This window comes from Methyloversatilis sp. NSM2, assembly GCF_038066675.1.
GTDB classification, from domain to species: Bacteria; Pseudomonadota; Gammaproteobacteria; order Burkholderiales; family Rhodocyclaceae; genus Methyloversatilis; species Methyloversatilis discipulorum_A.
The window spans coordinates 284,591-340,173 of sequence record NZ_JBBUKV010000017.1 but is presented as its reverse complement, the minus strand read 5'-3'; the positions used below and the strand labels follow the sequence as shown (position 1 = coordinate 340,173).

Sequence of the window (55,583 nt, the reverse complement as noted above, 5' to 3'; positions counted from 1 at the left end):
CTGCGCGCCTGGGGCGCTGAGCGCCGGGTAGTCCTTCAGCATCGGCGTGCCATAGAGCGGCTTGTAGGCGCCCTGGTGGCAGGTCGCGCAGTTCAGCTTGGCAACGTCGCCGGTCGGGCCGAGCCGATGCGCCGGGAAGGTCGCGGTCAGCGGCACCATGTACTCGTTGTTCAGGTCGCGTGCCATCCGTATGCCGTGCCAGGCGGTCTGCCGCTGCGGCGTGCTTTCGGTCCATGGCGCGAAGGCGCGGCTGTTGTGGCAGTAGGTGCAATTGACGCCGAGCGCGTCCGACATGTGCATCATCAGTCCGTAGGTGCCCTCGGTATCGGCCAGCGAACCATGCGCCGCGGTCGGCAGCGCGGTCACCGCATTGACGCGGATTTCCTGCCCTTTCTGCAGATAGCGGGTGAAGGCGTCGTAGGGCAGCGAGGCGTAGGCGACCGCGGCGTCCGGCGTGTTCTGCTGCATTTTCGACCCGGCCATGCGCGTCGCATGCTTCTGCGGCGGCGGCTGGAACCACACCTCGGCCGGTACCGGCATGCCGCGGTGGCAGGTGTAGCAGGTGACGCCGGTGTCGGCGACGTGCGGCTTCCAGTCGGCATTGATGTGCTGCGTCATCTGGATCATCCGCCGTGCCACCACCTTGGTGTACATCGAGTCGTCGGCCATGTTCTCCAGCTTGTGGCAGTAGGCGCAGCCCTGTTCCGGCGACACCCAGGCGGTCATCGCCACCATCAGCCGGGTGAACTCGGCCACGCTGACGTCGCCCAGCACCTTCACGTTCTGGAACACCTCGGACGCCTTCTGCCCTTCGCGCGGCGCCGCCGGTATCGGCTCCGGCACCACGTTCTTCTGCTGCTCGCCCTCGACGATGCGCGGGTTATAGACCTGGACCATGCCGGTGCCGCGCACGCCGCGCTGCACCGTGTCTATCGGCGGTTTCTCGCAGGCGGCGAGCAGCAGCCCCGCCCCCAGCATGGCGACGACACGCAGTGTTGCCTTCAGGGTGTTCATGGCTGCACTCCTTGCACGGTGGCGGGATCGACGACGGTGCCGAACACCGCCGGATACATCGGTGCAACGTGATGCTTGACGGCCCACAGATACCAGTTGTCGACCACGGTGCCGGTCAGCAGGATGCCGATGCCGCCGGTCAGCGGACACAGCACGGCGAACCACCAGGCCCAGCGGTGGATGGATTCCATCGACGCGTTGAAGCCCATGGTCCAGCGCCAGAACAGCGCGGCGCGTTCCGACGCGGTGCCGCGATCGACGATCTGTTCGATCTCACGCTCGCCGCCGAAGCGGCTGACCGCCAGGATGGTCGCGCCGTGCATCGCGAACAGCAGGGTCGAACCGTAGAGGAAGGCGATCGACAGCATGTGGAAGGGGTTGTAGAACAGGTTGCCGTAGCGGATAGAGAAAGCGGCGGTCCAGTCCAGGTGCGGGAAGATGCCGAAGGGCACCGCCTCCGACCACGAGCCCATCAGCACCGGGCGGATGAAGCCGAGCACCAGGTAGAGCCAGATCGCGGCAGCGAAGGCCCAGGCCACGTGGGTGCCCATGCCGAGTGCGCGTGCCCTGCGGTACATGCGCACCCACCAGAGCAGGATGGAAGCGGTGAGGAAGAAGCCGGCCATCAGCCACCAGCCGCCCTCGTTCAGCGGTGGTATCGACAGTCCGTAGTGCGGCGCCGGCGGCTCCAGCGCGAGCCAGAACAGCTGGCGCACGAACTCGATCGGATCCCAGTTCACCGAGGCCATCATGTTCAGGCCGATGATCTCGAAGGCGATGAAGCCGCAGATCAGCGACGCCAACCCGAACCAGCCGAGGTAGATGGGCCCGATCTGCGCGTCGCCGAGGCGACCGAACAGATGCACGTGGGTCGGCGTGCCGGTGCGTTCGCGGTCGTCACGACCGACCGAAACACCGGGGAAGGACGGTGCGTGCACCTGCACCTGCGTGAATAGATTCTGGTACTCGGCCATGATGGCACCCTCGCTTTCGTCTGTTATCGCCACACGGGAAGGTTGAGCCACCAGCTCCACCATTCCGGCCACCCGCGTGTCCAGAACGGACCGCTGATGACGATGCACACCGCGCTCCAGAAGCCGGCCGACAGCGCGAGGAAAAGACCCAGTCGATGCACGCCCAGCGTGCCGATCGAGTAGCCGATGGCGTCGCGGAAGAAGGTGTTTTCGTGGTCAGGCGTCTTGACCACACCGTCACCCGGCGGATTGGTCGCCGACAGGATGAGCGCACCGTGCAGCGACAGCGCCAGCGTGGTGGCGAAGAAGCAGCTCACCGCCAGCATGTGCGCCGGGTTGTAGTGGAAGTGCAGATACTGGTAGCCGGTGTTCGACACCCAGTCGAGGTGGCTCATGATGCCGTACGGAAAACCGTGGCCCCAGGCGCCGAGCAGCAGCGGCCGGAACACCACCAGCGTGACGTAGGCGAAGATGGCGAACGAGAACGCCACCGGCACGTGATACCCCATGCCAAGCTTGCGGCAGATCTCGACCTCGCGCAGCGCCCACGACACGAAGGCGCCGATCGCGCACACCGTGATCAGCTGCCACAGCCCGCCTTCCATCAGCGGCGCCATGCCCAGGCCGTACTTCAGGTCGGGCGGCGCGATGTTGATCTGCCAGAGATTCCAGGTGGTGCCCTGCGAGGCGCCCCAGATGATGAGCAGTGTGCCCAGCAGCGCGAAGAACAGGCTGGTGACACCGAAGAAACCGACGTAGAAGGGGCCGACCCAGAAGTCGAACAGGTCTCCGCCGAGCAGCGTCCCGCCACGGATGCGGTATTTTTTTTCGAAACTGAGCATGGACATGCCAACCCCCTTATCCGGAAGCGCGATGCCTCCGCGGTAGAGACGCGCTGCAGCGCTCATGCGAGGCCGGGCAGGCCCGGTCCCCGCACTCCTGCCGTCAGTGCATTTACTGCGTTGTCCGCATCGCGACCGGAGCCGGCATTGCGCTCTGGGCCGTTGCTGCGGGTTTCTTGCTCGGGCCTTCGATCCAGTTGAAGCGATCGGTGCTGAGCAGGATGAAATGGATCAGGAGCGCCAGCACCATGAGGAAGGTGAAGAGCGCGACCAGTGATCTGCGCGGATCGAAAAGCAACCAAATACGCCACATATCTGCGCTCCTATGCCTGGTAGATGTAAGGAATGACCGAGTAGGTCGCCGCCCTGACGCCTTCGATCAGAGACGCATAACCCTCGGAACCCGGCAGCCAGGGGCGCCAGTTCCAGACGAGGATGTGCGCGATGATCGCGACGACCAGAAAGACGATGAAACTGGTCATGAAAATGGCGTGGAATTCCCGCGCCTCGGAATCTGTCAGTCCTGACAGGGATCCGCTTCTAGTGCCATCAGCCATACCGATTACCTCCTGACGGGCCTTTCGGCCATTGCCGCGCAACGCCCGCGCGGCGGGGACTTCCGGGGCTGACTGCGCCCCGCAAGAGGGTGGACGGACGCGTGCTGCGCCCGCTCCGGACGGTGGCCAGACCGGTCCTCATGTCGTTTCCAGCGCACGCTGCACGCGCGCTGCGGTGATGCGTTGCTCGTCGGCGCAGCGTGCCGCTTCCTCCGCCTTGTCGCGCAGCCGCTTGGCGGCCGAGATGCGCACCAGGAAGGGCTGCTTGTCGAGGTACTGATCGAGCAGCCGCTGGGCGTCTTCGTCCCACGGCCGTGCGTCGGCGCGGGCCAGCCGCGACGGTGTGGCATCGACGCGATCCATGTCGCTGCCCAGCGGCAGGATGTGGAACAGCGCGTCGAACAGCGCGTTGCACACCTCCTGCACCAGATAGGTGGCGCCGGCGTAGCCCATGAAGGGCGTGCCGGTATGGCGGCGGATGATGGCGCCGGGAAAGGAGGCAGGGATGTAGCAGCCGCGTGCGCCGCACTCGGCCATGTACATGCGCTCGTTGTAGCTGCCGAACATGACCAGCGGTGCCTTGTCGCGCACCAGCGCGCGCACTGCGTCGTTGTCGGTCTTGGCGCCGGCCCGGCGCGACACCGCGAAGGCACAGGGCAGACCCATGTCCTCCTCAAGGAAGTGGCGGATGCCGCGTGCGTAGGTGTCGTTGGCGACCACGGCGAAGCTGGCGGTGCCGAAGAAGTCCTGCGTCACCGAACGCCACAGATCCCACAGCGGCTTGATCGTCGTGTGCTTCTCGCGCTCGATGAAGGGCTCCGGATCGAGTCCGGTCAGTTCGCCCAGTGCGCGCAGGAAGCGGGTGGTCGAGTGCAGGCCTATCGGCGCCTGCAGATAGGGCCGTTCCAGCGTTTCGCAGAGCAGCCGGCCGTACTCGCGGTACATGCAGATATTGACGTCGGCATCGACCAGTTTCGGCACGTCGGCCAGATGGCTGCCGAGCGGGAAGCTGAGGTTCACCTCGCAACCTATGCCTTCGACCAGGCGACGGATTTCCGCCAGATCGCTCGGCGTGTTGAAGCAGCCGTAGATCGGCCCGATGATGTTCACCCGCGGCTTCACGCCGTCGGCGCGCGGCTTGCGTTCGGGGATGCGCTTGACGCCGTACTGCGTCCACAGCCAGTTGATGGCGCGATTGGCGCACTGCCACTGGTCCTCGTCTATCGTGCGCGGCAGGAAGCGCTGGATGTTGGTGCCTTCGGGCGTCACGCCGCCGCCTATCATTTCGGCGATCGAGCCGGTCACGACCACCGCCGGCTGGTCCGGGTCCAGCACCTGGTGCGCTCGGCGCATGCTGCCTTCGGTACCCTCGCGGCCGAGCTGTTCTTCGGCCAGGCCGGTCACGACGATGGGCAGTTCGTGCGGCGGCAGGCCGTCGGTGTAGTGCAGCACCGACGTGACCGGCAGGTTCTCGCAACCGACCGGACCGTCGATCACCACCTGCAGACCCTTGATCGCGGTGAAGGTGTAGACCGCGCCCCAGTAGCCGCCTGCGCGGTCGTGGTCGAGGATCAGCATGTCGCCACCTGCCCGGTGCGGGCTCGCTGCGCGCTCCGATTCGTACTCATATCGCCTCCTCGACGCTGCGCGCGCGGGCCAGCTTGGCCATCTTCGCGCGGTAGGCAGCGCGATACTCCGGCCTGTCCTTCGGCACGTCCTGCCACACGCCGCCGGCGTGACCGCTGCCGACGCCGTCGAAGAACTCGCTCATCGTGTCGAAGCGCGACTTGTTGCCGATGGCACCATTGATCACCTGCGCCAGCGAGCCGGCACCGGCCGGCCCCATCAGCGGCCGCGCGGAAATCAGGTTGGTGAAGTAGAGCGCCGGGATGCGCGCCTCCTTCGCCGCCTGCACCACCGGCGTGGTGCCGATCGCCAGGTCCGGACTGAATTCGCGCATCGCGGCGAGATCCTGTTCGAGCGAGGCGCGGTACTGCACATGTACGCCGCGCGCGCTCAGCCATTCGCGGTCGGCCGCACTGTGCGGCGTCTGCGGGCAGGCGGTGCCGACGTAGCGCAGATCGGCGCCGCTCTCGACCAGCAGCCGTGCCACCAGCAGTTCAGAGCCTTCGTAGCCGGACAGCGTGATGCGCCCCCTGATCGGGTTGGCCGCGAGCGCGCCGCGTATCGCCGGCAGGAAGCGGTTCTTCGCCGCGTCGATCTGCGCCTGACCGACATTGGCCGCCTGGCCGATGGACTGCAGCCAGGCGTCGGTGCCATCGTGGCCGATCGGCGCCGAACCGACGATGGGTCGGCCGGCCGCCTCAAACTCGCGGAAGCTGGCGGTATAGAAGGGATGGATGGCGCCGACCACCGCGCAGTCGAGCGCGGCATACAGCTCGCGCCACTCGCGCGTCGGCACCACCGGGCCGGCCGCCAGACCCATCGGTTCGAGCAGCGAGCCGATGATGACTGGATCGACCGGGAACATTTCGCCCACCAGCGCCACCGTCGGCCGGTCGGCCACGCCGTTGCGCGGCGCCTGCACCGGCCCCTGCTCCGCCTCCTGGCGGGCATAGCGCAGCATGGCGCCGGCCAGCACGTCCTTCGCCTCGGCGTGGGTCGGTACGCCGAAGCCGGGCACGTCGATGCCGATGATGCGCACGCCGTCGATCTCTTTCGGCAGCAGCTGCAGCGGCACACCGCTGGCCGTCGGCACGCACAGATTGATGATGACGATGGCGTCGTACTGGGCCGGATCGGCCAGCTTGTACACCGCCTCGCGGATGTCCTCGAACAGCTTGCCGGTCACCAGCGTTTCGCTGTTGAAGGGCACGTAACCGACGCTGCGGCGAGCACCGTAGAAATGCGAGGTGAAGGTGAGGCCATAGACGCAGCATGCGGAACCGGACAGCACGGTCGCGGTGCGGCGCATGCGCAGGCCGACGCGCAGCGAACCGAAAGCCGGGCACATGCTCTGCGGCTGGTCGTGCGGGCCCTTCGGATAGTCGGCGGCGTAGCGGTCCAGCGTTTCGCTCTTGCCGGCCGCGCGCGCCGCGCCGTCCAGCTGTTCGCGCCCGGCGTGGCAGCCGATGCCGTCACCGTCGGCCGGCCGACGCTGCGTCGACAGCGCGTCGGTGTTGATGACCTGTGTATGCGTTGTGTCGGTCATGGTGGCCACCTCAGACGGTGTCGTACACCACTTCGAGCGACGGCCGGACCACGTCTTCGCGGCCCAGCATGTCGGCCACCGTGGCCGGCGTCATCACGTAGTCGCGACCGGTCACGTCGGCGGCGAACAGGCCGAGCAGGCCGTCCTGGGTCATCGGCTTCGGCCGCACCGGTGGCGCTTCCGCCACGTTGGTGGCCAGTTCCTCGAACAGCGGCGCCCACTGCGAACCCGGACGGCCGATGATTTCGTAGCTGGCGCTCTTGCGCCGGATGTCGTCGTTGGCCGGAATGGTGGCCAGCACCGGAATGCCGGCCGCATCGGCGAACCTCGCCGCCTCGCCGGTGCCGTCATCGCGGTTGATCACGACGCCCGCCACACCGACGTTGCCGCCCAGCTTGCGGAAGTACTCGACCGCGCTGCACACGTTATTGGCGACGTACAGGCTCTGCAGGTCGTTGCTGGCGACCACGATCACCTTCTGGCACATGTCGCGGGCGATCGGCAGGCCGAAGCCGCCGCACACCACGTCGCCGAGGAAGTCGAGCAGCACGTAGTCGAAGCCCCAGTCATGAAAGCCGAGCTTCTCCAGCGTTTCGAAGCCGTGGATGATGCCGCGCCCGCCGCAGCCGCGACCGACCTCGGGGCCGCCCAGCTCCATCGCGAACACGCCATCGCGGATGAAGCAGACGTCGCCGATGCCGACCTCCTCGCCGGCCAGCTTCTTCTTCGAACTGGTTTCGATGATGGTCGGGCAGGCCTTGCCGCCGAACAGCAGCGAGGTGGTGTCGCTCTTCGGGTCGCAGCCGATCAGCAGCACCTTCTTGCCCTGCTGCGCCATCATGTAGCTCAGGTTGGCCAGCGTGAAGCTCTTGCCGATGCCGCCCTTGCCGTAGATGGCGATGATCTGGGTCTGCTTGGTCACTTCGCCGTCCGCGACGGGATCGGGATCGATCGCCGCCTCGGCGCGCAGCACCTTGGTCAGGTCGAACTTGATGGGGCTGACGGCACCGCCGCCACAGGCTTCGGTCATGACAGCTGTCTCCAGTCGAGGATCATCTTCAGGCAGCCGGGGTCGCCGAATGCCGTGCGGTAAGCGAGGTCGGCGCGGATGGCCGCCTCGCGGTGCGTGATCAGGCCATCGAGCGACAGCCGGCCGTCGGCGGCCATGTCGCGCACGGTGGCCAGATCGGCGTCCTGCCATTGGGCGGCGACGCGCAATCGCGCCTCGCGCATGAAAGCCGGTGCGAAATGGAAGGACAGTGCGTCCTCGTAGAAGCCGGCCAGCACGATTTCGCCCTGTGGCGCCAGCCGTGCGATCAGCGTATCGAGCAGCGTCGCGTCGCCGCTGACGTCGCAGATGCAGCGGTAGTCGCGACGGCTGTCCAGCGCGGCCGGGATGACCGGGTAACCGGTGCTGCCGGCGGCGCGCATCGGATTCGTCTCCCACACCACCGGATCACCGCCGGCGGCGACCGTGAGCCGTGCAACCAGCCGGCCGAGCACGCCGTGACCGATGATGAGATCGGGCAGCGTAGCGCCGCCCATGACCGCGTGCTGCGCGGTGGCGGCCAGCGCCAGCAGGATGCCGCGTTCGGCCAGGGCTTCGTCTATCGGCAGCGCCCGCGCCGCCGGTACCACCAGCCGTGAGGCGGCCCCGCCGAACAGGCCGCGCACCTCGCCGAAACAGCGCGCACCCGGTACGAACACCCGCTCGCCGACGCGCAGTCCTGCGGCGCGCCCGGCGGCGCTGACGCGGCCCACCGATTCGTAACCCGGCACCAGCGGATAACCCATGCCCGGAAAGGGCGGCATGCGACCGGACCACAGCAGGCGTTCGGTGCCGGTGCTGATGCCGCTCCACTCGACATCGACGACGACGTCGGCGTCTCCTGCAGGCGCCAGATCCAGCCGTGTCACGACCAGCTGTTCCGGTTGCTGCAGCACTACGGCCATGCTGTCCATCGCGCCTCCCCGTTGAGGACGGTCGGCTGACGGTGTCAGCACGGCCTGTCGCATAAGTGTCATTCTATGTTTACTATGATCTGTGTCAACGTTTAATTACACTTTGTCGCTTCATCTGCTGTCAGCGGTCGTGGACGCGCCACCAGCACGCAGGTCTGCAGCGGGATCCGCGTCGGCAGACGGCCGATCTGGCAGAAGCCAGCGGCGCGCAACATGTCGGTGAGCCGCGCCTCGCTGCGCGGGCGGCCCCGCCCCATTGCCATCAGGTAGAAGCCGAAATAGGCGTCGCCTACCGGCTCGGCGCCGGCGACGCCGGACATCGGTTCGGCGATCAGCAGCGTGCCGTCGGGTGGCAGCAGCGCGCGGATGGCGCGCAGCAGCTGCATCACGTCGTCGTCGTCGTGGTCGTGCAGCACGCGCACCACCGACACCAGGTCGGCACCACGCGGCAAGGCGTCGGTCTGAAAGGCGCCGCCGAAAACCTCGGCGCGCGTCGTCATGCCCGCCTCGACGAAACGCCGGCGCGCCTGCGCCGCCACCGCCGGCAGGTCGAACAGCTGCAGCCGCAGCTCCGGGGCGCGACGCGCGGCGGCACGCAGAAAGCTGCCATCGCCGCCACCGACGTCGAGCAGGCAGCGGTGCATGGCCACCGGATAGGTATCGAGCACCTCGTCGGCCACCAGCGGCTGCGAAGCCGCCATCAGCGCCGTGTAGTCGGCGATGCGGCCGTCGTCGAGCGCCGCCGCATCGGCATTGCCGGCATAGGGCCAGTAGCCGGACAGCGCAGTGGTGCCGGACAGGCCGCGCAACAGCGCCACCGGGTCCTCGAAATCGCGATAGACCCGACCGTGATGCTCGACCATGTCGGCAATGCCCGGATTGGCCAGCACGGCCGCCCCCAGCATGCCCAAGCCGTAGCGGCCGCCGCTGCGGCGCGACGCCAGGCGCAGCGCCACCGCCGCGTCGAGCAGTCGCTCGGCGGCGTCGCGGCTGAGCCCTGTGCGCAGGGCCACCTGCTGCGCGCTCTGCGCGCCGTCGGCGAGCAATTCGAACAGTTTCAGTCGCACGCAGGCGAGCAGCACCTGCGAATAGACGAAGCCGGCGCACAGATCGAACAGCGCACGCGCCTCGCGGCGCGCCTTGTGGCGCGTCAGCGGAAAGGCGGCCGCCCAGCGATGGAAACGCGGGCTGCTGAGCAGGCGCTCCGCCGCCTGGCGGATGCGCTCGATCAGGCCGCCTTCGTTCGCCGCCATCGACGACGGCCGGAAAGTGTCGGGCAGATCCATGACGCGCGCTTCAGGCGGCGCAGTCGACGATCTCTGCCGGCAGGAAGCGTCGCGCTTCCATCGCGATCACCGCGCGCAATCCGTCGGCACCGGAGCACGCAGGCACTGCGTCCATCGCATCGCTCACCAGTTGCTGCAGCCGTTTCACCGCGCCCGGTATGCCCAGTTCGCGGGCGGCGCTCGGCCGGCCCAGCGCGGCGTCGCGACCGATCGGCTTGCCGATGCGCTCCTGCGTCGAGGCCACGTCGAGGATGTCGTCGGCCACCTGGAAGGCTTCGCCCATGCAGTCGCCGAGCGCGCGCCACGGGCCGGGATCGGCCCCCGCCGCCGCCGCGCCGGCCATGGTCGCCGCGGCAAACAGCGCGCCGGTCTTGGCCTGCTGGTACTGGCGCAGGTTCACGTCGGTTTCGCATTCGAGCGCCTGACCGGCGACGATGCCCGACGGCACGCCGACACCGCGACCGATGATGGACAGCAGCGGCAGCAGACGGTACGGCGCCTGGGCGCCGCCGCGTGCCATCGTCTGGAAGGCCAGCACGATCAGCGCATCGCCGGTCAGCACGGCGATGCGCTCGCCGAAGGCGCTGTGCACCGAAGGCTTGCCCCGGCGCAGCGGCGCGTCGTCGAAGCAGGGCAGATCGTCATGCACCAGCGAGGCGCAGTGCAGCAGTTCGATCGCCGCCGCCGCGTGGTCGGCGATCGACGTGTCGTCCTCGCCGCAGGCGCAGGCCGCGGCCAGACACAGCCGCGGCCGGATGCGCGCGCCGCCCGGGAACACCGCGTGACGGATGGCCGCCGCCAGCAGCGGCGGGCAGCCGGGACCGTCGGCATGCGACAGCGCGGCCACCAGCGATTGTTCGACCGCCATCCCCAGGGCCTGCTCGATGCGCTTCATTCCATCCATGGCCTGTTCCCCCGCATGTGTCGGCGCGCAGCTGTGTCCGACGAGTTATCGCGCCAACTGTCAACCTTGATTGTCAGGCGCTGGTGTAATGTAATGTAGACATGACAGGTCGTAACGTCAATGAAGGTTTACAGGAGCCGGCATGAGCGGACAGGACGTGGTGGTGATCGGTGCCGGCGTGGCGGGCCTGGTGGCCGCGCTCGAACTGGCCCGCCGCGGCCTGGCGGTGACGCTGACCGAGCGCGCAGGCACGCCCGGCGGCAAGCTGCGCGAGGTGCACGTGGCCGGTCTGCGGCTCGACGCCGGCCCGACGGTGTTTACGCTGCGCGAGGTATTCGAGGACATCTTCGATGCCGCCGGCAGCAACTTCGCCACCCACGTCGGCACGCGCAAGGTCGAGGTGCTGGCGCGGCACGCCTGGTCTGCCGGCGAGCACCTGGATCTGCATGCCGACGTCGACCGCAGTGCCGAGGCCATCGGCGACTTCGCCGGCGCCGCCGAGGCGCGGCGCTTCGTCCGTTTCACGCGCGAGGCGCAGACCATCTACCGCACGCTCGACAGCAGCTTCATGCGCGCCCAGCGGCCAGGGCCGCTCGAACTGGCGCGCCGCGCCGGCGTCGACATCCTGCGCATCCGCCCCTTTGCGACGATGTGGCAGGCGCTCGGCAGCCACTTCCGCGACCCGCGGCTGCGCCAGCTGTTCGGCCGCTACGCCACCTATTGCGGCTCGTCGCCCTTCGATGCACCGGCCACCTTGATGCTGGTGGCCCACGTCGAACAGCGCGGCGTATGGCTGATCGAGGGCGGCATGTACCGGCTGGCCGAGGCGCTGGCGGCACTGTGCGTGCGTCACGGCGTGCAGTTCCGCTACGGCGAGCACGTCAGCGAGATCACGCTGCAGGGCGATCACGTCTCCGGTGTACGACTGGCCTCGGGCGAGTGGCTGGCGGCGCGAACCGTGGTTGCCAACGCCGACGTCGCCGCGCTGCCTGCCGGCCACTTCGGTGACGACGTGCGCCGCGCGACGGCCGCAGTCGAGCCGGCCGCGCGCTCGCTGTCGGCGGTGACCTGGAATCTGGTCGCGGCCACACGGGGCTTTCCGCTGCTGCGCCACAACGTGTTCTTTTCCGCCGACTACCGCGCGGAATTCGACGACCTGCAGCGCCATCGCCGGCTGCCGCGCGCCCCCACCGTGTATGTCTGCGCACAGGATCGCGGCGATGCACCGCCGCCGTCGTCACTGCCGGCGGAGCGCCTGCTCTGTCTGGTCAATGCGCCGGCCGATGGCGACCGCAGGCTGGCACGCCCCGGCGAGATCGAGCGCTGCGCTCACCTCGCCTTCCGCCAGATGGAACAGTGCGGCCTGCACATCGACCGCCGCGCCAGCGCCTGCGTCACCACCACGCCGGAAGACTTCAACCGGATGTTTCCCGCGACCGGCGGCGCGCTTTACGGCGAGGCCTCGCACGGCTGGCGCGCCGCTTTCCGTCGTCCCGGCGCACGCAGCCGCGTGCCCGGACTCTATCTGGCCGGCGGCAGCGCGCACCCTGGCCCCGGTCTGCCGATGGCCGCGCTGTCTGGCCGGCTGGCCGCCGACTGCATCCTGCGCGACCGGACGGAGGCCCGCTCATGAATGCACGCAACTTCGACGCCGCCGTCGCGCCGGGTGGCTACCGCTGGTGGTATGTCGACGCCACCAGCGATGACGGCCGCTGCGGACTGACGGTGATCGCCTTCATCGGCAGCGTGTTCTCGCCGTATTACGCACTGGCCCGCCGCCGTCGCCCGGGTGCCGCCGATCCGCACGCGCACTGCGCGGTGAATGTCGCACTGTATGGCGACAGGCGCCGCTGGACCATGACCGAGCGCGGCGCATCGGCGCTGCAGCGCGACACGCACAGCCTGCGCATCGGCCCGAGCCGGCTGCACTGGGACGGCGCGGCCCTCACCATCGACCTCGACGAGATCGGCGCGCCGCTGCCGATGCGCGTGCGCGGCAGCGTGCGCCTGCACGCGCCCACACTGGCGCAGGACGCCTTCGCGCTCGATGCCGAGGGGCGCCATCTGTGGCTGCCGATCGCACCCTGCGCGCGAGTCGAAGTGAGACTGAGCGAACCGGCGCTGCACTGGCATGGCGACGCCTATGCCGACAGCAATGCCGGCACTCGCGCGCTGGAGGAGGATTTCACCCGCTGGCACTGGTCGCGCAGCAACCTGCGCGGCGGCGACACCGCGGTGCTGTACGACGTGCAGCGACGCGACGGCACGCCGCATACGCTGGCGCTGCATTTCGACGCCGACGGCGGCTGCCGCAGCTTCGCCGCACCGGCGGCGCATGAACTGCCCGGCACGCGCTGGGGCATCGCCCGTGCGACGCGCAGCGAGGGCGGCACGACACCGCAGGCGCGCACGCTTGAAGACACGCCCTTCTATGCGCGCTCGCTGCTCGACACCTGTCTGCTTGGCGAGCCGGTGCATGGCGTGCACGAAAGCCTGGACCTCGAACGCTTCCGCAGCGGCTGGGTGCAGATGCTGCTGCCCTTCCGCATGCCGCGGCGCAGCGCATGGGCCGCCTGAGAGGCCGTCGTCAACGCCCGGCTCCGCGCTCCGGCGCTTCGTCCTTGCGGTCGCCCTCGCGCTTCTGCAGGCGGCGCACCGACACCAGCTGGTACACGGCGAACACCAGCACGCCGCCGAATATCAGTACCGCCTCGACAATGACCAGCGTGGTCGGACTCATTGCACGCCCTCCTGTATGGTTGAATCGACTGCACTGAACCTGCCCCCGAAACTTCACAACGCCATGGCCGCAACCGAAAGCCTCGACTGGCCGCGCGACGGCGCCGACTGGCCCAATCGCGATGCAAGCCGCTTCGTCGACGCCGGCGGCGTGCACTGGCACGTGCAGATCGCGGGCAGCGGCCCGCCGCTGCTGCTGCTGCATGGCAGTGGCGCGTCGACCCACTCCTGGCGCGAGCTGCTGCCGCTGCTGGCGTGCGAACACACCGTCATCGCGCCCGACCTGCCGGGCCATGCCTTCAGTTCGACCCCGCCGGTCCACACGCTGTCGCTGCCCGGCATGGCGCGCGCCATCGGCGCGCTGCTGCACGCACTGCAGATCGCACCGGCGGCGGTGGCCGGGCACTCGGCAGGTGCGGCGATCGCGCTGCGCATGCGACTCGACGGCCTGCTGCCAGGCCGCCACCTGGTCAGCCTCAATGGCGCGCTGCTGCCGCTGCCCGGCCTGGCCGGCCTGCTGTTCCCGCCGGCCGCCCGCCTGCTGTCACTGACACCGTTCGCCGCCGCCCTGTTCGCGCGCAGCGCGTCGCGCAACGGTGCGGTCGAGCGGCTGATCGCCAGCACCGGGTCGCACATCGACGCACGCGGCATCGCGCTGTACGCGCGGCTGGTGCGCTGCCGCGCGCACGTCGCCGGGGTACTCGGCATGATGGCGAACTGGGACATCGCGCCGCTGGCGCGCGACCTGCCGCGGCTCGACGCCGCGCTGACACTGATCGCGGCGCGCGGCGACCGCACGGTGCCGCCCGACTGTTCGCGCCGCGTGCAGCGCATGGTGGCGGACGCTCGCCTGATCGAGCTCGACGGGCTGGGCCATCTGGCGCACGAGGAAGCGCCGCAGCGACTGGCCGCACTGATCGCCGAAGCGGTGCAGTAGGCCACCGGCCTCAGCCGCCCTGCGCGCGCGCCCTGTCCTGCCGCTCCAGCCGCTCGAACAGGTCGATCAGCCATTCCAGCCGCTGTCGCGGCGTGCGCGACGGCAGGCGGTCGAGCCGTCCCTGCACGGCCAGCGGCAGCGGCGCCGCGGTGACCGCGTCGACCAGCATCGACACCTCCTCCAGCTCGGCGTAGCGCGCCTCCGCCTGCCGCGCGGCGGCGGTCAGCGAGCCGGCCAGCAGCACCGTCTTGCGCCAGGACGACACGACTGAGCGCTGCGACACTGAATCGTGTCCGTTGGCCACCACGCCGCGGCCGATGTCGCGATAGATGGCACGTGCCGCCCGGATGCCCGGCCGGCAGGCCGGCGGCAGCTGTTCGATGCCGGCAGCGGCGCGCTCGTACAGCAGGTCGGCACAGCCAAGCAGGCGATCGAGCACCGGCACCAGCCGCGCGTCGAACACCGGCCGCGCCAGCCAGTCGTCCGGGTCGATGCCGGCCACGCGCAGCCAGCCGCGCGGCAGGTAGAGCCGGCCGCGCCGCGCGTCCTCGCCGATGTCGCGGGCGATGTTGGTGAGCTGCATCGCCAGCCCGAGGTCGCAGGCGCGCGCCGCCTGTTCGCGGTCGCGCACGCCCATCAGCATCGCCATCATGGCGCCGACGGTGGCCGCGACGCGGGCGCAGTAATCGTACAGCTCGGACAGCGTTTCGTACTGCCGGCCGCGGGCGTCCCAGGCGAAGCCCTCGATCAGCGCGTGCAGCAGTGCCGGCGGTATCGCGAACTGCACCACCACCCGCGACAGCATGCGATCGACCGGATCGTTACGCGGCCGGCCGGCGCAGGCGGCGTCGACCCGCCGGCGCAGCGCCTCGACGGTCGCCTCGTCGGCGGCGCTGTCGTCGACCAGATCGTCGGCGATGCGGCAGAAGGCGTACAGCGCGCAGGCCGGTTCGCGCACCGCGCGCGGCAGCAGCAGCGAGGCGGCGAAGAAGGAGCGCGAGCCGTCGCGCAGCAGACGGCGGCAGGCCGCCATGTCCTGGGCTGCGTCGTGGTCAGACATGAGACGGGTCCGGCACCAGCCGGTCGAGTACGCGCGCCGACGACAGCACGCCGGGCAGACCGGCGCCCGGGTGCGTGCCGGCGCCGACCAGATAGAGCCGCTCCAGTTCTTCGCTGCGGTTGTGCGGACGGAACCAGGCGCTCTGCGTCAGCACCGGCTCCAGCCCGAAGGCCGCGCCCTTCAGCGACAGCAGGCGGTCGCGGAAATCGATAGGCGTAGTGACGCGCGAGGTGACGATGCGCCCGGCCAACCCCGGCAGCAGCGTCTCCGACAGGCGGTCCTCGATCGCCTGCCGGTAGCGCTCCGCCTCGACTGTCCAGTCGGTGCCGCTGTCGAGATGAGGCACCGGCGACAGCACGTAGAAGGCGTCGCACCCAGGCGGCGCCAGCGACGGGTCGGTCGCGGTCGGCCGGTGCAAGTAGAGGCTGAAATCGTCGGCCAACACCTGGCGTTCGAAGATGTCGTGCAGCAGCGCCCGGTAGCGCGGACCGAGCAGTATCGTGTGGTGCGGCACCGCGTCGTAGCAGCCGCGCGTGCCGAAGTACCAGACGAACAGACTCATCGAATAGCGCGCGTCGTCGAGGCGGCGGTCGGTCCAGCGCTTGCGCCGGGTGGATGGCAGCAGGTGCTTGTAGGTGTAGGCGGCGTCGGCGTTCGACACCACGACGTCGGCCGCCAGCAGTTCGCCGTTGCGCAACCGCACCCCGGTGGCGCGGCCGTTGTGCGCGGTGATCTCGACCACCTCGGCGTCGCAGCGCACGCGGTTGCCCTGCCCCTCGATCAGCTTCACCAGGCCGCTGACCAGAGAGCCGGTGCCGCCCATCGCGAAGTGCACGCCCCACTGCCGCTCCAGGTGGGCGATCAGGCCGTAGATCGACGTGACAGTGAACGGATTGCCACCGACGAACAGCGGATGAAAGCTCAGCACGAAGCGCAGCCGCTCGTCGCGCACATGGCTGGACACCAGGCTGTAAAGGCTGCGGTAACTCTGCAGCTTCACCATCGCCGGCAGCACGCGCGCCATGTCTATCCAGCTGTCGAAGGGCACGTGGCCCAGCTGTTCGAAACCGACGCGGAAGGTGGCCTCGCTGGCCCGCATGAAGCGCTCGTAGCCGGCCACGTCGTCCGGCGCCAGCCGCGCGACCTCGCGCCGCATCGCCTCGGGATCACCAGAGCAGTCGAAGCTTTCGCCGTCGTCGAAACGGATGCGGTAGAACGGCGACAGCGGTCGCAGATCGACGTCGTCGGCCATCCGTCGGCCGCAAAGCTGCCACAGTTCCTCGAACAGGAAGGGCGCGGTGACGATGGTCGGGCCGGCGTCGAAGGTGAAGCCGTCCTGCCGGTGTACGTAGGCGCGTCCGCCCGGCGCGTCCAGTCGTTCCAGCACGGTGACGCGGTAGCCGCGCGCCCCGAGCCGGACCGCCGCGGCCAGTCCGCCGAAGCCGCTGCCTATCACCACCGCATGCGGTGCGCTGCGGCGCACGCCGGTCACCGCTGGCGGCAGATCATTCATCGAGGTCATGGCCGCATACCGGTCGTGTTCATCCGTTCTGGCCGGCGGACTGCGCGCCCGCCTGCTTCACCAGCTGCGAGATGCCCTGTGCATCGGCCGCCGACAGCGGTGCATACAGGGCGCCCATGCCGGCCGCCAGCGACTGCGCGGACGGATGCGGCCGCGGCGAGGTGTCGATGAACAGCGTGCGCAGTGCCGACGCGCGCACCCGCCGCGCCGCCGCCTGCGCGTCCTGCTCGGCGCGGGCACGACCGCCCTGACCGTCGCGCGCGACATTGCCCCGGCCGTCGGTGAGCAGCACCAGCGTCGGCGTGTCGCCCTGCCGGCGCAGCGCGTCCGCCAGGCTCCAGCCCGCTTCGATGCCGGCGGCCAGCGGCGTGCCGCCGCCACCGGGCAGGCCGGCCAGGCTGCGTTTGGCACGCACCAGCGAACGGGTCGGCGGCAACAGCAGTTCGGCGCGCGTGCCGCGGAAGGCGATCACCGCCACGCGGTCGCGCCGCACGTAGCAGTCGGCCAGCAGAAGTTCGACCGCGCCCTTGGCTTCGCCCAGCCGGTGCAGCGCCGACGAGCCGGAGGCGTCGACGACGAAGATGGTGGTGGTCTGCGTACGCTGCCGGTAACGGACGACGCGGAAATCCTCGGGCCGCACCGCCACCCGCGTCGCCGGCATGCCCTGGCGTCGGCGCAGCAGCTGCCACGGCGCCGCCGCACGCAGCGTGTCGATGACGCTGAGCCGCAGTCCGCCGCCCGGCCGCCCCTTGCGTACGCCGACCGGCCGGCCGCGCTGGCCGTTGCCGCGCAGCGCGCCGGAGCGCCCGGCGCTGCGCGCCCGCGGCAGACGACCGCCAGCCAGCCGGATGTGCGCCAGCAGGTCAGGGCTCAGCGCGGCGCGTACCGCATCGAGCACGCGGTCTTCAAGTGGCTGTTGCAGATCGGCGGGCCTGTCGTCCTTCTGCTCGCCGCCCGCATCGCCCGGCGGCGGCGCGGCCTCGGCGGGCGTGTTGTCGGGCGCGGGGGAATCGGGTGGCACATCGGCCGACGCCTCGACGGCACTTGCCGGACACTGCGTCGCGCGCGGCGCCAGCACGAGCTGGGCGGCCAGCGTCACGTCCGGCTCGCCCACCTGGTCGCGCCCGTCCAGCGCGGCCGCGGCGCGGGCAGCGCGTACCGCGAGCATGAAGGCGCGCAGCGAATCGACGCCGAAGGCCTGTGCCGCTGCACCGAGCGACTGGATCACCACCGGCGATACGCTGACCGTCGGCAGGCGCGCACGCGCGGCGGCGATGTGTCCGGCATCGAAGGGCAGTTGCGGGCAGTCGCCGGCACGCAGGCCTTCGAGCTCGACGATGCAGGCCAGCCGATCGCACAGCGCGGCCGGCAGGTTCTCGTCGTCGCCCTGTGCCTCGTCCAGCGCGATCACTCCGAACTCAGCCGCCTCGCGCGTTTCCAGCCCATCGCGCAGCATCACCACGACGCCCTCGTCCATCACCGCGGTCAGCCGCGCTGCGGCCGCCGAACTGATGCGCTCGGCCATCGCCAGCAGCACGACGCCGCCGTGCGCCTCGACCAGCAGGCCGCGCTCGGCCACCGGTCGGCCGGCGCGCAGCGTGGCCGCGAGGTCGAGCCCGCCGAGCAGGCGGGCATCGGGTGCGTCGAGCGGAATGCGGCGCAGCGGCGTGCCGGGCGGCAGCAGCGCGCGCAGTTGCGCCAGCCAGGCGTCGCGCGCCGGACCGGCCTGGGCGCGCAGCCGCACACCGCCACATCCGGCCGGATCGAGCGCACACAGCGCGGCCGGCAGCAGTGCGCGCAGCCAGCGCGCCATCGTGTCGTCAGTCTGCATCGGTACCCCGCTCATGCCGGCAGCAGCTCATCGACCGCGCGCGCCACGCGCACGCCGGAGCCGGATTCGTCCAGTGGATCGCGGCGCAGCCGGTGGCGCAGCGCCGACGGCGCGATCCGTCGCAGATGCGCGTCGCCGACCTCTTCGTCGCCGTCATAGGCCGCCAGTGCGCGCGCCGCGCGCACCAGCGTCAGTTCGCCGCGCAGGCCGTCGGTGCCGAGCTGCATGCACAGCCTGGCCGCCTGTTCGAGCGCTGCATCCGGCACCCGCACGGCGGGCAGGCGCTCGCGCGCACCGACGATGCGACGACGCAGCTTGGCGTCGCGTCCGGACCACTGCGCACAGAAGCCGGCGCGGTCGCGCTCGAAGGCGTCACGACGTTTCACGACATCGACGCGGGTCGGCAGATCGGTCGGCGTACTCACCTCGACCGACAGGCCGAAGCGGTCCAGCAGCTGCGGCCGCAGTTCGCCCTCCTCCGGGTTGCCGCTGCCGACGAGCACGAAGCGCGCGGGGTGACGCACGCTGAGCCCTTCGCGCTCGACCACGTTCTCGCCGGAAGCGGCCACGTCGATCAGCAGATCGACCAGGTGGTCCTCCAGCAGATTGACCTCGTCGACATAGAGAAAGCCACGGTGGGCGCGCGCCAGCAGTCCGGGTTCGAAGGCCTTTTCACCGCGGGTCAGCGCGCGTTCGAGATCGAGAGCGCCGACCACGCGGTCCTCGGTGGCGCCAAGCGGCAGATCGACCACCGGCACCGGCACCAGCCGCGCGCGTCGCGATGCGGCAGCGGCGGAACAGACCGGGCAGACCGAGGCCACTTCGTCCGGGTCACACTGGTAGGCGCAGCCCTCGACCGCGCGCATCTTCGGCAGCAGCGCCGCCAGTGCGCGCACGGCCGTCGACTTGCCGGTGCCGCGGTCGCCGAACACCAGCACGCCGCCGATGGACGGATCGACCGCCGACAGCAGGATGGCCTGCTTCATTTCGTCCTGGCCGACGATGGCCGAAAACGGGAAGGCTTGCGACATGGCGCACCTCGCGCGGAAGTCGGGCGCCATGGAAGATCGATGGCACAGCCGATAGTGTCACTTTATGCTGACACCTCGAATGTGTCTACAGATTGACGCTACACGGTGTGCGGCGCGCTCAGCTTTCGTCGCGCGGCCAGCGCGGTACCGACCAGCCTGTCATCACCGCAAGCAGCCGCAGGCCGGCGATCAGCGCGACCGAGACGGCCAGCGACAGCAGCGGTGTCACCGCCAGCGCGTCCATGCCGAGGTAGAGCCAGGCACCGACGAAGGCGCACAGGGCATAGGGCCGGTGGTCGTGGAACACGTTCGGCACCTCGTTGCAGATGACGTCGCGCATGACGCCGCCGAGCACGCCGGTGACGACGCCCATCATGACTGACACGAAGAGCGGCATGCCCATCTGGTGCGCTAGGCTGACGCCGGTGACCGAAAACAGACCAAGACCCAGAGCATCGGGAATCAGCATCGCGCGTTCGGTGACGATGTCGCGGTGCTTGTGCAGCCAGGGCGCTGCCACCAGCGTGAGCACGAAGATGAGCCACACATAGCCCTGGTGCTCGACCCAGAAGAAGGGCCGGCGGTCGAGCAGCACGTCGCGCACCGTGCCGCCGCCAAAAGCGGTGATGAAGGCCACGGCGAACACACCGACCACGTCCATGCGGCGGCGCGCTGCTTCGATCAGGCCAGACACGGCAAAGGCGAGCGTGGCGGCGAACTCGATCGCCGAAATGAGCAGCTGGAATCTGGGCATGCGGCGATTGTAGGCGCCGCGGGCGGTTTCAGCGTTGCCGTGCCTCGAACACGTTGGCGCCGGCCGGCGTCACGAAGGATTCGAGAAAGCGGGTGCGCTGGAAGTCGGCGACGGTCGGCGGATGCGCCCGACAGGGCGCCTGCAGGAAGGGCGTGTACATATAGACGGACATTTCCGGCGATTCGAAATGGACCCGGACCGACGACGTGCGCGCCGCATCGTACTCGGGCGGCAGGCCGATCTGCGCCACCAGCGTGTAGGCGATCAGCTTGTCCTTCCACGCCATCGCCACCAGCCTGTCGTGCAGTATTTCGTACTGCATGTAGTGCGGCAGCGCGTAGTTTGCGGGGTCGGACTCCAGCGGATGGACAAAACCGGCCGGACAGACGTAGCTGCCGAAGGGCCACACCGTGCCGAAGCGCCGCAGGCGTTCGCGCGCCTGCCGGTTGCTGCGGTCCAGCAGTTCAAGCAGTTCGAACTCGGCGAGCGGGGAATCGGGCTTGAACAGGGGAAGCGCCATGGTGAAACGGGGGCGATGAAAATGACCGTTCCAGTCTATGCCGACCGTGCGCCCCGGCATGCCCAACGCATCACGCTGATACAAATCGGCGCGAGCAGACGCCACATCGTTGTTTTGAACGGGGAAATTGCCTGATCGGGCTCAGGCATTCGGCTGATTGCCGCGGCGCTGGCGCGCTACGTATAAGTCGGCCCAGTCCCCTCGCGTTTGCCCTGCCCGGAGCCGCCATCGTGAATGCGCACAGCCGACAACGCCAGCTTCGCCGCCTGCTCACGCTGCGCGCCACCCTATGCATCGGGCTGCTGACCGCAGCGCTGGCCGGCTGCCTGCTGTCCGGGCTGATGCTGCTGCATGCGCTGGAAGGCGCCTCGACAGTGACGACTGCCGTGGCGCTGGCCGTGCTGCTGACCGTAGTCTGGGTCAGCGTGCGACTTTCGCGCTGGCTCTGGGTACCGACGCCGGACTGCGCGGGCATCGTGCTGCCGGACGCGCTGGCGCCCGGCTTCCGTCGGCGCATCGACCGTCTTTGCACACGGCTCGGCGCGCGCCGCATCGACCGCGTGCTGGCCACGCCGGAGGTGAACGCCGCCGTCGTGTGCCGCCCGGCTTTCGGTCTGTTCGGCCCGATGCGCACGACGCTGCTGCTGGGCATACCACTGGCCCACTGCCTGACGCCACAGCAACTGTCGGCGGTGCTGGCGCACGAACTGGCTCACCTGTCGGCGCAGCGCGGCCGCCGCGGCGCCTGGGCCGCCCATCTGCGCACCTGGTGGCTGCGCTGTTTCGACCGCATCGACGAGGACGACGGCCCGCTTGCGTGTGCCGCCCGTCGTGCGTTCGCGCGCACCGCGCGGACCGACCTCGAACAGTCTGTACAGTTGTCGCGACTGGACGAATTCGAGGCCGACGCACTCGCTGCCCGCGCGGTCGGTGCACCGGCGCTGGCCGGCGCACTGATCGATCTGGCGATGAAGGACCGTTTCCTGACCGAGAACTACTGGACCAAGGTGATGGAACAGGCGCGCAGCAGGCGCCGGCCGCGCATCCGCCCCTTCCGCGAAATGGGCCTCGGCATGCAGGTGGGCTTCGTGCGCGACGAGGCGCTGGCCGATCTGGAGCATCTGCTCGGCGCACGCGCCGACACCGCCACCTTCGACACCCACCCGGCGCTGGCCGAACGCCTGGCGGCGCTCGACATCGACCACGCCGACGGCCTGCCCGACGCGGCCGACGGCCCGAGCGCGGCCGAGCACTACTTCGCCGATCTGCTGCCGACGCTGTCGCTGGCCTTCGACCGCATGTGGTGGCTGGCCTCGTCGCGCGACTGGCGGCAGCAGTACCGCAGCGCGCACGCTGATCGTCGCTGACTCAGCAGATCCTGAATCAGCAGATCCTTTCCCACAGGCTGGTTTCGTCGCCCAGCCGTTCCAGTTCGGCGCCCTTGAAATCGCCACGCGACACGATGCCGACGATCACCCCGTTGTCGACCACCGGCAGATGGCGGAAGCCGCGATCGTTCATTTCGCGCAGCGCGTCGATCGAGGTCTGGTCCGGCGCAATCGTGTGCGGATCCGGCGTCATTGCCTCGGCCAGCGTCATGGCCGGCGCGTGATGCCCTTCGGCAAGTATCCGCACTGCGTCGCGGCCGGTGAAGATGCCGACCAGCTTCTGCTTGTCGTCGACCACCAGCACCGCCCCGGTCCCCTTCTCATGCATCAGCCGGCAGGCATGACTGACCGTGTCGTTCCGCTGCAGCAACAGCGGTTCCCTGTTCTTGATGATGAAGGCGATGTAGCGCTTTTCCATGATGTCTCCTGAAATGCCCGGGGCGAGTCCCCTTTGAATCTAGCCGCCGGCCGGTCGGCCGTCTTGAGCAGGATCAGGCGGGCGCGCCTTGACTGTGCCGCCGCGCCGACCGGAACAGCCGGCAGCACGACAGGGAGGCGGACCACGACAGGCTCTACACTGATGCCCCGTCAACCGGTTGCCTTCGCAATGCCCCGCTTCACCCCGTCCCCGCGTACCACCGGCTATCTCGCCGCCGCCGGTACCGTCGCCATCTGGACCGGCTTCATCCTGGTATCCCGCTACGGCGGCAAGAGCCCGCTGACCGCCTGGGACACGCTGGCGCTGCGCCTGGGCACGGCCGCACTGTTGCTGCTGCCTTTCGCCGGCAGCCTGCCGCGCGGCGCCTGGCGCGACGCGCAATTGTGGACGCTGACCCTGCTCGGCGGCCTCATCTACGGCCTGTTCGTGTTCGCCGCCTTCAAGTACGCACCGGCCGCGCACGGCGCCATCCTGCTGCCGGGCATGCAGCCCTTCCTGGTCGCCGCGGCCGCCTGGTGGGTGCTCGGCTCGCGACCGGGTGCCGGGCGCATGGTCGGCCTGGCCGGCATTGCGCTGGGCATTGCCTGCGTGGCGGTGCACTACTCCGCCGGCGGCCACGCATGGACACACGACATGCTGCTGGGCGACCTGCTGCTGCTCGGCGGCTCGGCCGCGTGGGCGCTGTACAGCGTGCTGGCGAAGAAATGGAAGCGCGACGCCTGGACGCTGACCCGCTTCGTCGCGCTCGGCTCGACCGCGCTCTACCTGCCGGTCTATCTGCTGTGGCTGCCCAAGGCGCTCGACCAGGTGCCGACCGGCATGCTGGTGCTGCAGGGTCTCTACCAGGGCGCCGGCGTCACCATCGTGGCGATGATGCTGTTCCTGAAGGCGGTGCATGAGCTGGGCGCCGAACGCACCGGCGCGCTGGTGGCGCTGGTGCCGGTACTGGCCGGCGTCGCCGCGGCGCCGCTGCTCGACGAGCCGCTGTCCGGCTGGCTGGTCGCCGGCCTGATCTGCGTGTCGGCGGGCGCCTTCGTCGCCGCGCGGCCCGGGCGGGCGATGGCGCGCTGAAAAAAAACGGCGCACCCGCGGGCGCGCCGTTTTCTTTCCGGACTGACCGTTCGCGTCAGAACGGAATGTCGTCGTCCATGCCGCCGAAGCCACCGGACGAGGACGGCGGTGCCGACTGCGGCGCCGGCGCCGGACGGCTGGGCGCCTGACGCGGCGCGGACTGGCGCGGTGCCTGATCGAAATCGTCGCCACCGCCGTAACCACCACCGCCACCGCCGCCGTAGCTTTCACCGCCACCGCCGCCACCCGAGCCCTGACGACTGCCCAGCATCTGCATCTGCTCGGCGCGGATTTCGGTGGTGTAGCGGTCCTGACCTTCCTTGTCCTGCCACTTGCGGGTGCGCAGGCTGCCCTCGACATAGACGGCCGAGCCCTTGCGCAGGTACTGGCCGGCGATCTCGGCCAGGCGGCCGTAGAAGGACACGCGATGCCACTCTGTCTGTTCCTTCTTCTCGCCGGTCTGCTTGTCCTTCCAGCTGTCGGTGGTCGCCACCGTGATGTTGCAGATCGCGTCGCCGTTTGGCGCGTAGCGGGTTTCCGGATCGCGGCCCAGGTTGCCGACGATGATGACCTTGTTTACTGAAGCCATGATTTTCCTCCCGCGAGATTCGTGTATTTCGTTTCTGACAGAGGCGCTACGCACCGGACGGGCGCTGCGCCATTATTCCATATGAATTTCAGGCAACGGCCGGCGCATCGAGCAGCCGGCGTACGCCCTCTTCGTCCCACAGTTCCAGATTCACCTTCAGATACGCCATCCGGCGCTCCCGTTCGACGCTGGCTTCCCTGACACCCGGCAGTTCGAGCAGGCGCTCGCGCAGCCACTCGATGTCGACATGATCGCCGATCGCGTACTCGCGCAGTGCAACCACCGGCGGCGCTTGCATGCTGCGTGCCCACAGCCACCAGGCGATGGCCAGCGCAATGCAGAAGCCGAACACGCCAGCGGCGCCGAAACGCAGCGCGATCGCCCCGCCGATGGCGCTGCCGGTGGCGGCGCCGATGGACTGTGCGGTATTGAACACACCGAGCGCCGCACCCTTGGCCGCCGGCGGCGCGATGCGCGACACCAGCGAGGGCAGCAGCGCCTCCAGCAGATTGAAGGCAATGAAGAACACGAACAGCCCGCCGACCAGCACCCACATCAGGTCGACCTGCGCCAGGAAGATGAACTGCGAAACGATCAGCGTGACGATGGACGCCAGGAACACCGACTTCACGCGCGCCCGCTTTTCCGCCCAGACGATGGCCGGCACCATGACGACGAAACTGGCCAGCACGATGGGCAGGTAGAGCGTCCAGTGTTCGGCCACCGGCACGCCCATCACTTCGACCAGCGCCAGCGGCACCATCAGGAACATGGCCATCTGCACCATGTGCACGGTGAACATGCCGAAGTTGAGGCGCATCAGCTGACGGTCGGCGATCACCCGCGCAAACGGCGTCGGCTGCACCACCGGCGCGTGGTCCGGATCCGGCACCACCTTGAGCAGCACCGGAATCGCGGTCAGTGCCAGCACGGCGATGAACAGGAACATGCCGTCCATGCCCACCCAGCCGTAAAGCGCCGGCGACAGCACCAGAGAACCGGCGAACACGAGGCCGATGGTCGAACCTATCATCGCCATCACCTTGGTGCGGTGCTGGTCGCGCACCAGATCGGCGGCAAGCGCGGTCACCGCGGCGGAAATGGCGCCGGTACCCTGCAGGATGCGCGCCGCGATCATCCAGTGGATGTCCGGCGCCCACATCGCCATCAGGCTGCCCGCCGCGTACAGCAGCAGACCGACGACGATGACCGGCTTGCGACCGAAGCGGTCGGAGGCGATGCCGAACGGAATCTGCATGAAGGCCTGGGCGAGACCGAACACGCCGAAGGCCAGCCCGGCCATGAAGATGTTGTCGCCGCCGGGCAGCGTCCGCGCGAACACCGAAAACACCGGCAGCACGAGGAACAGGCCGAGCATGCGCAAGGCGAGAATGAATGCGAGCGCCACGCCCGCACGCCATTCGGTGCGGGTCATGCGGTCTGAAATAGGGGAAGTCATGGCGGGACGGCGAAGGAACCGCCGAATTCTAGCAAAGCCGCGGCCACTGCCACGGCCTCTCTGTCACCGCCGCCCGGTTTCAGCGGCACCAGGACGGCCGGCGGGGCTCAGGTCGCTCGGTCTGGCACTGCCACTGGACCGCGCCGCTGACGTCATCCAGCGAGGGCACGAAGGCCAGCGCGTCGTCCTGGCCGCCGGGCCGGCCCAGCGGCGTCACGATTACCGTACCGCCCTCGCGCATGTCCACGCTTGCCACCGCCTGCAGCGCCTGTACCGCCGGCACGCGGTCGAGCGCGGACAACAGGGTGTTCGCCTGTTCCAGCGTGGCCGCCTCGGTCTGCAGATGCTGCAGCAGCGTGCCGGCGGCCGCATCGACCTGCGCCAGGCGGGCGCGCTTCACGTAGTCCTCGTACTGCGGAATGGCGATGGCCGCCATCACGCCGACGAGCGCGACCAGCATGATCAGGCCGCCGCCGCCGCCAATCCCGGGAAAGCGCGGCACGAACAGCGCCAGCAGCTTGGCGCGCAGGCTGCGTCGCGGCACCCGCAATTCGCGGCCGGACGACAGCGCGCGCAGCGCCAGCATGCGCTTGGACAGCCAGGGGTAGTCCGAAGTCAGCTCGTTGAAAGACATCCAGAAGCCGCCGCTTTCGGCGCTTTGACCGATGAAGGTGTCGCTGTTCAGCGTCATCCACCGGCGCGACCCACCCACTACGACCGCCAAAGCGCGTTCGGCATCCTCCGGCTTCGGGCACAGCGCAAGACCATAACGGTCGCAGGTGTATTCCTGGGCGCGGCGGTAGGCGGCACCGATCAAAGGCAGGAAAGCCGACGGCCAGAGAAAGACCGAACGCAGCAGGCCGGTGTGCTTGCGGTGGATGTGCGCCAGTTCGTGCCCGATGTAGAAATCCAGTGAATCCGGACGCTCCTCCAGCGCATCGACGATGGGCGAGAACAGCACGACGTAGTGGCGACCCAGGAATTTGGCCGCCAGCGCGTTCAGGATGCCGTCGGACTGGATCAGGTAGCACTCGGGCAGTTCGCGTATGCCCAGCCGGTCGCAGGCGCTGACGATGCGCGCGTGCAGGTCCGGAAACTGGTCCGGTCCGATGCGCGCTCCGTTGCCCTTCAGGTGGGTGATGAACCAGGAAAAGCCGAACAGGTAGAACAGTCCGCCGAACAGCAGGTAGACCAGCACCAGGCCGAAGGTGGCGACCAGGATGAGCACCCACAGCACTGCGGACAGCACGGCGTGAATTCGGAACAGCGTGTTCTCGCGCGGATAGGGCGCAACGGTCAGGATCTGCATGTCTGTTGTCATCGTTGTTGGAGGAAGACGGCGAGCGGCACGCTAATCAATACGCATGCGCGACGCAAGTGCGTGCAGCCCGACCCGTGCAGCCGCTCGCAATTCGACGGGAAATGGGGTCTCATACCCGGTTTGCCCTGCCCCCGGCCGGACCATGGACTGGATACGCATACGCGGTGCGCGCACCCACAATCTGAAGAACATCAACATCGACATTCCGCGCGACCGCCTGACGGTGATCACCGGGCTGTCCGGCTCGGGCAAGAGCTCGCTCGCCTTCGACACGCTGTACGCCGAGGGCCAGCGCCGTTACGTCGAGTCGCTGTCGGCCTACGCGCGCCAGTTCCTGCAGCTGATGGAAAAGCCGGACGTGGACCTGATCGAAGGCCTGTCGCCGGCGATCTCGATCGAACAGAAGGCGACCAGCCACAACCCGCGCTCCACCGTCGGCACGGTGACCGAGATCCACGACTACCTGCGCCTGCTGTTCGCCCGCGTGGGCACGCCGCACTGCCCGGAGCACGGCGCGCCGCTGGCCGCGCAAAGTGTGTCGCAGATGGTCGATGCGGTGCTGGCGATGCCGGAAGAGAGCAAGGTGGCCATCCTTGCGCCGGTGGTGAGCGAGCGCAAGGGCGAACAGGTCGAGCTCATTTCCGACCTGCGCTCGCGCGGCTTCGTGCGCGTGCGGCTGGACGGCGAGCTGATGGACATCGACAAGCTGCCCAGGCTGGACAAGAACATCAAGCACTCGATAGACGTCGTCGTCGACCGCCTGAAGGTGCGCGCCGACGCGCGCCAGCGGCTCGCTGAGTCGATCGAGACCGCGCTGCAGCAGGCGGAAGGCCGCGCCATCGCGCTGGACATGGACAGTGGCGCCGAACAGCTCTTTTCCGCCCGCTTCGCCTGCCCGGTGTGCGGCCACAGCGTGGCCGAACTGGAGCCGCGGCTGTTCTCGTTCAACAACCCGGCCGGCGCCTGCACCAGCTGCGACGGCCTGGGCATGGTCACCTTCTTCGACCCGGCGCGCATCGTCGCCCACCCGCACCTGTCGCTCGCCTCCGGCGCGATCCGTGGCTGGGACCGGCGCAACCAGTTCTACTTCCAGCTGCTGTCCAGCCTCGCCACCTTCTACAAGTTCGACGTCGATACGCCGTGGGAGCAGCTCGACGCCAAGCTGCAGGACATCGTGCTCAGCGGTTCCGGACGCGACCGCATCCCTTTCCGCTACCTGTCGGAATCCGGCCGCACCACGGTGCGCGAGCACACCTTCGAGGGCGTGGTGCCGAACCTGGAGCGGCGCTACCGCGAAACCGATTCGGTCGTCGTACGCGAAGAGCTGGGCAAATACCGCAACACCAAGGTGTGTCCGGACTGCCACGGCACGCGGCTGCGCTCGGACGCTCGCCACGTCCGGGTCGGCGACCACACGCTGCCACAGCTCGCTTCACTGCCGCTGCGCGCCTGCCAGCAGGTGTTCGAAGGGCTGGAACTGGATGGCGCGCGTGCCGCGATCGCCGCCCGCATCATGCGCGAGATCGCCGCCCGCCTCGGCTTCCTGATCGACGTCGGTCTCGACTACCTGAGCCTGGACCGCTCGGCCGAGACGCTGTCCGGCGGCGAGGCGCAGCGCATCCGGCTGGCCAGCCAGATCGGCTCCGGCCTGACCGGCGTCATGTACGTGCTGGACGAACCGTCGATCGGCCTGCACCAGCGCGACAACGCGCGCCTGCTGGGTACGCTGAACAAGCTGCGCGACCTCGGCAACACGGTGGTGGTGGTCGAGCACGACCAGGAAGCAATCGAGATGGCCGACCACGTGGTCGACATGGGCCCTGGCGCCGGCCAGCACGGTGGCCAGGTGATCGCCCAGGGTACGCCGGCCGACATCGAGGCGTCGGAAGACAGCCTGACCGGCGCCTACCTGTCCGGCCGCAAGCAGATCGAGGTGCCGAAGAAGCGCACCAAGCCGTCGGACGCCTGGCTGCATGTGCGCGGTGCACGCGGCAACAATCTGCGCGGCGCCGACGCGTCGATTCCGCTCGGGCTGATCACCTGCGTCACCGGCGTGTCCGGCTCCGGCAAGTCCACGCTGATCAACGACACGCTGTACACCGCGGCCGCCCATCACCTGTACGGCTCGGCCGCGCTGCCGGCGGCGCACGACGCGATCGAGGGACTGGAACAGTTCGACAAGGTGATCAATGTCGACCAGTCGCCGATCGGCCGCACGCCGCGCTCCAACCCGGCCACCTACACCGGCCTGCTGACACCGATACGTGAGCTGTTCGCCGGCACGCCGGAAGCGCGCTCGCGCGGCTACGGCCCCGGCCGCTTCTCGTTCAACGTCAAGGGCGGACGCTGCGAAGCCTGCCAGGGCGACGGCCTGGTGCGCGTCGAAATGCACTTCCTGCCGGACGTGTTCGTGCCCTGCGACGTGTGCAACGGGAAGCGCTACAACCGCGAAACGCTGGACATCCGCTACAAGGGCAAGACCATCCACGAAGTGCTGGGCATGACGGTGAACGAGGCGCGCGAGTTCTTCGACGCGGTGCCCACGGTCGCCCGCAAGCTGGAAACGCTGGTCGAGGTGGGCCTCGGCTACATCGGTCTCGGCCAGAGTGCCACCACGCTGTCCGGCGGCGAGGCGCAGCGGGTGAAGCTGGCGCTCGAACTGAGCAAGCGCGACACCGGCCGCACGCTCTACATCCTCGACGAGCCGACCACCGGCCTGCACTTCCACGACGTCGACATGCTGCTCGGCGTGCTCTACCGGCTGCGCGACGCCGGCAACACCATCGTCGTGATCGAGCACAACCTGGACGTGATCAAGACCGCCGACTGGATCATCGACCTCGGCCCCGAGGGGGGTGCCGGCGGCGGCGAGATCATCGCGGCCGGCACGCCGGAACAGGTGGCCGCGGAAGAGCGTTCGCACACCGGGCATTACCTGGCGCCGCTGCTGAAGCCGCGCAAGGCGGCGGGGCGCCGGAAGTAGCGGCTTTCGTGGGAGCGAGCTTGCTCGCGATAACAGCCTGAATCGAAGACGGCGGTCCGCGATCGCCGCATCGCGACCAGAGGTCGCTCCCACCAGAAGCACGCCCGCCTCGTCGTCGGAGCCCGGCTTCCCGTGGGAGCGAGCTTGCTCGCGATTGCGGCCTGTATCGAAGCCAGCGGCACGCAATCGCCGCATCGCGACCAGAGGTCGCTCCCACAAACTCAGTCGATCAAGCCGAGCTGCCGCGCCGCGTGCATCAGTTCGATATCGGTCGACACGCCCAGCTTGGACTTGATCTGGTAGTGGATGTTGAGCACCGTCTTCAGGCTCAGGTGCAGCGTGTCGGCGATGTCCTCGCGCGACTTCGCGGCGACCAGCATGCGCAGGATTTCGAATTCGCGCGCGCTCAGCGCGGCCAGCGGGTTCTTCGACGCGCCGCCGGCGCGGCGCAGTGCAGCCAGTTCGGTCTGCACGTCCGGGCTCAGCGTCTGCCGCCGGTGGTACACCGCGCAGATCGCTTCGACCAGCAGATCGGGCGACGAGCTCTTGGTGACGTAGCCGAGCGCGCCCGATTCAAGCGCCTTCTCGACGAAAGTGGCGTCGCGGTGCATGGTGAAGATGAGCACGCGCGCGTCGCGGTCGCGCTGCAGGATGTGCTGCAGCGTCTGAATGCCGCTGGCACCCGGCAGCGTGATGTCCATCACCACAACGTCCGGTGCCAGTTCGACGTAGCGCCGGTAGGCCTCCTCGCCCGAACCGGCTTCGGCCGCGATGGTCAGCGGCGGATGCCGCTCGATCAGCCGCCGGTAGCCCTCGCGCACCACCGCGTGGTCGTCGACCAGCAGCACGCTGATCGGTGTATCCGTCATGCCGGTGTTCCTCCGTCTGTCAGTTGCCAGGGCACGACGATGTCCACCGCCAGCCCCTGCGGTTCGCGCGCCGACAGCTGCACGCGGCCGCCGAGCGCGATCACCCTTTCCTTCACGCCGATCAGGCCGAAGCCGCCGGATTTGCCGCGTGGCGCCGGCAGGTCAGGCCCGCGCACGACGCCGTCGTCGCTGACGCGCAGCCGGATGTCGTCACTCGCCGTGCGCCGCTCCAGTTGCACGTCGACCGTCGTCGCACCGGAATGTTTGGCCGCATTGGTCAGGCATTCCTGCACGATGCGGTACAGGTTGATCGCGATGTCGTCCGGCACGTCGGCGAAATCGCCGCTGACCTCAAGGCGATAGCTGCAGCGGCCGCGCGCCTGCGCGTCCCACATGCGCACCAGCTTGTCGAGGCCGGCGATCAGTCCGTACTCGTCGAGTCCGACCGGTCGCAGCTGGCGCAGGATGCCGTGCAGCGATTCCATCATGCCGCTGACCGTGCGCAGCACGGTGCGGCCGCTGGCGCGCAGCGCGTCCGGCGCCGGCTGTGGCCGCCCCGCTTCGTTCACGACACATGCGGCCTCGGCACTGATCGACGCCAGGCTCTGCCCGAACTCGTCGTGCAGTTCGCGCGCCAGCCGCCGGCGCTCGCCTTCCTGCACGGTGAGCAGCATCTGCGCCAGGCGCTGCTGTTCCTGCGTCTTCTGCTTCAGATTGCCGGCCATCGCATTGAACACCGAGCCGATGCGGTCGAACTCGATCAGTTCGAAGGCCGGCAGCCGCGCATCGAGATCGCCGCGTTCGAGCTTGCCGAGGCCGTCCAGCACCGCCGCCGCCGGGCGCAGCGCGCGGCTGATGCTGAAGTAGATCAGCACGTTGAAAGCCAGCAGGGCCAGCACCGCCCACATCAGCAGCCGCGTGATCTCGCTCCACACGGCCGCACTTTCGCGGTCGGCATCGACGCGTATCAGCACCTCGCCCATCTTCAGGCCGGGGGCGCGCCCGACGTCGAGGCCGACACCGTAGGGCTGGTACCACAGCACGCGCCGCCCGACCTTCACGCCCGGCGATTCGCCGCTGTCGGTGGCCGACTCGGCGCCACGGTCGATGCGCCGGTTCAGCGTGTAGCGGATCAGTTCGCGGAACCATGCCGGCGCCTCGGCTTCCGCCTGTGGCGGCGGCGCCTGCTGGCAGCTGTTGGCCGACAGCGTGCCTTCGAGGTCGAAGTACTGCACGCACAGCCGCGTCACTTCGGAAAACTCGGCGAAGCGCGCGAGGTCGGGCTTGCCGATATTCAGTTCGAGCCCGCTCAGCTGGCGCGACATCTGGTCGGTGATCAGGCGCGACACCAGGTCGGCGTTGCGCACCGCCTCGGCCTGCAGCCGTGTCGTCGTGCGCCAGATCAGGCCGGCCGACGCGAGCACGCCGATGGCCACGGCGAGCAGCGTGATGCGCAGCATCAGCGTCAGTTTCAGGTTGGTGCCGCGCTTCATCGCACGGATTCTAGCCGCGCGACGCACGGGCATCTTGCCCGCGGCAGCGGCCGTCAACTGTGCCGATCCTGTTTCGGCGCGACTGGATCTGTTTCCTCCGTGCGGCCGGCTCTAGTGTGGCGACACGATGCGCCCGCGTGCGCATGCCCTCATCGCTGCAGGAGATCCCTCATGTCCTCGCCCACCGCCCCGTCCGTACTGCGCATCGCCACCACCGTGTTCTGGAGCTTCTTCGGCGTGCGCAAGCGCAGCCGGCACGACGTCGACACGGTGACGCTGAAGCCGCTGCATCTGATCGCCGGTGCCGTGCTCGGCGCCGCGCTGTTCGTAGGCACGCTGCTGACGGCGGTGCATTTCATCACCCGCTGAGCGGCGACCTGTCGATCATGCCTCGCCCTCGGGCAGCGCGAACAGGCGCTGCGCGATGCGCGCCGCCGCCGCCTCCAGCCGCGCGCGGCAGGCAGCGCGACCCGACTCGTCCAGCCAGGCGCTGATGAAGGTGGTGCCGATGCCCGCCACCGGGTAGCCGCCAGCGTCGCAGATCGGCACACCCATGCCGCTGGTGCTGCGGTCCAGCACCATGCCGTCGAAACAGCAGTAGCCGTTGGCCAGCGCGAAGTCGATCGCCGCGCGATGGCGGATTTCGTCGTAGCGCTCGACGCGGTGGAAGCGCGACAGGTTGATGCGCATCACCTCCCACACCTCGTCCGCCGGCAGCCGCGACATCATCGCGATGCAGCTCTGCGTGATGCCGAAGGCGGTACGCAGGCCGACGTCGCCGCGCCCGACCTGGATCTGCGAGCGCGTGTCGTAGCGGCCGATGCACACGCTGTCGAGACCGCTGCGGATGTTCAGGAATACCACCTGGTCCAGTTCCTCGGCCAGCGCGCTCAGTTCGGTCGCTGCCGCGCGCTCGACCGGCTGGCGGCTGATCGCCGAATAGCCGAGCGCCGCCAGGTCGCGGCCGAGGTTGAAACGCAGCGTCAGCGGGTCGCGCTCGACCCAGCCCATGTCGATCAGCATGTCGAGCACGCGGTGTATGGTCGGCCGCGGCAGGCCGGTACGCGCGACCAGTTCGGTCAGCAGGCTGCCGCGGCGGGAGCCGCGCGCAATCGTCGTCACCAGCAGCCGCGCGCGGTGCAGGCTGCCTGCCGGCGCCTCGTCCGCCTCGCCGCGCTGCGCTGAAGCTCGTCCGTTCATCCGGCCGTCCGCCCCCTGTCCGTTCATCCGCAAAAACAGTGTCCGATATGCGGACACCTATGTAGGCCTGGCTTATTGCCGCCTGCAGATGCGAACACTAGCATCGGCTCCACACAACAAGACCTCGAACAACCGGTTTGTCCGTTCATCGGACAGCTTTCTTGATTCAGGAGGAGACATGGCCACGCTCTACGGCGCGCAGCACCGCGCGCTGCAGGAAGAGTTCGACATGCGGCCGCTGGCCGACCGCGTGCAGCAGTTCATCGTGCATCCAGACATCCAGCCCGAACACCAGGGCTTCATCGAGTCGCGCGACTTCTTCTTCCTCACCACGATCGACCATCGGGGGTACCCGTCGGTGTCGCACAAGGGCGGCAGTCCCGGCTTCGTCAAGGTGGTCGATGGCACGACGCTGGCGTTCCCGAGCTTCGACGGCAACGGCATGTTCCTGTCGATGGGCAATATCGGCGCCAACCCGAAGATCGGCATGCTGTTCATCGACTTCGAAACACCGCACCGCGTGCGGGTGCATGGCGACGCCACGGTGAGCCGCGACGATCCGCTGCTGCATCAAGGCCTGCCCGCCTTCCACGGTGCGGAATTCGTCGTGCGCGTGAAGCTGGCGGAAATCTTCATCAACTGCCCGCGCTACATCCACCGCTACCAGCGGGTCGCCGTTGCGCCGCACGTACCGCAGCCCGGCTGCGAAACGCCGCCTGCGACGTGGAAGCGCATCGATGGCCTGCAGGACGTGCTGCCCGCGCACGACAGCCAGGTCGCCGCTGCGCAGGGCCTGATCACGCCGGACGAATACGCCGAACTGGTGCAGCAGGGCCGCACCTGACAGCGCGGCTACGGCCGCTCCCCCTCCCGTCGCCCGAACGCATGCAGCCCCACCGGGACCGCAGGGGCGGCTGCACGCCCACGCCTCGAAAGGACACCGCCATGCACGCACTGAAGCCCTTCTCCGCCCTGGTCTGCGCCAACGTCATTCTGGCGGTGACGATGACCTTCACGATGCAGACCTTCCCGCTGCCGATGTGGCCGATGGTGATCGCCTGGGCCTGCTTCTTCCACCTCGGCGGCGGCGACCGGCCGCCGGCCGCACTCGTGGCAGTGCTGGCGCACGCGGTGTTCGGCGTGTTCGCCGGCTGGCTGGCGGCGCTGGCCATCCTGTTCAACCCGACGGCGCTGCCCGGCACCGTGTGGGTGCCGCTGGTGGTCGGCGCCGCGGTCGGCCTGATGAGCCTGGCCTCCGGCTGGCCGCGGCTGGCGGTGCTGCCGGTCTGCGTCTATGGCTTCGCCGCGAACTGGGCCTACCTCGACGTGCCCGGTCGCTTCGACGCCACGGTGCTCACCACACTGCGCGCCGACAACGTCATCGTCGCGCTGCCGCTGGCGCTGCTGATCGGCTGCCTGTTCGGTTGGGCCAACGCCCGGCTGATCACTCAGCTGAGCTCGCCCGGCGCGCGGACGCGCAGTGCCGGCTGAGACCTCGTCCACGCACACAGGGCAACTTGCCCGTCGCCTCCTGCCTAGACTGCGCCGCAGTCGGTGCACGATCAGCGCCCCCGCCTCCACTATCGATTCCGCATCCGGGAGACAGCATGAACAGGGAAGAACATCTGCAGGACTGGCGCGACGCCGCGCTGCGCGTCGAAACCGAAGTACGCAAGGCCGTGATCGGCCAGGACAGCGTGGTGCGGCTGATCAACGTGGCGCTGTTCGCGCGCGGTCACGTGCTGCTCGAAGGTGACGTCGGCGTCGGCAAGACCACGGTGCTGCGTGCCTTCGCCCGCGCCATCGGCGGCGACTTCGAGCGCGTCGAAGGCACTGTCGACCTGATGCCGAACGACCTCGTCTATCACACCTATGTCGATGCCGACGGCAAGCCGCGCATCGAACCCGGTCCGCTGCTGCGTCACGGCGAACGACTGACCACCTTCTTCTTCAACGAAATCAACCGCGCCCGCCCGCAGGTGCAGTCGCTGCTGCTGCGCGCGATGGCCGAGCGCACGGTGTCGGCCTTCAACCGCGAATACAGCTTCCCGCACATGACGGTGTTCGCCGACCGCAACAAGGTCGAGAAGGAAGAAACCTTCGAGCTGGCTTCCGCCGCGCGCGACCGCTTCATGTTCGAACTGCGCATGGAAACGCCGCGCGATCCGGCAGTGCGCCGCGCGCTGGTGTTCGACACCGCCTTCCACGACGTCGACGCGCTGATCGACCAGGTCGCGCCGGGCATCCTCGACTGGCAGTCGCTGAACTCGATGGCCGCCGCGATCCAGCGCAGCGTGGTGGCGAGCGAAGCGCTCGAGCGCTATGTGATGGACCTGTGGGACGCCAGCCAGAACCCGGCCGCGTTCGACGTGCGCATCGACGGCGTCGACATGAAGAAACTCATCCTCGCTGGCGCCAGCCCGCGTGGCATGAGCGCCATGCTGCGCGCCGCGCGCGTCGTCGCCTGGATGGCCGGCCGCACCCACCTCGTGCCGGACGACGTGCAGGCCATCCTGCCGTCGACGCTGGGCCACCGCGTGTTCTTCACCCCGGTCTATGAAATGCGCCGCGCGCAGATCGCCGACGCGCTGGTCGCGCAGATCATCGAGAAGGTCGCCACGCCGCGATGAGTGCCGCCGACGAGCTGCACGAATTCCACTACCGCCTGCCACAGCGCGCCGCCGGTCAACGGCCCGGCTCGCACCCGGGCAGCAGCCTGGGTGCCGGCCAGGAATTCGTGTCGCACATGAGTCTTTACGACCGGCCGGACCCGCGCCGGCTCGACCTGCGCGCCAGCGTGCGCAGCACCACCGGCGACTGGCTGGTGCGCGTCAATCGCCAGCGCGTCGGCGTCACCGTGCAGCTGCTGGTGGACGTATCCGCCTCGATGGGCTTCGGCGCCCGCCGGCGCAAGATCGACGTCGCCGCCGACTTCGTCGAATCGCTGGCGCGCAGCGCCTTCCGCGTCGGCGATGCGCTGGGCATGCTGGCCTTCGACCAGCGCGAACGCGCCGACCTGTGCGTGCCGGCCACGCTGAGCCGTGGTCTGGGCAGCGTGATGGCGGACAGCCTGCGCCAGTGCACACCGGCGCCCGGCGGCATCGAGGGGCTGGAAGGCGCGCTGCAGCAGCTGATCGGCCGCGAGGCGCTGGTCTTCCTGGTCAGCGACTTCCACTGGCCGCTCGACCGCCTGGGTGGCGCACTCGATCTGCTGTCGCACGCCTTCGTCGTGCCTGTCGTCGTGTGGGATCCGGCGGAAACAGAGCCACCGCCGCACGACGCCATCGCACCGCTGCGCGACGCCGAGAGCAGCGTCCGCCGCACGCTCTTCATGCGACCCAAGCTGCGCACGCAGTGGCGCGACGCGGTGACGGCACGGCGCGCCGAGCTGGATGCCTTCTTCTCCGCGCGCGACCTGCGCCCCTTCTTCATCCACGGCGCCTTCGACGCCGAAGCGATGTCCGATTACTTCTTCGAGGCCACCGCATGACGCCCTTGATCCGAGCGTCCCTGATCGCCAGTCTGCTGCTTGCACAGGGCGCATTCGCACAGACACCGGCCGCCGCGCCGGACACGCCGACCGCGACCAGTGAAGACAGCCCTGCGCCACAGGAAGCGCCTGCCACCGACGCACCCGGGAACGGCGTCGACGCCGCTGCCACACCCGCACCCGAGACGGCCGCCCCGGCAGCCGCTGCGGCACCGCAACCGCAGGGCGCGCCCGCCCGCGTCGAACAGCCGCGCGCCTTCGGTCATACGCTGGGCGATGTGCTGACGCAGCGCGTGCTGCTCGCGATCGACGGCAAGCCGGTCGAGCTCACCAAGCCGCCGGCACCCGGCCGCGTCGGCGTCTGGCTGGAACGCCGGCCGACCCGCGTCGAACGCGACGCCGACGGACGGCAGTGGCTGGTGATCGAGCACCAGCTGATCAACGCACCGCAGGCACTCACCGCGCTGACGCTGCCGGCGCTCGACCTGCAGACCTCCGGCGGCCTGCTCGGCGTGGACGCCTGGCCCTTCAGCGCCGCACCGCTGACACCGCGCAACGCCTTCGGCGAAGGCGCACTGGACGCGCTGCAGCCGGACCGTGCCGCACCGGCTGTCGACACCACATCGATCCGCCAGCAGATCGCGGTGTGGGGCGGGCTGTGCGTGGCCACGCTGCTCGCCTGGGGCGGATGGCTGGGCTGGCGCAGCTGGCGCGCCGGACGCAGCCAGCCCTTCGCCCGCGCGCTGCGCGAACTGAAGGGTCTGCGCGGCCGCGGCGACGACGCCCCCGAAGCCTGGCAGGCACTGCACCGCGCCTTCGACCGCACCGCCGGCCGCAGCCTGCAGCCGGCTTCGCTGCCGCGCCTGTTCGAACGCGCACCGCAGTATGCGCCGTTGCGCGCCGACATCGAACGCTTCTACGCACAGTCGGCCGCGCTGTTCTTCGGCGACGGCCGCCCGGCCGAAGCGCTGCCGCTGCGCAGCCTGGCGCGGCGCCTGCGCGACATCGAAAGGCGGCACGAAGCATGACCTTCGGCGCCATCGACTTCGCCCAGCCCTGGGCGCTGCTGCTGTTGCCGCTGGCCGCGCTGCCGCTGCTGCGCCGGCGCCGCGACACGCTGCTGTTCCCGACCCTGGACTGGCTGCCGCGCGACCGCGCCGGCCGCATCGCCGGTTTCGCCTGGCGGGCGCTGGCGGTGCTCGCGCTGGCCGGCATCGTCATCGCGCTGGCCGGCCCCGGCTCGCCCGAAACGACGGTGACGCGCACCGGTCGCGGCGCCGAAATCATGATCCTGATGGATCGCAGCCGCAGCATGGACGCCAAGATGAAGCCCAGCGACTGGCGCACCATCGATCCGCACTCGCTGCTCTACCAGGTGGACTCGCGCGGCGAACCGAAATCGGCGGTGGCGCGCGACCTGCTGTCGAAATTCGTCGAACAGCGACCGGACGACCGCTTCGCGCTGATGTTCTTCAGCGCCGGCCCGATGAACGTCGTGCCCTTCACCCAGCACGACGCCGTCGTGCAGGCCGGCATCACGGCCGGCGGGCTGGGGCGCGGTCTGTCCGACACCAACGTCGGCCGCGCACTGACCGCCGCGATCGACACCTTCACCGAGCGTGCCTACACCGGCAGCCGCATCATCCTGCTGGTGACCGACGGCGGGGCCCACCTCGACGAGCCGACGCGCAAGCGCATCCGCGAAGGCCTGCAGGCGAACCGCATCGCGCTGCACTGGCTTTACCTGCGCACGCTGAACGCACCCGAACTCGACGCCGAGGCGAGTGCACCTCCGCCCGCCGCCGAGGGCGACAGCATGGAAGCCATCGAGGTGCGCAACGCCTACTACGCGCAGGAGTCGATCGCCGAAGTGTCGCTGCACCGTTTCTTCCAGTCGCTGCCGGTGACTTACCGGCTGTACCAGGCGGACAGCCCGGAAGACCTCGCGAAGGCGGTGGCTGAAGTGGGCCGCCAGCAGAACTTCCCGCTCGACTTCGAAGAACGCGTGCCGCGGCAGGACCACAGCCGCCTCTTCTTCTCGCTGGCGGCGCTGTGCTGCGCACTGCTGCTGGTCTATCGATCCCTTCTTCTGCGGAGCTGGCTGTGAAACGACGCACCGTCCATCTGATCTTCGGCGCCACCGCGCTGTTCACCGGGCTCGCCGCCGGCTGGCAGGCATCGCAGCTGTGGCAGGCCGAACGCGTGAATGCGGCCATCGCCGCCGCTGGCAGCGTCGACGCCGACCTGCCGGAAGCGCAGTTCGCGCAGGCGCTGGCGCTGAGCCGCGGCACCGACAGCGAAGCCGCCACCCGTGCCTGGAAGGCGCTGATCGCCGGCGAACGCGCGGACCTGCGCGAGGGCGCGCGCTACAACCTTGGCAACCTGCATCTGCGCGAAGCGCTGGCGCACGGCGAGGCCGACATCGCCAACGCGCTGCCGCTGGTCGAGCTGGCCAAGCAACGCTACCGCGACGCGCTGCGCGAACGGCCGGACGACTGGGAGGCGCGCTACAACCTCGAACGCGCGCTGTGGCTCGCGCCCGAGATCGAGCAGGCCGCGGCCGCCGAGGACGAGGGCCCGGAGCCACCGCGGGAACGCGTGGTGACGACGCTGCAGGGCGTGCGGCTGGACCTGCCGTGAGGACGTGCGCATGAGAACACGCGTCTTCCTGCGCAATCTGCTCGCCAGCCTGCGCGAGCGCGACGCCCGCTCGCTGCTCGCCGCGTTCGCGCTGCTGGTGATCGCCGCCGTGCTGCCGCCGGTAAACCTGCCGCGCGACAGCTGGGACACCATCGTCGTGTTCGATCTGACGCAGAGCATGAACGTCGAGGACTACGAACTGGACGGCGTGCCGGTCAGCCGCCTGACCTACGCCCGCGAGTCGGCCAAGCGGGCGTTGCGCGAACTGCCCTGCGGCTCGCGCGTCGGCTGGGCCGGTTTCGCCGAGTACCGCACGCTGCTGCTGCTGGCGCCGATCGAGGTGTGCGCGCATTACAGCGACCTGATCGCCTCGCTCGACCAGATCGATGGCCGCATGCGCTGGGGCAATTCGAGCGAGGTGGCGAAGGGCGTGTTCTGGTCGGTGCGTACCGCCAAGACGCTGGACGAGTCGCCCGCCGTCGTCTTCGTCAGCGACGGCCAGGAAGCGCCGCCGCTGCGCGACGGCGACAAGCCGGGCTTCGACGACATCAAGCCGGGCGAGGTCCGCGGCTGGATCGTCGGCGCCGGCGGCGAGGCCGCGCGGCCGATACCGAAGAGCGACGACGACGGCCGCCCGGTCGGCTACTGGCAGGCCGGCGAGGTGATACAGCGCGAGCTGCGCACCGCCGACGGCCGCAAGGTGCCCGGCACCGAACACCTGTCGGCGCTGCGCGAAACCCATCTGCGCGAGATCGCGCAGCAGGTCGGATTCGACTATGCGACGCTGTCCGACACCGGCACGCTGGTCCGCGCCATGAAGCACGACGGCGCCGCGGTGTCGCGTCCGGTACCGACCGCACTGAACTGGCTGCCGGCGATTCTTGCGCTGGTCGTGCTCGCGCTGCGCTTCCGCCCGGAGTCGCGCCGCTGAAGTCCCGGCGGGCCGGCTGGCCCGCCGCGCAGCCTGTCAGCATCCGCTGACAGACGCCTACCTGTACGCCCATCTGGTCTACCCTTGCGCGGCGCTAGCATTCGCGGGCGCATCAAGGACACCTCATGGGCCACGACGCCGTGGCCACATGCCTCCCTACAGCATCGGGTAACGGACATCGGCCGACGGCACGCAGCGTCCGCGACCCGCCCGCATGGAGCCGTTGACGATGAATTACGCACCTCCACCCGCGGCGCGCGACCTGCGCGTCGACCTCTTCCGCGGCGTCGCACTGATCTGCATGTTCTGGGACCACCTGCCCGGCAATCCCCTGGGCTACGCCACGCTGCGCAACTTCGGTCTCAGCGATGCCGCCGAACTGTTCGTGTTCCTCGCCGGCTATGGCGCCATGCTCGCCTACGGTCGCCGCTACGAGCGCGAGGGCTTCTTCCCGGCGGCGGTGCACGTGCTGCGCCGCGCCTGGATCCTGTATGTCGCCCACGTGTTTCTGCTGGCACAGCTGATGGTGGTCGTGTTCGTTGCCAACGACAATGTCGAGACACGCGACTTCATCGCCGAGATGGGTCTGCGCTACTTCCTCGACCAGCCACAGGAGGCGCTGCTGGCGGGCATCCTGATGCAGTTCAAGCCGGTGCTGATGGACCCGCTGCCGCTCTATGTCGTGCTGATGACGCTGATGGCCGGCCTGCTGCCGCTACTGGTGCGCCGACCGTTGTGGGTGCTGCTGCCGTCCGGTCTGCTGTGGCTGCTGGAGAAGCAGACCGGGCTGAATCTGCCCGCCGCGCCGGAAGGCGTGTGGTTTTTCAATCCGCTGGCCTGGCAGTTCCTGTTCTTCATCGGCGCCTGCTGCGCACGACCGCGATCGCTGCTCCGCATGCGCCCGCTGGAGCGGCGCATCGGCCGCAACATCATGATGCCGGCGGCGCTGGCCTTCCTCGCGGCCTCGCTGCTGCTCAGCCTGTCCTGGCGCTGGCCGGAGATTCATGACGCGCTGATGCCGCAGTCCATCGCCACGCTGATCTATCCGATCAGCAAGACCGACCTCGACCTGCTGCGCGTCGCCCACTTCCTGGTGCTGGCCTGGGTGGCCACCACGCTGCTGCGCCCTGGGGCATGGCTGCACAGCGCACCTGCATCGGCGCTGCGCTGCATGGGCCGTCATTCACTCGAAGTGTTCTGCGTCAGCGTGCTGCTGGCACCGCTGGCCGACGCGGCCGGCGCGGTGGCGGGCGATCATCCGGCCATTCAGGTGGCCGCCGGCCTCGCTGGCGTGCTGCTGATGTGGACGCTCGCCGCGTGGCTCGACGTCGTGCGCAGACCGCAACGCTCGCCCGCGCCGTACCATCGTGCGGATGGCGAATACGTCGGCGCCGTAGCGGCCCCGATCCGCAAGGGCGGCTGAAGCGACACGCCCTGTCGCGGCCAGGGTCGCTCACAAGGATCGCGCCCTGTTCGCAGTCAGAGCCAGTTTTCTGTGGGAGCGAGCTTGCTCGCGATAGCGGCTTGAACCGAAGCCAGCTGCCCGCACAGGCTGCATCGCGACCAGAGGTCGCTCCCACAAAAAGCACGCCCGCCATCGCAGCCGGGGTTCTGTGGGAGGGGTCTTCCGACCCCGACAAAGCTTCAGATCACCGCAGTGTCAGGCCCACGGCGTGCATCCATCTGGCGGCCGTCAGAACGCGCTCTTCACCGTGCCGCCATCGACGCGCAGTGCAGCACCGGTGGTCGCGGAGGCGAGCGGGCTGCACAGATAGGTCACCATCGCCGCCACCTCCTCGGTCGTCGCGAAGCGCTTGATCAGCGAGGTCGGGCGCACCTTCTCGAAGAACTCCTTCTCGAACTCGTCGAAGCTCTGGCCGCTGTCGCCGGCCAGCGCCTGCACGAAGTCCTCGACGCCGCGCGAGCGGGTCGGGCCGGGCAGCACGCTGTTGACGGTGATGCCGCTGCCGGCGACCGATTCGGCGATGCCGCGCGCGATCGCGATCTGCGCCGACTTGGTCATGCCGTAATGCACCATCTCGGCCGGAATCTGCACACCGCTCTCGCTGGAGATGAACAGGATGCGCCCCCAATTGCGGCGCTTCATGCCGGGCAGCACCAGACGCGCCAGACGCGCGCCGCTCAGCACATTCACCTCGAAGAAACGCAGCCAGTCCTCGTCCGGAATGTCCTCGAAGGCCTTGGGTTCGAAGATGCCAAGGTTGTTCACCAGGATGTCGATGTCCGGGTAGTTATGCACCACCGTCTCGGCGTCGCCCGCCTTCGACAGGTCGCCGGCAAAGCCGATGGCACCCGCGCCGAGCCGGGCGACCGCCGCGTCGACCGACGCCTGCGAGCGGCCATTGACGATGACGCGCGCACCTTCGCGCAGCAGCGCTTCGGCGATCGAGTAGCCGATGCCGGCCGTGCTGCCGGATACCAGCGCGAGACGGTTGTTCAGTTGCAGATCCATACGGGAACTCCTTTCGAAGACAGCGCCGCGGCGTCAGCCCCGCGGTGCGAACATGATGATGGCCATGCCGGCCAGCGCGACCGCCACACCGGTGACATCCCACAGATGCGGACGTTCGCCGTCGACCAGCCACAGCCACAGCACGGCGACGCAGACATAGACGCCGCCATAGGCCGCATAGACCCGCCCGGCCGCGGTCGGATGCAGAGTCAGCAGCCAGACGAAGGCGACCAGCGAGGCCGCGGCCGGCAGCAGTACCCAGGCCGGCGCGCGGTCCTTCATCCACAGCCAGGGCAGATAGCAGCCGATGATTTCGGCGAGCGCCGTGGCGACGAACAGTGCGGTCGTTGTGATGAGATTCAAGAAGCAAGACTCAGGATGCAAGGTTCGACAAGCACGGTACAAGAAAAAGTCTGCCGGAACTGCACTGCACAGTCGATTTCGCGCGACCAGATTTTCCTTGTATCTTGCATCTTGTCGCTTGCACCTGTCTTTCCATGCCTACCGCCCTGTCGGCCGTGCTGTGCGCCGCCCTCTTGCTGATGGTGAGCATGGGTGTGCGGCAATCCACCGGTCTGTTCATATCGCCGATCAATACGAGCACCGGCTTGGGCATCGTCAGCCTGAGCTTCGCGCTGGCCATCGGCCAGTTCATGTGGGGCGCAATCCAGCCGGTGGCGGGTGCCGTGGCCGACCGTTACGGTCCGGGCCGCGTGCTGGCCGCGGGGCTGATCGTGCTGGCACTCGGCTGCGTGCTCACCACCTTCGTCGACAGCACCTTCGGCATGACGATGACGCTGGGTGTGCTGGCCGCCGCCGGCTCCGGCGCGGGCAGCTTTTCGGTGCTGATTGGCGCCGCCTCGCGCCGGCTCGATTCTGCGCAGCGCGGCCAGGCTGCCGGCATCATCAACGCAGGCGGCTCGCTCGGCCAGTTCGTGTTCGCGCCGCTGGCGCAGAAGCTCATCGCCAGCGTCGGCTGGATGGGCGCGATGTACGCGATGGCCGCCGCCGCACTGGCCGCGCTGCCGCTGGCACGCGCGCTGCGCGCGCGCGAGCCGCACCCGCAGCACGCAGCCGGTGGCGACGGCGGGCTGCGTCGTGCGGTCGGCGACGCGATGCGCGACCGCAGCTACCTGCTGCTGCACGCCGGCTTCTTCACCTGCGGCTTCCACATCGCCTTCCTGATCACCCACCTGCCGGGCGAGGTCGGCCTGTGCGGTCTGCCGGCCGAGGTGGCGAGCGGCGCACTGGCACTGATCGGGCTGGCCAACATCTTCGGCAGCCTGCTCGCCGGCTGGGCGGTCGGCCGCTGGCGCAGCAAGATGATCCTGTTCTGGATGTACGCCTCACGCGCGGTGCTGGTGCTGATCTACCTCGCGTCGCCGCGCACCGAATGGACCTTCTACCTGTTCGCCATCGGGCTCGGCGTGACCTGGCTGGCCACCGTGCCGCCGACCGCGGGCGTCGTCGGCAAGCTGTTCGGTACCCGCTACCTCGCCACGCTGTTCGGGCTGACGCTGCTGTCGCACCAGACCGGCGGCTTCTTCGGCGCCTGGCTGGGCGGACTGGCGCTCGAACACAGCGGCAACTACCAGTGGATGTGGTACGCCGACGCCGCACTGGCCGCCGCCGCCGCGCTGGTGAATCTGCCCATACGCGAGGCGCGCGTCGTGCGCGCGACCGCCGCGGCCACGTAGGCGCTCACCGATGGCGTTGCGCGCGCAGCGGCGCCACAATGCGGCGATCACAACAAGAGGAGACACCGCATGAGACTGCTCGGCACACTCGGCATACTCGTACTCGGCCTGCTGGCCGCCTTCGTCATCGCCAACTGGCACGTGCTGGCGGCGCCGGTCGAGGTGTCGCTGCTGGTGGCAACGATCAACGCCCCCGCGGGTGTCATCCTGCTCGGCGGCACCGCCCTGCTGCTGGTACTGCTCGGCGCCTACACACTGAGCCTGCACACGTCCACCCTGCTCGAAGCCCGCCGCCACGCGAAGGAACTGCGCGAACAGCGCCTGCTCGCCGACCAGGCCGAAGCCTCGCGCTTCACCGAACTGAGCAGTGCCATGCACAAGGAGTTCGCCGACCTCAGGGTCGAACTGCAGAAGGTATCGATCGAGTCATCGAACTCGCTCGCCGCCGCCATCGGCGAGGTGGAGGACAAGCTGGATCGGGCGCTGGGGACGACGGGGGCCAGCTCGACCGCACTGCGTTAGGACAGCCCGGCTGGAGACCTTCACTCGCGTATCTCCGGCTCCACGAGCAGGGTCAGCAACTGCAGCGACTGCTGCCAGCCCAGGTAGCAGCCTTCCGGCGGAATGACGGCCGGGATGCCCTCCTGCACGATATTCATGTCGACGCCGCAGGACACGGTCTTCAGCGTCACCGTCGTCTGCATGGTGCCCGGCAGGTTCGGATCGTCGAACACCGCGGTGTAGCGCAGCGTCTGTCCTGGAATCAGCTCCAGATACTCGCCGCCGAAGGAATGGCTATGACCGGTCGTCAGGTTGGTGAAGGACATCCGGTACCTGCCACCGACGCGCGGCTCCATCAGATGAACCTTGGCGATATAGCCGTGCGGCGGCAGCCATTTGGCCCACGCGTCAGGATCAAGGAAGGCGCGATAGACGCGGTCGGCAGTCGAAGGGATGACGCGATGAAGCCGGACGGTATGGGTAGACATGATGAACTCCTTTGCCGAGGACAACCCTCTGTTCACTCGACGGATGGCAGGCGCCGGTTTCGACAGGGCGGCGTGCCCCGTCGCTGCTCCGGCCCGCCCCGTCAGACCGCGGGGGCGATCGCGCCTGAAGGCACCTGATAGCGCAGTTCGGCGAAGCCCGTGCCCACCTGCCTGACCGACACGAGCACCAGCGGCGGACTGGTGAGCTGGCGGGGAAACAGCGGCTTGCCCCTGCCCAGCGTGACCGATCCCACCTGCACGATGAGCTCGTCCAGCAGCCCGGCGTCATGGAACTGCCCGGCCAGATCGCCACCGCCGACGATCCAGATATTCCTGTCGGCTGCCGCCGCGCGCATGGCGCCATGCACGGGTCGCACATCGCCCCGGACGAAGCGGATGTCGGCGCCGGGAACGGTCGGCAGGGTCCGCTTCGAAAACACCCAGGTCGGCTGGCTGTAGGGCCAGGCCGCGCCGGTTTCCGCGGCCACCGTGTCCGCGTGACGCAGCATCCATTCGTAGGTGGACGACCCCATCGCCAGCGCACCGACCTCGGCGATGAAGGCCGGGTAGCTCGTGTCGCTGACATCGCCCAGCGGAAACAGCCAGTCCAGCGAGTCGTCCTCGGTGGCGATGAATCCGTCGAGGCTGGTGGCGGTGTAGTACTGGGTTTTCATGGAAGTACCTCGGGGAAGGTGCGGATGGACGTTCTGGCGCGGGGCTGCCGGGCGCTGTCGGCCACGGACAGACATGGCCCTCGGGCTCACGTAACGAGATGACCCGCGACGTGCGGAACGGCGAAGCCGCGGTAACGAGCCAGTCGTCCACGCCGATCTGTCCGCTAGGCTACGCGCTCACGCAGATGCACGATATTGCCCTCCGGGTCACAGACATTGCGCACCTGCATGCCGGGGCCCGGCCATACAGGCCCCCAGACCCGACCGCCACATTGCTCCGCAATGCGCTCCGCCGCCACCAGACTTTCCACCGTGAAGAAAGGCTTGATGGCCTGCTCCTCACGCGCCACCGGCGGCTCCTCAATGACGATGGAACGGCTGTACTGCTCGGGGATGGCGTGGATGATGAGCTGGACGTCAGGCGTCTGCAGGACTCTGTGTTCGTCGTCTGCATGCAGCACCTCGGCGCTCAGGACCTGTTCGTAGAAGGCGGAAACGGACGACAGATTCTTCGCGTAGATGAGCACACCGGTTCGTGCGGGGGCGGACATCTGGACCTCCAGGTTACTTGAGTCTCCTCGCACCGACCTTCGCGCAAGGCCATTCGGACGACGGCTTGTGCAGCGCCCTTCGACCGCGACGGGCCTTTAGCCAACTGCTCCGCCATGCGAGTTTGCCAACCGGGACCCGTTGCACGCCAGCGCTCGATGACCTCGGGCGGCAAGCGAAGGCTGATGAGTTGACGAGGATTGGCAGACTTGGGGCGACCGCCCTTGTTGACGACAGCGCGCGCCAACATGGCATTGGTCAGTTCGGGTAGTTCCTTGTATTCGTGCGGCTTGACCACATGGGCATCGACACGCTTGAGATCAGAGCCCGAGGAACGGCGCGAGACGGTTTGTTCACGATGAGCGGCGCAAGAAAAGAAGCAAGGACGTAGCGCATTGGTTTTATGCTGACGGCCAACGTTCGACATGAGCGGCATGACGCGGCAGGCAAAGCCTGCCGTGGCATGTCCGCTCGATGGAGGGGTTAGCGGCCTCGTTCATGGCGCAGGCAGTTGTAGCTTTGCGGCCAGCTTCTCAACTACGAGTACCGAATCCGATGGTGGAGCTGAGAGCGATCCGTGAGCAATCTCGTCCCTGATCGTCTTCAAACGTTTGAAATCTTCGACATCCGAGTCCGAGAGTTGGGGCCACTCACAAAGAACGCACCAAACAAACCGATCCCTCAGGTTTGTCCATCTTTCGCGCTGATTGTTGAAGAAGGCCCGCGTGGTTGCGACCGCATGGGACGGCGGATCGACGAGAGCAGCGATCTGCTTCGGATGGTCGATTGTCGAGAAAGTGGCGTGGGTCTCGATCTCGATGGCCAAGAAGAAGTACAGAAATCTCTTGAGTGGATCGTCCTCATGGAGGGCGAGGTGATAGAACCGCGCGACCTTCTGCTTCATGTGACTAGCAATTGACATGGCAGAGGCCAGTCGCTCTGCGGTTTGATCTGCAGACAAGCGGGTTGAGCCGTAGCCAGAAGCCGACATGAGAAAACGTGTGTCAAGAACGGTCCGGCCGTCGCTCGCAACGCCATAGAACGCACGATCGGTCGGCACGAACTTGACCGGTTGATCATGCAGCGAAAAACTGCTGGCAAGGCCGGCAAGGAGCGCGGGCAGCACATCCTGCCCCCATGCATGTAGCTCAACACGTGCCTGAGGGAAGCCATCGTACGTAATTATCGTTGGCTCATCGACTTTGGCGTGAGTGCCGGCGAAGGTGTGCTGATCGGTCGGGCCTAGGTGAACAACCAAGTAGGGCGGTGTGCATTTATGCTCCTTCTGCCACTCTGGCTCACTGTCCGCAAAGTCGTCGTCAATCAGTGTGCGACAGACAGCGTTGACACTTGCTCCAACAGCAAGTTGATATTGCTTTCCAGCGACAGCGCCGGTACGACTTGGAAGCGACTGCTCATCTACTGAAAAGCCTCGAATCTCATAGACGTGCAGGTAGTGGAAACGCGCGGAGATCGACGCGTGCGGAGGAAGCGGCTGATACCCCATGCTCTCAAGGACGGCTGTCGACAGCTGCATAGCCATTGAATGGTGGTTTTGAGGCGGCTAACGACGCTGTAGAAATACCCCATTCCGGGGCAAGCGGTTGCGTCCGGCCTTCGCCGGCTCGAAGTCGTTCATCCTCATTTCAGCCTTCCGATCTTCTCTTCATCGTCGTCCCCTGACGTCTGCCCCCAGCCGCTGCCGGGCGTGCTCGAAATGGCATCGGTCTCGCCCGCCAGCCTACCTAATTCGCGTATCCATGGTGCCTGGGCTTTTCGATGTTGCACGGAGAACAGGAACAGACCACCTTACGTCCGAGCGCGATAACGTGGTCTGTCCCCATTTACATTAAGGTTTCCGCCGAAGAGTGTGGACATCGTTTTGAAGACGGCGAACGTTGACCGCCGCTCCAGCAACGGATTAAGCGTCAGCTTCGCTCATATCACGAAGCACCCTTCGGTATCGATGCAGCCCGACCGCAAGAATGAGTGCGGACGACATCCACAGTAAAGCGAACAACAGATTCCAGATCGGGAGTTTTTGAGGCAGGTCGGTAGGGGTTGTGAGCATGAATGCGAACGCACCATAGACAAGCCATCGCCACCTCCATGGGTCCTTACCTGGCCTGGCAAGCAGGAACGCGGCGAGCAACAAGGGGTTTGCTAGCCAAGCTGCGGAGAAACCCATACTGACAGCGAGGTAGCCCATTATCAGCATGTACAGGCCTGAACCGTCTGGCAATAGCAACGAGAGAACGTACGCGCCTACGCTAAAAAAGTAGAACATGCGGAACCGGCTGCGATGCTGGGCCTCGCGTTGTAGGACTCGGTGCTTCGCGACGCGCTGTTCGAGCGCGACAGTCTCGCTGGAGGACGTCTTCGGTTGATGGGCTTCGATCTCCTGCATGGTCGCATGGCTTGGACAGCCGCAGGCCGAACACATACGAAGATAAGGTACATTCGTAGAGTCGCAGGCCAAGCAGCGCCAAGAGTACGAGGGCGTCACGTGAGGCTTAACGTTTGACATGAGAGGCCTGACCCGGCTTGCCGGGGCAGGTCCTCTCGATGGAAGGGTTAGGCCGCGCGCTTGAGGGCACAGAGCCTCCATGCATTGTGCGTTGGGTGACGCCGCCTGCAAACAAGCGGAAGTCACCGCCACGAGCGAAGCTGATGGCTGCACGGCCTGCGGCGCCAGGCGTTGCGCCGTGACGCAGTGCCGACAAGAACCACCTTGGCTTGAAGGAGATCGAACTACGTTTCATTTGGCAGCTGACAACCACTTGCCCAATATGCGAATGAAGTGGGAAATCGTTGCAGCGCCAGTATCTAGTGAGTAGTCGCTGTGCCTCGCAACGTAGGCGGACAGATCGCAATCAGCATGCTCCGCGACAAGTGCTGCTTTAGCTTCTTCAACTAGTGCAACAACTGGGCCTAGGCCGTTTAGTGAATAGATCAAGATGCATTCATCCAACGATGGAGCGGCTCCTTGATAGAGAAACTTGTCCATGAACTCAGTGAGTAGCGGGTAGCGAGTCTCAAGATCCATGCGAGGCCTAACGTGAGGTCGACGCCAGATTCGGCGAGTAAGCCGGCGTCTGTCCGGAAAAGCAAACAAACCGGACACCGGATTTTCTTTTCATTTCGAACCCCTCCGTCTGCCTACTCGTTTACTCACGGTACGAAAAAACCGTGAAACCGGACACCCCGCCAACCCATGTCCGCGGCCTTTGGAATTCCATTCAATTATGCACGGAATGGATAAGCACGTGATCGCGGCCCACACGCCCTACTTGAACGAGAACACATACCTCACGTCCACCGCCTGCTCGGTGCCGGTGCTGCCGATCAGCGCGAGGTGGCGGGTGAGGTTCCAGGTGAGTTTGACGACGCTGGTGGCGCCCGCCACGCCTTGTTCGTAGGTGAGCAGCGCGTTCGATGACAGGCGCTTGCCGACGCTGACGACCTGGCCGCCGACGGTGGTCGCGTTGTTCGACGAGGTGACGACCTGGCTGCGCGGGCCGGTGGTCGTGCTGCTCTGGGTCAGCGCGATCTGGTCCAGGCCGAGCGCCTGCGCGAGCGAGCCGGTGATGCCTTCGCCTTCGCCGCCGAGCAGGGCGCTGGCGGCGGTGGCGAGCAGCGACAGGTCGGAGCCGCCGGCGCGGTCCTGGCCGCGGCCGAGCACGATCCACGACAGCTTTTCGCTGTCCGGCATGGCCGAGTCGGACACCAGCCGCACGCGCGGCTTCAGCACCGTGCCGCTGACTTCGACGCCGGCCTGCACCGGCAGGTTGGGACGGATGGCGCGCACGTTGAGACCGGGGTTGGACACCGAGCCCTGGAAGCTGATGACGCCGCGCTCGATCACCAGGTCCTGACCGTAGGCGCGGTAGCGGCCGTCGACGGTGCGGATGTTGCCGGTGGCGCGCAGGCCGCGGCCTTCGTCGCGCAGCGCGAGCTGGCCGGTCAGTCGCGTATCGAGCCCGCGGCCCTTGAAGTAGACGCGCTCGCCGAGATCGACGTCGATCGCCAGGCCGAGCGGCGGGCCGGCGGCCTCTTCCGGCGTGCGGCCCTTGATGACCACGTCGTCGCCGAGCGTGGGCGCCGACTGCTCGGGCACGGTGAACAGACCGGCGTCGGCCTTCAGCGCCAGCTGCAGTTTCATGCCCTCCTTGGCCGAGCCGCGCACCGTGCCATCGCCGGACAGCATGAGCCACTGTTCGCCGCCCTGCAGCGGCACGAAGCGGCGGATGTCGATGGCGATGTCGGCGCGCGTGGTGGCGAGGTCGACGCTGCCGCGCGCCGACAGCCGACCCGGTTCGCGCGTCAGGCCGGCGGCGCCGAGCCGTGCATCCGGCGGCGGGCGGCGGTTGTCGCTTTCGAAGCTGAGCGACTGCAGCGTCAGGTGGTCGCCCTCGAACTGCGCGCGCAGTTCGCCGCGCTCCAGCTTCACACCGGCATCGATCAGCGCGAACGCCAGCGCGTCGCCGTCGATGCGCCCCGACAGTTCAGGTGCGCGCAGCGTGCCCGCCAGCTTCACGTCTCCGAGCAGCCGCCCGGCGGTACTCATGTCAAGGCGCAGCGTGCGACCGACCCAGGCGAGCGAGGGCACGTCCAGCGTCGCGCTGCCGCGCGTCGGCGCGTCGAGGTCGGGCTGCCACAGGCTGCCGTCGCGGCGCAGCGGCAGCGCCACCTCGGCGCGCGCCTCGCCGATGTCCGGCCCGGCCAGCACCGCCTTCGCCAGTGCTTCGCGGCCGGCGAAGGTCACATCGACGCGCGCCGCCGACAGCGCGAGTTCGTTGCGCGTTTCGCCCGACACCACCACGTTGCCGGCTTCGCGGAACAGCGACAGCGTGCCGTCGACGCGCTCGTCGCCGGCCAGCAGTGCGGCCAGCGACCAGTCGGCGCCAAGCTTCAGCGGCGCGCGCACACTGATGCCGGCGGCGCGGTCGCGCCACACCAGGCGCAGCGGCACGCCGCGCGCGCGGCCACGCGCGTCGAGCCGCTCGGGTGTCCAGCCGGTATGCGCCAGAACCAGTTCGCCACCGCCGGTCAGTACGAAGCGCGCGTCGTCGAGCGTGGCCTGCTGCGGCGACGCACTGAGCCGCGCCGGTGCGCTCAGCGTCGCGCTCAGTTCGGACGAAATCACCAGCGCCAGCCGGTCGACGATGCCTGACCAAGCCGGGCCATCAGCCAGCCCGCCGTGCGCGGCCAGCTTCAACGACGGCTTGGCCGGCGTGTCACCACGCTCTGTCGGCGGCGCGCCGGCGACGACGTCGGCATCCAGCGTATGTGCGGCGCGCGTGCCTGCGATGTCGATGCGCAGCTGCTCGACCGGCACCGGCGCCTGCGGGCTGCGCAGATCGGCGGCATCGAGCGCGAGGCGCAGGCGGCCGTCGGCGCCCGGTGCCAGTTCGGCGTCGATGTCGGCGCGCGCCAGGCTGCCCAGTTCGCCCAGTGCCAGTGCGCGGGCCTGCAACTGCAGGCGCCCATGCGGCGCCGAAATGCTGCCGGCGAGACGCCCGCTGCCGGACACGCGCCCGGCCAGCGTCTGCCCGGTGAGTGCGCGCAGCGCCGCCAGATTGCGTGCGTCGAGGGTCCAGTCCAGCGCGTCCTGCGCGCCGCCGAAGCCGCCCTGCGCGGCCAGACTGTTGCCCGACCAGTCGAGCGCGACATCGACGCCGGACAGGCGCTGCCCCTGCAGGCGCAGCTTCGCGCGGCCGGCCAGCGGCTCGCCGATCAGCGTGCTCGGCTCGATGTCCAGCGCGGCGCGCAGATCGATCTGCGGACCCAGACGGCCGGCGGCGTCGAAGCGGGCCGACAGCGACGCGGCCGGTGCCTTCACGAAGGCCGACGGATCGAACTTCTGCAGTCGGCCATCGACCGTGAAGGCCAGCGAGTCATCCAGCTTGAGCGTGCCGCGCATGCCGGCCTGTGCGCCGCGCGCGGAAAGATCGGCCTGCGCCAGCGTGAGCAGCGCGTCGGCGACATGGCCGCTCGCCTTCAGCGCGAGGCGGCTGGGGCCGCGGTCGGTCAGGTCGACGACAAACTGCTGGCGCGCGCCCGAGGCCTGGATATCGATCCGTCCACCGAGCTTCGTGCGCACACCCTGAGCGTGCAGTTGCGCGCTGTCGATGTCGCGCAGCGTCAGTGCGGCGGTGATCGGTAGGTCGCCGCCGCTGCGCCAGCCAACCTCGCCACTGACTTCGCCGCCGCCGGCCAGCGCGAGGCGCAGATCGCGCACATCGACCGCCGCCACGCTTGCTTCGATGCGTGCTGTCAGCGCGGTCACCGGTGCCCGCCCCTGATCGATACGACCCGGCGCGGCGTTGGCCGCGCTCAGCGTGCCGGTCAGCGCAAGCGCGTCGCCGTCGCGCGGCGCCAGATCGGCGCGCACCGTCCACCGACCGGACGGCGCCGATGGGTCCAGGCTGCGCGGATCGAATTCGTCGAGCGCCAGCTTCAGCGCGGCCAGCGGTTGCGCCGCGAACGACCGCACGCCGACGCGTGCGGTGCCCGACAGGCCATAGCCGCTGGCGCGCAGATCGACGTCGGCCGCTTCGGCCAGCGCGCCGCCCAGCGTGGCCTGCGCCGCGTAGTCGGCCGCCTTGAAGTTCAGTTCGCCGTTCAGCGCGAAGGGCGCGGCGCCGTCGAGCTGCAGCCGGCCGTCGAGCCCGCCCCAGGGCGTGCCGAGCGACAGCGAATCCAGGCGGTGCGTACGCCCGTCTGATTCCATCTGCGCGTTCAGCGCGTCGAGCACGATGTTGTCGACCGCAGGGGTGGCGTAGTCGGCCAGCACCAGCCGCCCGATCTCGACCTGCGCGTTCAATGACAGCGGCAGTTCGAGGCTGGATGGCACCACCGGCGCCTCGTCGCTGGGCGAGGTGGCAATGCGCAACTCGTCGACCGTCAGCCGGGCGATGTCGAGCCGGCCGCGCAGCAGCGCCGAGGCGCTCCAGTCGAGCGCCACCGTCCGCGCGTCGATGCGCAGGCTGCCGTCGTCATGCACCAGCCGCGCCAGACGCGGCGTGTCGACCAGGCTGCCACTCGCGACTTCGATCTGCAGCGCCGGCACGGCCCACTGCGCAGCCGCGGCCACTGCTCGCAAGCCGCTCTGCGTCGCCAGCGCCCAGTACGCGAAGAGCAGCGGCAGGGCGAGAAGCGCCAGATCGGTCAGCGCCGGGCCGCTGCGGCCAAGCCGACTGCGGGCGCGCAGACTGCGGCGTGCGGGCGGGGACTGATCGGTCGAAGAACTCATGTCTCAGAACGCGATAGCCAGCGAAAAATGCGGCCGCCACTGGCGCTCACGTTCGCCGTAGGCAAGGTCGAAGGCGATCGGGCCGGCTGGCGAGCGCCAGCGCACGCCAGCGCCGGCGCCGAAGGCGGGCTTGAAATTCTCGCGCGTGTCGGCGGCGTCGCCGGCATCGACGAAGAACGCCGCGCCCCAGGTGTCGGACGTCCAGTGCACATACTCGACACTGGCCACGCCGAGCGCGCGGCCGCCGACGATGGCGCTGCCCTGGCGCACGCCCAGTTCGAGGTAGTCATAGCCGCGCACCGTGGTCGAGCCGCCGGTGCGGAACAGGAAGTCCTGCGGCAGCGATTCGGTCACGCCGCCGGTGAGGCCGAGCTCGCCGCGCAGGATGAGCTGGTCGCGCTGGCCGACCGGGATGAACCACTGGCCCTTCAGATAGCCGCGCAGGAAGTTGGTGTCGGACAGCAGACCTTTCACGCCGCCGCCGATCTGCGCGTTCAGCACCCAGCCGTCACGCGGGTTGAACAGGTCGTCGACGCGGCGCCAGGTCCACGAGGTGTTGAGCGCCAGCGACTGCTGCGTGCTCTGCACCAGGCCGTCGATCTCTCGCTGTTCGCGCTGCAGGCTCAGCGAGTGGCGGATTTCGACGTCGCCCTTCACGCGTGCGCGCACGATGCCGGCGCCGACCCGGCGGGTGATCAGGTCCTGGATGTCGGCGTTCTCGGCCAGCACGCCGAAGCTGTCGCGATAGCCGTCCTCGTGCGGCGGAAGCATGACGTCGGCGAAGGCGATCTGGCGCAGCTGTTCCAGCCGAACCGCGCTGTTGAGCAGCCAGGAACGCTTGAACAGATTGTTGTCCGACCAGCCCACCTCGCCGCGATAGCCGGTATTGCTGCTCAGGCCGGCGCCGAAAGACAGGCGGCGCGAACTGGCTTCGGTTACCGCTACGCGCACCGGCGTCGCGTCGGCAC

54 protein-coding genes (2 of these 54 running past the window's edge) are annotated in these 55,583 nt (G+C 68.6%); 18 read left to right on the top strand and 36 right to left on the bottom strand.

The genetic code is table 11. The features are described 5' to 3' along the window. From pufC to WJU27_RS20395, 11 genes are all read right to left on the bottom strand, one after another. Nucleotides 1–1,014 carry the 5' portion of a photosynthetic reaction center cytochrome PufC gene (pufC, locus tag WJU27_RS20445; protein WP_341423259.1) on the bottom strand. Its footprint begins 72 nt before the window's first position, so 1,014 of the gene's 1,086 nt are visible here — the first part of the coding sequence; the start codon lies at nt 1,012–1,014; its stop codon lies beyond the left edge, outside the window. Beyond that, entirely contained in the window at nt 1,011–1,988 is a 978-nt protein-coding gene (pufM, locus tag WJU27_RS20440) for a photosynthetic reaction center subunit M (RefSeq protein WP_029143823.1), read from the bottom strand. The genes pufC and pufM overlap by 4 nt, the downstream gene beginning before the upstream one ends. Nucleotides 1,989–2,011: 23 nt before the next feature. Further along, on the bottom strand, nt 2,012–2,836 hold the full coding sequence (gene pufL / locus WJU27_RS20435) for a photosynthetic reaction center subunit L (protein ID WP_020165687.1): 825 nt from the start codon (nt 2,834–2,836) through the stop codon (nt 2,012–2,014). A 106-nt stretch (nt 2,837–2,942) separates the two neighbouring features. Further along, complete coding sequence (pufA, locus tag WJU27_RS20430; RefSeq protein WP_019916985.1) at nt 2,943–3,143, bottom strand: light-harvesting antenna LH1, alpha subunit; 201 nt, start codon at nt 3,141–3,143, stop codon at nt 2,943–2,945. A gap of 10 nt (nt 3,144–3,153) precedes the next feature. Next, nucleotides 3,154–3,387: a light-harvesting antenna LH1, beta subunit gene (pufB, locus tag WJU27_RS20425; RefSeq protein ID WP_029143824.1), complete on the bottom strand. Its 234-nt coding sequence runs from the start codon at nt 3,385–3,387 to the stop codon at nt 3,154–3,156. A gap of 138 nt (nt 3,388–3,525) precedes the next feature. Continuing rightward, nucleotides 3,526–4,965, bottom strand: a complete 1,440-nt coding sequence (gene bchZ, locus WJU27_RS20420) for a chlorophyllide a reductase subunit Z (RefSeq protein ID WP_341423258.1) — start codon at nt 4,963–4,965, stop codon at nt 3,526–3,528. A gap of 46 nt (nt 4,966–5,011) precedes the next feature. Further along, the gene (gene bchY / locus WJU27_RS20415) at nt 5,012–6,559 is read right to left on the bottom strand and encodes a chlorophyllide a reductase subunit Y (RefSeq protein WP_341423257.1); all 1,548 of its coding nucleotides are present in this window, start codon (nt 6,557–6,559) and stop codon (nt 5,012–5,014) included. Between the two features lie 10 nt (nt 6,560–6,569). Further along, on the bottom strand, nt 6,570–7,589 hold the full coding sequence (locus tag WJU27_RS20410) for a chlorophyllide a reductase iron protein subunit X (protein WP_020165691.1): 1,020 nt from the start codon (nt 7,587–7,589) through the stop codon (nt 6,570–6,572). Then, nucleotides 7,586–8,521 (bottom strand): chlorophyll synthesis pathway protein BchC, encoded by a 936-nt coding sequence (gene bchC / locus WJU27_RS20405; RefSeq protein ID WP_020165692.1) that lies wholly within the window; start codon nt 8,519–8,521, stop codon nt 7,586–7,588. The genes WJU27_RS20410 and bchC overlap by 4 nt, the downstream gene beginning before the upstream one ends. A gap of 92 nt (nt 8,522–8,613) precedes the next feature. Further along, nucleotides 8,614–9,807, bottom strand: coding sequence for a methyltransferase (locus WJU27_RS20400; RefSeq protein ID WP_020165693.1), 1,194 nt, complete (start codon nt 9,805–9,807; stop codon nt 8,614–8,616). Between the two features lie 10 nt (nt 9,808–9,817). Beyond that, a complete protein-coding gene (locus tag WJU27_RS20395; protein WP_029143825.1) occupies nt 9,818–10,711 on the bottom strand; it encodes a polyprenyl synthetase family protein in 894 nt (297 codons plus the stop codon). Nucleotides 10,712–10,853: 142 nt separating this feature from the next. Between WJU27_RS20395 and crtD the strand changes: the two genes are divergently transcribed. Together crtD and WJU27_RS20385 are read left to right on the top strand one after the other, a co-directional pair. After that, on the top strand, nt 10,854–12,344 hold the full coding sequence (gene crtD / locus WJU27_RS20390) for a 1-hydroxycarotenoid 3,4-desaturase CrtD (RefSeq protein ID WP_341423256.1): 1,491 nt from the start codon (nt 10,854–10,856) through the stop codon (nt 12,342–12,344). After that, nucleotides 12,341–13,288 (top strand): carotenoid 1,2-hydratase, encoded by a 948-nt coding sequence (locus WJU27_RS20385; protein ID WP_020165696.1) that lies wholly within the window; start codon nt 12,341–12,343, stop codon nt 13,286–13,288. Before crtD ends, WJU27_RS20385 begins: the two co-directional genes overlap by 4 nt. Nucleotides 13,289–13,298: 10 nt before the next feature. Here the strand turns inward: WJU27_RS20385 and WJU27_RS20380 are convergent, their stop codons facing one another. Continuing rightward, complete coding sequence (locus tag WJU27_RS20380; RefSeq protein ID WP_020165697.1) at nt 13,299–13,451, bottom strand: hypothetical protein; 153 nt, start codon at nt 13,449–13,451, stop codon at nt 13,299–13,301. A gap of 63 nt (nt 13,452–13,514) precedes the next feature. Between WJU27_RS20380 and bchO the strand changes: the two genes are divergently transcribed. After that, nucleotides 13,515–14,387, top strand: a complete 873-nt coding sequence (bchO, locus tag WJU27_RS20375) for an alpha/beta fold hydrolase BchO (protein WP_020165698.1) — start codon at nt 13,515–13,517, stop codon at nt 14,385–14,387. 10 nt (nt 14,388–14,397) lie between these two features. Here the strand turns inward: bchO and WJU27_RS20370 are convergent, their stop codons facing one another. From WJU27_RS20370 to WJU27_RS20345, 6 genes are all read right to left on the bottom strand, one after another. Further along, the gene (locus WJU27_RS20370) at nt 14,398–15,447 is read right to left on the bottom strand and encodes a phytoene/squalene synthase family protein (protein WP_020165699.1); all 1,050 of its coding nucleotides are present in this window, start codon (nt 15,445–15,447) and stop codon (nt 14,398–14,400) included. Continuing rightward, nucleotides 15,440–16,969 (bottom strand): phytoene desaturase, encoded by a 1,530-nt coding sequence (locus WJU27_RS20365; protein WP_341423255.1) that lies wholly within the window; start codon nt 16,967–16,969, stop codon nt 15,440–15,442. Before WJU27_RS20365 ends, WJU27_RS20370 begins: the two co-directional genes overlap by 8 nt. Nucleotides 16,970–16,988: 19 nt before the next feature. After that, nucleotides 16,989–18,815 (bottom strand): magnesium chelatase subunit D, encoded by a 1,827-nt coding sequence (locus tag WJU27_RS20360; protein ID WP_157257248.1) that lies wholly within the window; start codon nt 18,813–18,815, stop codon nt 16,989–16,991. After that, nucleotides 18,812–19,831: a magnesium chelatase ATPase subunit I gene (gene bchI / locus WJU27_RS20355; protein WP_020165702.1), complete on the bottom strand. Its 1,020-nt coding sequence runs from the start codon at nt 19,829–19,831 to the stop codon at nt 18,812–18,814. Before bchI ends, WJU27_RS20360 begins: the two co-directional genes overlap by 4 nt. Nucleotides 19,832–19,949: 118 nt before the next feature. Continuing rightward, nucleotides 19,950–20,585 (bottom strand): trimeric intracellular cation channel family protein, encoded by a 636-nt coding sequence (locus WJU27_RS20350; protein ID WP_341423254.1) that lies wholly within the window; start codon nt 20,583–20,585, stop codon nt 19,950–19,952. Nucleotides 20,586–20,613: 28 nt separating this feature from the next. Next, nucleotides 20,614–21,105, bottom strand: a complete 492-nt coding sequence (locus WJU27_RS20345; RefSeq protein WP_020165704.1) for a hypothetical protein — start codon at nt 21,103–21,105, stop codon at nt 20,614–20,616. 230 nt (nt 21,106–21,335) lie between these two features. Here WJU27_RS20345 and WJU27_RS20340 point away from each other — a divergent pair, with 230 nt between their 5' ends. Continuing rightward, nucleotides 21,336–22,472 (top strand): M48 family metallopeptidase, encoded by a 1,137-nt coding sequence (locus WJU27_RS20340; RefSeq protein ID WP_341423253.1) that lies wholly within the window; start codon nt 21,336–21,338, stop codon nt 22,470–22,472. 16 nt (nt 22,473–22,488) lie between these two features. On the opposite strand, the gene WJU27_RS20335 is transcribed toward WJU27_RS20340, so the two are convergent. Further along, nucleotides 22,489–22,911 carry a CBS domain-containing protein gene (locus WJU27_RS20335; RefSeq protein ID WP_296807200.1) on the bottom strand — a complete coding sequence of 141 codons (423 nt, stop codon included), beginning with the start codon at nt 22,909–22,911 and terminating at the stop codon, nt 22,489–22,491. Nucleotides 22,912–23,100: 189 nt separating this feature from the next. Between WJU27_RS20335 and WJU27_RS20330 the strand changes: the two genes are divergently transcribed. After that, nucleotides 23,101–24,003 carry a DMT family transporter gene (locus tag WJU27_RS20330; RefSeq protein WP_341423252.1) on the top strand — a complete coding sequence of 301 codons (903 nt, stop codon included), beginning with the start codon at nt 23,101–23,103 and terminating at the stop codon, nt 24,001–24,003. Nucleotides 24,004–24,058: 55 nt separating this feature from the next. Here the strand turns inward: WJU27_RS20330 and ssb are convergent, their stop codons facing one another. The 3 genes from ssb to WJU27_RS20315 all read right to left on the bottom strand — a co-directional run bounded on the left by ssb (nt 24,059) and on the right by WJU27_RS20315 (nt 27,360). Further along, nucleotides 24,059–24,592, bottom strand: a complete 534-nt coding sequence (gene ssb, locus WJU27_RS20325) for a single-stranded DNA-binding protein (RefSeq protein WP_020165708.1) — start codon at nt 24,590–24,592, stop codon at nt 24,059–24,061. 88 nt (nt 24,593–24,680) lie between these two features. After that, a complete protein-coding gene (locus WJU27_RS20320; RefSeq protein WP_341423251.1) occupies nt 24,681–26,027 on the bottom strand; it encodes an MFS transporter in 1,347 nt (448 codons plus the stop codon). 103 nt (nt 26,028–26,130) lie between these two features. Beyond that, nucleotides 26,131–27,360, bottom strand: a complete 1,230-nt coding sequence (locus tag WJU27_RS20315; protein WP_304001695.1) for a M48 family metalloprotease — start codon at nt 27,358–27,360, stop codon at nt 26,131–26,133. 154 nt (nt 27,361–27,514) lie between these two features. Here WJU27_RS20315 and uvrA point away from each other — a divergent pair, with 154 nt between their 5' ends. Continuing rightward, a complete protein-coding gene (gene uvrA / locus WJU27_RS20310) occupies nt 27,515–30,355 on the top strand; it encodes an excinuclease ABC subunit UvrA (protein ID WP_020165711.1) in 2,841 nt (946 codons plus the stop codon). Between the two features lie 221 nt (nt 30,356–30,576). Here the strand turns inward: uvrA and WJU27_RS20305 are convergent, their stop codons facing one another. Both WJU27_RS20305 and WJU27_RS20300 read right to left on the bottom strand, forming a co-directional pair. Beyond that, nucleotides 30,577–31,224, bottom strand: a complete 648-nt coding sequence (locus WJU27_RS20305; protein WP_341423250.1) for a response regulator transcription factor — start codon at nt 31,222–31,224, stop codon at nt 30,577–30,579. Continuing rightward, nucleotides 31,221–32,717, bottom strand: coding sequence for a sensor histidine kinase (locus WJU27_RS20300; protein ID WP_296807184.1), 1,497 nt, complete (start codon nt 32,715–32,717; stop codon nt 31,221–31,223). The genes WJU27_RS20305 and WJU27_RS20300 overlap by 4 nt, the downstream gene beginning before the upstream one ends. A gap of 171 nt (nt 32,718–32,888) precedes the next feature. Between WJU27_RS20300 and WJU27_RS20295 the strand changes: the two genes are divergently transcribed. Beyond that, on the top strand, nt 32,889–33,086 hold the full coding sequence (locus tag WJU27_RS20295) for a DUF2970 domain-containing protein (RefSeq protein ID WP_341423249.1): 198 nt from the start codon (nt 32,889–32,891) through the stop codon (nt 33,084–33,086). Nucleotides 33,087–33,101: 15 nt separating this feature from the next. On the opposite strand, the gene WJU27_RS20290 is transcribed toward WJU27_RS20295, so the two are convergent. Further along, nucleotides 33,102–33,917 carry an IclR family transcriptional regulator gene (locus tag WJU27_RS20290; protein ID WP_341423248.1) on the bottom strand — a complete coding sequence of 272 codons (816 nt, stop codon included), beginning with the start codon at nt 33,915–33,917 and terminating at the stop codon, nt 33,102–33,104. A gap of 178 nt (nt 33,918–34,095) precedes the next feature. On the opposite strand from WJU27_RS20290, the gene WJU27_RS20285 reads away from it, so the two are divergent. The 9 genes from WJU27_RS20285 (at nt 34,096) to WJU27_RS20245 (ending at nt 42,401) form a co-directional block, all read left to right on the top strand. Then, nucleotides 34,096–34,761 (top strand): pyridoxamine 5'-phosphate oxidase family protein, encoded by a 666-nt coding sequence (locus tag WJU27_RS20285; RefSeq protein ID WP_341423247.1) that lies wholly within the window; start codon nt 34,096–34,098, stop codon nt 34,759–34,761. A 101-nt stretch (nt 34,762–34,862) separates the two neighbouring features. Next, nucleotides 34,863–35,408 carry a DUF1097 domain-containing protein gene (locus WJU27_RS20280; RefSeq protein WP_341423246.1) on the top strand — a complete coding sequence of 182 codons (546 nt, stop codon included), beginning with the start codon at nt 34,863–34,865 and terminating at the stop codon, nt 35,406–35,408. Nucleotides 35,409–35,524: 116 nt separating this feature from the next. Further along, entirely contained in the window at nt 35,525–36,547 is a 1,023-nt protein-coding gene (locus WJU27_RS20275) for an AAA family ATPase (RefSeq protein ID WP_020165718.1), read from the top strand. After that, complete coding sequence (locus WJU27_RS20270) at nt 36,544–37,407, top strand: DUF58 domain-containing protein (protein ID WP_341423245.1); 864 nt, start codon at nt 36,544–36,546, stop codon at nt 37,405–37,407. The genes WJU27_RS20275 and WJU27_RS20270 overlap by 4 nt, the downstream gene beginning before the upstream one ends. Next, the gene (locus WJU27_RS20265; RefSeq protein ID WP_341423244.1) at nt 37,404–38,435 is read left to right on the top strand and encodes a hypothetical protein; all 1,032 of its coding nucleotides are present in this window, start codon (nt 37,404–37,406) and stop codon (nt 38,433–38,435) included. Before WJU27_RS20270 ends, WJU27_RS20265 begins: the two co-directional genes overlap by 4 nt. Then, entirely contained in the window at nt 38,432–39,514 is a 1,083-nt protein-coding gene (locus tag WJU27_RS20260) for a vWA domain-containing protein (RefSeq protein ID WP_296807161.1), read from the top strand. Before WJU27_RS20265 ends, WJU27_RS20260 begins: the two co-directional genes overlap by 4 nt. Beyond that, a complete protein-coding gene (locus WJU27_RS20255; protein WP_341423243.1) occupies nt 39,511–40,047 on the top strand; it encodes an MxaK protein in 537 nt (178 codons plus the stop codon). Before WJU27_RS20260 ends, WJU27_RS20255 begins: the two co-directional genes overlap by 4 nt. 10 nt (nt 40,048–40,057) lie before the next feature. After that, nucleotides 40,058–40,978 carry an MxaL protein gene (locus tag WJU27_RS20250; protein ID WP_296807155.1) on the top strand — a complete coding sequence of 307 codons (921 nt, stop codon included), beginning with the start codon at nt 40,058–40,060 and terminating at the stop codon, nt 40,976–40,978. Between the two features lie 229 nt (nt 40,979–41,207). Next, a complete protein-coding gene (locus WJU27_RS20245; protein ID WP_341423242.1) occupies nt 41,208–42,401 on the top strand; it encodes an OpgC family protein in 1,194 nt (397 codons plus the stop codon). Nucleotides 42,402–42,671: 270 nt separating this feature from the next. On the opposite strand, the gene WJU27_RS20240 is transcribed toward WJU27_RS20245, so the two are convergent. Continuing rightward, on the bottom strand, nt 42,672–43,451 hold the full coding sequence (locus WJU27_RS20240; protein ID WP_020165725.1) for an SDR family NAD(P)-dependent oxidoreductase: 780 nt from the start codon (nt 43,449–43,451) through the stop codon (nt 42,672–42,674). A 33-nt stretch (nt 43,452–43,484) separates the two neighbouring features. Further along, entirely contained in the window at nt 43,485–43,814 is a 330-nt protein-coding gene (locus WJU27_RS20235; protein WP_020165726.1) for a YnfA family protein, read from the bottom strand. A gap of 134 nt (nt 43,815–43,948) precedes the next feature. Here WJU27_RS20235 and WJU27_RS20230 point away from each other — a divergent pair, with 134 nt between their 5' ends. Together WJU27_RS20230 and WJU27_RS20225 are read left to right on the top strand one after the other, a co-directional pair. Then, the gene (locus WJU27_RS20230) at nt 43,949–45,148 is read left to right on the top strand and encodes an MFS transporter (protein WP_020165727.1); all 1,200 of its coding nucleotides are present in this window, start codon (nt 43,949–43,951) and stop codon (nt 45,146–45,148) included. A 69-nt stretch (nt 45,149–45,217) separates the two neighbouring features. Then, complete coding sequence (locus tag WJU27_RS20225; RefSeq protein WP_341423241.1) at nt 45,218–45,670, top strand: hypothetical protein; 453 nt, start codon at nt 45,218–45,220, stop codon at nt 45,668–45,670. A 20-nt stretch (nt 45,671–45,690) separates the two neighbouring features. Here the strand turns inward: WJU27_RS20225 and WJU27_RS20220 are convergent, their stop codons facing one another. The 9 genes from WJU27_RS20220 to WJU27_RS20180 form a co-directional block, all read right to left on the bottom strand. Then, nucleotides 45,691–46,137, bottom strand: a complete 447-nt coding sequence (locus WJU27_RS20220) for an SRPBCC family protein (RefSeq protein ID WP_296813344.1) — start codon at nt 46,135–46,137, stop codon at nt 45,691–45,693. Nucleotides 46,138–46,238: 101 nt separating this feature from the next. Further along, nucleotides 46,239–46,811, bottom strand: coding sequence for a dihydrofolate reductase family protein (locus WJU27_RS20215; protein WP_341423240.1), 573 nt, complete (start codon nt 46,809–46,811; stop codon nt 46,239–46,241). 164 nt (nt 46,812–46,975) lie between these two features. Beyond that, nucleotides 46,976–47,362 (bottom strand): hypothetical protein, encoded by a 387-nt coding sequence (locus WJU27_RS20210; RefSeq protein WP_341423239.1) that lies wholly within the window; start codon nt 47,360–47,362, stop codon nt 46,976–46,978. Next, nucleotides 47,281–47,787, bottom strand: coding sequence for a BrnA antitoxin family protein (locus tag WJU27_RS20205; RefSeq protein WP_341423326.1), 507 nt, complete (start codon nt 47,785–47,787; stop codon nt 47,281–47,283). The genes WJU27_RS20210 and WJU27_RS20205 overlap by 82 nt, the downstream gene beginning before the upstream one ends. A gap of 69 nt (nt 47,788–47,856) precedes the next feature. After that, nucleotides 47,857–48,903 (bottom strand): hypothetical protein, encoded by a 1,047-nt coding sequence (locus WJU27_RS20200; protein WP_341423238.1) that lies wholly within the window; start codon nt 48,901–48,903, stop codon nt 47,857–47,859. Between the two features lie 378 nt (nt 48,904–49,281). Then, a complete protein-coding gene (locus tag WJU27_RS20195) occupies nt 49,282–49,767 on the bottom strand; it encodes a hypothetical protein (RefSeq protein ID WP_341423237.1) in 486 nt (161 codons plus the stop codon). A 351-nt stretch (nt 49,768–50,118) separates the two neighbouring features. Continuing rightward, a complete protein-coding gene (locus WJU27_RS20190; RefSeq protein WP_341423236.1) occupies nt 50,119–50,367 on the bottom strand; it encodes a hypothetical protein in 249 nt (82 codons plus the stop codon). A 279-nt stretch (nt 50,368–50,646) separates the two neighbouring features. Then, a complete protein-coding gene (locus tag WJU27_RS20185; protein WP_341423235.1) occupies nt 50,647–54,615 on the bottom strand; it encodes a translocation/assembly module TamB domain-containing protein in 3,969 nt (1,322 codons plus the stop codon). Nucleotides 54,616–54,618: 3 nt separating this feature from the next. Continuing rightward, nucleotides 54,619–55,583, bottom strand: partial view of an autotransporter assembly complex protein TamA gene (locus tag WJU27_RS20180; protein WP_341423234.1) — the 3' portion only. It continues 805 nt past the right edge of the window; the window shows 965 of its 1,770 coding nt (coding positions 806–1,770); its start codon lies off the right edge, out of view; the stop codon is at nt 54,619–54,621.

Excerpts from the sequence above, each read along its gene's own strand:
- pufM (WP_029143823.1), bottom strand. The coding sequence starts at position 1,988 with ATGGCCGAGTACCAGAATCTATTCACGCAGGTGCAGGTGCACGCACCG.
- pufL (WP_020165687.1), bottom strand. The coding sequence starts at position 2,836 with ATGTCCATGCTCAGTTTCGAAAAAAAATACCGCATCCGTGGCGGGACG.
- pufA (WP_019916985.1), bottom strand. The coding sequence starts at position 3,143 with ATGTGGCGTATTTGGTTGCTTTTCGATCCGCGCAGATCACTGGTCGCG.
- pufB (WP_029143824.1), bottom strand. The coding sequence starts at position 3,387 with ATGGCTGATGGCACTAGAAGCGGATCCCTGTCAGGACTGACAGATTCC.
- bchZ (WP_341423258.1), bottom strand. The coding sequence starts at position 4,965 with ATGCTGATCCTCGACCACGACCGCGCAGGCGGCTACTGGGGCGCGGTC.
- bchY (WP_341423257.1), bottom strand. The coding sequence starts at position 6,559 with ATGACCGACACAACGCATACACAGGTCATCAACACCGACGCGCTGTCG.
- WJU27_RS20410 (WP_020165691.1), bottom strand. The coding sequence starts at position 7,589 with ATGACCGAAGCCTGTGGCGGCGGTGCCGTCAGCCCCATCAAGTTCGAC.
- bchC (WP_020165692.1), bottom strand. The coding sequence starts at position 8,521 with ATGGACAGCATGGCCGTAGTGCTGCAGCAACCGGAACAGCTGGTCGTG.
- WJU27_RS20400 (WP_020165693.1), bottom strand. The coding sequence starts at position 9,807 with ATGGATCTGCCCGACACTTTCCGGCCGTCGTCGATGGCGGCGAACGAA.
- WJU27_RS20395 (WP_029143825.1), bottom strand. The coding sequence starts at position 10,711 with ATGGATGGAATGAAGCGCATCGAGCAGGCCCTGGGGATGGCGGTCGAA.
- crtD (WP_341423256.1), top strand. The coding sequence starts at position 10,854 with ATGAGCGGACAGGACGTGGTGGTGATCGGTGCCGGCGTGGCGGGCCTG.
- WJU27_RS20385 (WP_020165696.1), top strand. The coding sequence starts at position 12,341 with ATGAATGCACGCAACTTCGACGCCGCCGTCGCGCCGGGTGGCTACCGC.
- WJU27_RS20380 (WP_020165697.1), bottom strand. The coding sequence starts at position 13,451 with ATGAGTCCGACCACGCTGGTCATTGTCGAGGCGGTACTGATATTCGGC.
- bchO (WP_020165698.1), top strand. The coding sequence starts at position 13,515 with ATGGCCGCAACCGAAAGCCTCGACTGGCCGCGCGACGGCGCCGACTGG.
- WJU27_RS20370 (WP_020165699.1), bottom strand. The coding sequence starts at position 15,447 with ATGTCTGACCACGACGCAGCCCAGGACATGGCGGCCTGCCGCCGTCTG.
- WJU27_RS20365 (WP_341423255.1), bottom strand. The coding sequence starts at position 16,969 with ATGACCTCGATGAATGATCTGCCGCCAGCGGTGACCGGCGTGCGCCGC.
- WJU27_RS20360 (WP_157257248.1), bottom strand. The coding sequence starts at position 18,815 with ATGAGCGGGGTACCGATGCAGACTGACGACACGATGGCGCGCTGGCTG.
- bchI (WP_020165702.1), bottom strand. The coding sequence starts at position 19,831 with ATGTCGCAAGCCTTCCCGTTTTCGGCCATCGTCGGCCAGGACGAAATG.
- WJU27_RS20350 (WP_341423254.1), bottom strand. The coding sequence starts at position 20,585 with ATGCCCAGATTCCAGCTGCTCATTTCGGCGATCGAGTTCGCCGCCACG.
- WJU27_RS20345 (WP_020165704.1), bottom strand. The coding sequence starts at position 21,105 with ATGGCGCTTCCCCTGTTCAAGCCCGATTCCCCGCTCGCCGAGTTCGAA.
- WJU27_RS20335 (WP_296807200.1), bottom strand. The coding sequence starts at position 22,911 with ATGGAAAAGCGCTACATCGCCTTCATCATCAAGAACAGGGAACCGCTG.
- WJU27_RS20330 (WP_341423252.1), top strand. The coding sequence starts at position 23,101 with ATGCCCCGCTTCACCCCGTCCCCGCGTACCACCGGCTATCTCGCCGCC.
- ssb (WP_020165708.1), bottom strand. The coding sequence starts at position 24,592 with ATGGCTTCAGTAAACAAGGTCATCATCGTCGGCAACCTGGGCCGCGAT.
- WJU27_RS20320 (WP_341423251.1), bottom strand. The coding sequence starts at position 26,027 with ATGACCCGCACCGAATGGCGTGCGGGCGTGGCGCTCGCATTCATTCTC.
- WJU27_RS20315 (WP_304001695.1), bottom strand. The coding sequence starts at position 27,360 with ATGCAGATCCTGACCGTTGCGCCCTATCCGCGCGAGAACACGCTGTTC.
- uvrA (WP_020165711.1), top strand. The coding sequence starts at position 27,515 with ATGGACTGGATACGCATACGCGGTGCGCGCACCCACAATCTGAAGAAC.
- WJU27_RS20305 (WP_341423250.1), bottom strand. The coding sequence starts at position 31,224 with ATGACGGATACACCGATCAGCGTGCTGCTGGTCGACGACCACGCGGTG.
- WJU27_RS20300 (WP_296807184.1), bottom strand. The coding sequence starts at position 32,717 with ATGAAGCGCGGCACCAACCTGAAACTGACGCTGATGCTGCGCATCACG.
- WJU27_RS20295 (WP_341423249.1), top strand. The coding sequence starts at position 32,889 with ATGTCCTCGCCCACCGCCCCGTCCGTACTGCGCATCGCCACCACCGTG.
- WJU27_RS20290 (WP_341423248.1), bottom strand. The coding sequence starts at position 33,917 with ATGAACGGACGAGCTTCAGCGCAGCGCGGCGAGGCGGACGAGGCGCCG.
- WJU27_RS20285 (WP_341423247.1), top strand. The coding sequence starts at position 34,096 with ATGGCCACGCTCTACGGCGCGCAGCACCGCGCGCTGCAGGAAGAGTTC.
- WJU27_RS20280 (WP_341423246.1), top strand. The coding sequence starts at position 34,863 with ATGCACGCACTGAAGCCCTTCTCCGCCCTGGTCTGCGCCAACGTCATT.
- WJU27_RS20275 (WP_020165718.1), top strand. The coding sequence starts at position 35,525 with ATGAACAGGGAAGAACATCTGCAGGACTGGCGCGACGCCGCGCTGCGC.
- WJU27_RS20270 (WP_341423245.1), top strand. The coding sequence starts at position 36,544 with ATGAGTGCCGCCGACGAGCTGCACGAATTCCACTACCGCCTGCCACAG.
- WJU27_RS20265 (WP_341423244.1), top strand. The coding sequence starts at position 37,404 with ATGACGCCCTTGATCCGAGCGTCCCTGATCGCCAGTCTGCTGCTTGCA.
- WJU27_RS20260 (WP_296807161.1), top strand. The coding sequence starts at position 38,432 with ATGACCTTCGGCGCCATCGACTTCGCCCAGCCCTGGGCGCTGCTGCTG.
- WJU27_RS20250 (WP_296807155.1), top strand. The coding sequence starts at position 40,058 with ATGAGAACACGCGTCTTCCTGCGCAATCTGCTCGCCAGCCTGCGCGAG.
- WJU27_RS20245 (WP_341423242.1), top strand. The coding sequence starts at position 41,208 with ATGAATTACGCACCTCCACCCGCGGCGCGCGACCTGCGCGTCGACCTC.
- WJU27_RS20240 (WP_020165725.1), bottom strand. The coding sequence starts at position 43,451 with ATGGATCTGCAACTGAACAACCGTCTCGCGCTGGTATCCGGCAGCACG.
- WJU27_RS20230 (WP_020165727.1), top strand. The coding sequence starts at position 43,949 with ATGCCTACCGCCCTGTCGGCCGTGCTGTGCGCCGCCCTCTTGCTGATG.
- WJU27_RS20225 (WP_341423241.1), top strand. The coding sequence starts at position 45,218 with ATGAGACTGCTCGGCACACTCGGCATACTCGTACTCGGCCTGCTGGCC.
- WJU27_RS20220 (WP_296813344.1), bottom strand. The coding sequence starts at position 46,137 with ATGTCTACCCATACCGTCCGGCTTCATCGCGTCATCCCTTCGACTGCC.
- WJU27_RS20215 (WP_341423240.1), bottom strand. The coding sequence starts at position 46,811 with ATGAAAACCCAGTACTACACCGCCACCAGCCTCGACGGATTCATCGCC.
- WJU27_RS20210 (WP_341423239.1), bottom strand. The coding sequence starts at position 47,362 with ATGTCCGCCCCCGCACGAACCGGTGTGCTCATCTACGCGAAGAATCTG.
- WJU27_RS20205 (WP_341423326.1), bottom strand. The coding sequence starts at position 47,787 with ATGTCGAACGTTGGCCGTCAGCATAAAACCAATGCGCTACGTCCTTGC.
- WJU27_RS20200 (WP_341423238.1), bottom strand. The coding sequence starts at position 48,903 with ATGGCTATGCAGCTGTCGACAGCCGTCCTTGAGAGCATGGGGTATCAG.
- WJU27_RS20195 (WP_341423237.1), bottom strand. The coding sequence starts at position 49,767 with ATGCAGGAGATCGAAGCCCATCAACCGAAGACGTCCTCCAGCGAGACT.
- WJU27_RS20190 (WP_341423236.1), bottom strand. The coding sequence starts at position 50,367 with ATGGACAAGTTTCTCTATCAAGGAGCCGCTCCATCGTTGGATGAATGC.
- WJU27_RS20185 (WP_341423235.1), bottom strand. The coding sequence starts at position 54,615 with ATGAGTTCTTCGACCGATCAGTCCCCGCCCGCACGCCGCAGTCTGCGC.